Here is a 57,671-nt window from a genome sequence, read left to right as displayed (position 1 = left end):
TACATCTTCTACTGTTGTTATTCCTTTTTTACGCCATTTAGATAGTATTCCATCTATGTAATTGACACTTGGATTAGCGGTTTTTTTAGTGTTTTCGCAGGCCTTTAATATGACTTCCATAGTAAACTTCCATTCATCAAACCATTTGTCTATTACTTTTATCTCCGCTTCACTTGGGATCCTACTACTAAACCCAAGTGATTTCATTATTCTATCATAATTATAGAACCTTTCATCCTGGGTTTTTGTATGTTTTTCCAAAGCATCAAGATTTGTTATACCCATATCATACCAATTTCTTACTATACCTTCAACATAGTTAATATTTCTTTTGCCTTTTTTCTCTACTGCATAAAAGAAGGCCTTAACTATTACTTCAGGATTCATGTTGTAGTTATATAGCCATTCAAGAATTTTTCTTTTTTCATTAGGCACCAATTGACGTCTTACTATGTAGTCAATAGATAAGAACATTTCCTGAATACTAGGAATCTTATTGGATTCAACTAAATCTTCAACAGTACAAGTATATACTTTAGTATTTTTTGCTGGATTAGCTTGAGTCTTTAACATGTAATTATTTTTTATATATAATTGCTTTAAGTTTAGAAACTCAACTTTATAATCATATTCGTCTGCATCTTCTTTTTTATGCTTTATTATAATTCCTTTTTGCTCCCAAAAATCCCAAGCCTTCAGGACGTCTGACAATGGTATATTTAAATGTCTTGATATACTTTCATTGTTGACACAGAGTTTATCATCATTATCCTTAGCATATTTATATCCTAATAAATAGACCTTTACATATGTACCATTTGCCATAGGCATATAATCATTTATAAAAATATTCTCAACGGGAGTATCGCCTAAATCTAAATCAGTAATTTCTAAAAAAAATGACAAACTTCTCACCTACCAATTAACTTTTTGCTTTTACAATATTATATCATACCTTTGTTCTTATTTCTTATTGTATTAAATATATTAATAATATGGACAACAACAAATGGAGGTATATAATAATGAAATATTTACTCAAAAAAATATTATTGAGAGCTTTTCTACTCCTCCTAATATTAGTAATACCTATTGTTACATTTATTTTCATTGAAGATAATGCCCAAATTACATGGAGTATAAACAATATTAAAGAAATGAATAAGTATACAATAATCGCTGAGTTTCTCCCAGAAAAAGAAGAAATTATTGTAACAGAAAAGATAAAGTATATAAACAAAACTAGCAAAAATACTGACAAGGTATTTTTCTATATTAGTGATATATTAAACTCTAAAGGAAGTTTATGTCAGGAAATTAATGATGAGTTAGCTTTTAAAGAAGGAGGGGTACTTCATGAAAGTGGAGAAATAGAATCTATAAAGATAAAAAATAAAAAAGCCGATTTTAAAATAATAGATAATGATATATTAATGATTAACTTAGATAAAAAATTAGAAAAGTCTGATAAGATTGATATAGAAATAAAGTATAAAGCAACAGTTTCGTATCTGTCCAATGTTACAAATGAAGGGACAGTTAGATATATGCTAAAAAATTGGTATCCTGTTGTAGCAAAGTATAATAATGGATGGCAGCTAAAGCCTACTTATTGTAGTAGCAGTTTAAGTAAGAACATCAATTACTTTCTTGTTGAAATAATAGTTCCAGAAGAATTTGAAGTAGAAGCTTCAGGAAGATTAATAGAAAAAACAAAAAAGAAGAGAAAATTTTATTATAAATTTCAGGATCAAGGTACTTTAAGTTTTAACGTTAATATAATATCGACAAAATATTAAACATAAATATGAATGTTTTGGTATAAAAATATAGAATTATGAAAAAAATAACAAAAAAACAGCCGTTAATAAAGGGTTGTCAAATTAAGAAGTTGTGGTATAATTTAAACGTACCGTTAAATTACAATCCTGTTACATATGAATTACAACAAGGTTACAGGATAGAAGGGAGCTGTGTAATGGAAAGCTCAAGTAAAAACGAGAACAATAGTTTATTAAATATCAAATTAGCTAATATTAAGAAATTTATAACAAATAAAACTTCATTAATTAAACAAGGTAGTACTAATGCTGAAAAAGATAAACTTAAAACATTGAAAAAGTTAAAGTTTAATAGAAATATATTTAACATTAGAACTGGTATTATTGCAGTGGTAGCTATTCTTTTTCTCACATTTTCATTGGTTCAATACAAGAAGGGAATTGATCATGAAATTGCTACAAGAGCATTTAACGTTAAGCTTGGTGATATGGAAATTGGAGTTGTTAGAGACAAGGATAAAGTCATAGACATATATAATTCCATACAAAAGGACCTGTCAAAGGAGCATGCACTTGATATAGTTTTAAAAGAAGAATTATCTTTTGTAGAAGTTCATGCAGAAAATGAAGAGCTTGTAAACAAGAACACGGTTGAAGAGAAAATCAGATCAAATGTAACGTTTAATGTTGTTGCATATGCAATTAATATTGATGGCAAGGATTTAGCTTATTTAGGGTCAGAGATTCTTGCTAAGGAAGTATTGGATGAAATAAAAGCTCCATACATAGAGATAGCAAAAGAAAATGACAGTAAAGTTGAAGAGATTAAGATAGTAGAAAATGTGAAGATTGTAAAAAAAGAAGTACCAGTTTCAAAAGTTGAGAGCTTTGATAAGGTTCTTGCCATACTTCAAAAAGGAACCGATGAAGAAAGAATTCATGTAGTTGAAAAAGGAGAAAATTACTGGACAATAGCTCAAAAATACAATATAAGTGTAAATGATTTAGAAAAAGCAAATCCAAATAAAAATCCTAAGTTAATACATCCAGGTGATGAATTAAGTTTAGTGGTGCCTAAACCTTTTCTAACAGTAGCTACATATGAAGAAAAGACTTATACTGAGGATGTGGCATTCGAAGTTGAATATGAATATAGCGACTCTATGTATAAGGATGAGAAGTCTGTAAAGAAAAAAGGTCAAGTTGGTAAAAATGAAATAGTAGCTAAAATAGAAAAACATAATGGAATAGAAGTAGCTAAGGAAATCCTAAAAGAAACTATACTATCTCAGCCAGTGGCACAGATTGTAGTCAAAGGAACTAAAAACCCTCCTCCAAAGCAAGGAACAGGCAGCTTCCAAATGCCAACCAGAGGAACTCTTTCATCTAGATTTGGAAAGAGATGGGGAAGAATGCATGAAGGAATAGACCTTGCTGCTAGAATAGGAACTCCTATAAATGCAGCTGATGGTGGAACTGTAACATTTGCAGGTAAAAATGGTAGCTATGGATATATGGTTGAAATAAATCACGGTGGTGGATTTACTACTAGGTATGCTCATTGTAGTAAGCTGTATGTAAAAAAAGGTGACAAGGTTTATAAAGGACAGAAAATAGCTGCTGTAGGAAACACCGGTAGAAGCACAGGTCCACATCTTCACTTTGAAGTTAGAAAAAATGGAGTGCCTCAAAATCCGTACAACTATATAGGAAAAAATTATTAATTGAGAATAGTAAGGGAGTGTAGCAAAACTACTTTTTTAAGTAGCTTGCAATACTCCCTTTTATAATTCAATCGTGTAGAGACAAAATTAATATAACTAGGACCATAATTATTATGAACTCGCTAAAGGCGTTGGCTGACGCTACCTCTTCCTCCCTCTTCTCCCTCCTAGGCGGTAGCGGAGAAATGGGAAATCGTGGAGACCTAGATGGTGGTTCATTCCTAGGAGTTTCTCTATCAGGAGTTGCAAATAATTTCTTTAAATCTATAACTCCTGCTCCTTGATTTTCTTGCTTATCCTTAAGGTCAGAGCATGAATTTATAAACATATTTTTTACTTGGCTTGGTGTTAAATTTTTATATTTACTATATAAAAGCGCTGCAGAACCTGATACCAATGGAGTAGCCATAGAAGTACCACTTGACGTTATATACCCATCACTTGATTTATTAGATAGAGACATAATACTAACTCCTGGTGCTACTACATCAGGCTTTCTAAGACCTTCCTTTGTAGGACCACGACTTGAAAAGTTTGCTATTGAATCGTCACTTGTGTCAGGAGTCCTTTTGTCATCAACTGCTCCTACTGTAATTACATTAGGGCTATTTCCTGGAGACAAAATTGTTTTAGCTGATGGACCACTGTTTCCAGCTGCCACTATTACAGTAAGACCTGATTTTATAGCTGCTTCAACTGCTCTTACTAAAGGGTCGGAATTTATAGAATTATTAGCGGGACTTCCCAGAGAAAGATTTAAAATTTTAGTATTATATTGTTCCTTAGTTTTGACAACCCAATCTATTGCAGACACTATGTCAGAAGTATTCCCACTTCCCGATTCGTCTAATGCTTTTATAGCTAAAATATTAGCACTAGGTGCTACTCCTGAATATTTTCCATTTGAAGAAAACCCATTAGAAGCGATAATACCAGCCACATGTGTTCCGTGACCATTATCATCATAAGGCTTAGCCTTATCATTAACAAAATCCTTAAATCCAACTATTCTATTTCTTGGTCTTGTCAGGTCGTTGTGAGGAGATACACCTGTGTCTACTACAGCTACAGTTACGCCTTCTCCTTTTAGTCCCATTTCTCGGGGAAAACTACTTCCGATAGATGCATTAGCAATATCTAGCAAGGCAAATACCTTTGAATCATAGCTTATATATTCAACATTTGGATCTCTAGATAGTCTGTCTATTTCTTCTAAATTCATGTTTAAGGCAATTGCATCAACTAAAGGAAGGCTTCTTCTAACTTTGCCCTCCATACTACGAGTCAGGCTATTTAGTTTATCAGTATTGTTTTCTTTAACTCTAACAATTACAGGAAGTTCCTCATTTGATTGAGTCTGTAGTTTTGCACTTAAGACAGGGCATATTTTCATGTTGTTTGATCTTCTCATTTTATTCACCTTCCTATGCTTTAATGTATGCACTAGTGTCTAAAAATGTTAATAAAATATTTATAAAATATTTATAAAATATTTAAGCAGTAGTTCTTTTCATAGTATAAACTTAGAAGAGTTAACAAGCTATGTTAAGTTTTTGTTGCATATAGATAGAGAGTCAATAATATCTTATATAATAGGCATATTTGTAAATGGAGGGGCTTCAATGATTAAAAATAGAACAAAGCTTAATATAATATTGGATGTTATTTTTTTTGCCTTAATTGTAATTATTATACTGCAAAATAAGACTAACACTGTTTTTTTAAATACAGCAGATGACTTAGCTAAAGCATCAAATATAGTGCAAAATGGGCCTAGGGACAAAAAGGCTTTAGCATTAACCTTTGATGATGGACCTCATCCAATATACACAAAAAAAATATTAGATATTCTAAAAGAATACGATGTGAAGGCAACTTTTTTTATATTAGGGAAACATGGAGAGCTTTATCCAGACTTACTATATAGACAAAAACAAGAAGGCCATGAAATAGGGATTCACAGCTATAATCATATAAATATGAGAAAGGAGAAAGAAGAAATAGTAAAAGATGAATTTAATAGCACTCAGCAAATAATCTATAAAACTACAGGAGAAAAAGCTAGGTCATTTAGACCACCTTATGGTACATACAACCAAACAGTATATGATATAGCAGTTGCGAATCAATGTAAGATAGTATTGTGGACATATTATCAAGACCCTAAGGACTGGAGTAATCCAGGTGTAGATAAAATAGTAGAAACAGTATTATCCCAAGCTACAAATGGAGATATTGTTTTGTTTCATGACCATAACGAAGCAAAAGAAAACCAAACAATTGAAGCCTTAGAAGAAATACTCCCAGAGCTGATTAAAAGGGGATTTAAGTTCGTAACCGTATCTGAACTATTGAGTTATGAGTAGATAATATTTTCAAAATATATCAATTATGTTTCAAATTTTAACAATGAAGTTTACATAATGTTGTGTTATAATAATGATATTCCCTCATACATATGAATTGAAAGGGGGAATATTTTTATGAAGAATATAATACACAAAGGTCATATATTTATAGTTATAACTATAATATTAATATCTATATTAGCAGTCATATTTATAAATCATTTTGAAGTTTTACAGGTATCCTTTTATCCATTGGTGAAAAACATTGAAAAAACAAGGCTATTAAAATATGTAGACAACTATGAAATACTTGAAACAGAACATTTCATAATTAGATACGAAACAGAACATAAAGAATATGCTGAACTTACAGGAGATATAGCAGATAGATATTACGAAAACATATGCAATATGTATGAATATCATCCATCTACTAAGAGTAATATAATAATTTATGGGAATGAAAAGGATTTCTTGGAAAACTTAAGATTTGATAAGAGTAATACGCCTATAGGCGTTTATTATTGTGGAATAATAAATATTTTATCCCCTGAAATATGGATAAATGACTATGAAAACCTTAGTCAAATATACGAATTCAATGGACCTGTAGTTCATGAATTTGCACATTTATTAATTGATGATATTACTAGGGGAAATTATCCAATGTGGCTTACAGAGGGGTTAGCACTATATACTGAATATAAAATAACAGGATTTGAATGGAATGACTATAATTCTGTTGACTACAAAATTACTCTTAAGGATTTAGATAAAAGATTTGATAACATAGATCAAATGGTTGCTTATAGAAAATCCTTTGAAGTAGTAAAAGGAATATCTGAAACTTGGGGCTTTGAAAAATTAAGAAATATGCTCAATGTATTAGGTGAAGGAAGCAATATAAATCAATCTGCAAGAGCAGTTCTTAAGATTAATCTTTATGATTTAAAAAATTTTGATTAAAATTATTCAATTCATATGATAAATTATGAAACAAAATTATAAAGTCAACCGTCTAATATTAGGTTGACTTTATGTTATAAAAAATTAAGGAGGATGGGGCATAAAAGAAAATTATAATTCTACATTATAATATATTATTTATGAATATTCTATCTTTTTTAGCAAAATGTGTCAACAGGTCTAAAGTCTAATGTTTTTATCTTTTTTTACCAGACTTTTTTAGCGTTTTTTATTAGTGATATTCTGTTACAAGATTTGTAAGCAGGAAAAAAAATTAATATATAGAATATAATATTTAAATAATGTATTTGATTTAAATGGTAGATGATTATAAAATTCTATATAGAGGTGTATATTATGAATAAAAAAATATTGATAGTAGAAGATGAGAAGCCTATAGCAGATATATTAAGCTTCAATCTTAAAAGAGAGGGATACGACGTAATTATAGCATATGATGGACAAGATGCTATAATCAAGACTTTTAATGAAAATCCAGACTTGATATTACTAGATGTAATGTTACCTATAAAAGATGGTTTTCAAGTATTAAAGGAAATAAGACAAAAACTTCAGACTCCTGTGCTGATGGTTACTGCTAAGGAAGAAGAAGTGGATAAGGTACTAGGTCTAGAACTAGGGGCAGATGATTACATAACTAAGCCATTTAGTATGAGAGAACTGGTAGCTAGAGTAAAAGCAAATTTAAGGAGAACAGAATTGTCTAGCCAGTTAACTGGAAGTGAAATAATTGACTTAGGAGATTTAGTTATTGATGTGAATAAATACGAAGTAAGAAGAAACGATAAAGTAATCGACCTTACACAAAGGGAGTATGAACTTTTGAAGTTCCTAGCAACTAAAGCAGAGCAAGTATTTACTAGAGAGCAGCTATTAGAAGAAGTATGGGGCTATGAATATTATGGTGATATTAGAACAGTGGATGTTACTGTAAGAAGATTAAGAGAAAAAGTAGAGGATGAATCAGGAGATTATAAGTATATCCTCACTAAGCGAGGAGTTGGATACTACTTTAGGAGGGGCTAACAATATGTTTAAAAGCATAAGGTGGAAGTTTATATTAGTATATTTCCTCCTAGTTTTTATTGCAATGGTGATTGTTATGGCTTTTATTATAAGAAAATTTGAGGATCATCATTTAAATCAGACAACTAGAACGATGGAATCAAGAGTTAGAAATTTAGTAAATATGTCTAATAATATCTCAAAGAGCAACGACTGGAACTTGGTGAAGGAAGAAATACAAACTGACGTAAAACGACTTCCCGTTTATGCAACTGAGATAATTTATGTCATAGACAATTCAAGCATAGCATCTATTATTGCAAGTAATTCCAGCAATGCTAAAATAATAGGGCAAAGTGCCTTTAATCTTAGCCAGATTCAAGCTGAGCTTATTATTGACGCTAAAAAATATGGAGAAAAAAAAGAAGGCTATAGTTCTATAGATAATGGTTCAAGTAAAGCTAAGCATTTGGCATATCCCGTTTTAAAAGAAAATGGAAGTGTTAAAGGAATTATATATATAACATCTGATATGACAGATATGTATGAAACATTAGAGGAGTCAAAGGTAATTTTAATAAAAGCTACTGCTCTTGCATTAGTGATTACGGTTCTAATAGGCTTCTTAATCGCTAGAAGCATAACAGAGCCTATTAATGACGTGACAAAAAAAGCAGAAAGAATGGCCAAGGGAGATTTTGATCAGGTAGTTGAGGTGAAATCTGATGACGAAATTGGCCAGCTAGCAAGCATGTTTAATTATTTGACTTTGAAGCTGAAAAATACATTAGCTGAAGTAAATAAAGAGAAAAGCAAACTAGATACCATAATTACTCATATGGCTGATGGGGTTGTTGCAGTTTCTTTAGATGGTAAAATAATACATGCCAATCCTATAGCTTTAAACATGCTTAAAGTAGAACGTGAAGAACTGAGTACAATAAAATATGATGAGATATTTGATGATAAAAATAACAGAGTTACTCTTAGCAGAATCGCCAAGGAAGAAAAGTGGAGAGGAAATGAAATAATTGAAATTGATTCAAATGTATATAATGCAGAATATGCTCCACTTATAGATGAAAATAACAATATTGGTGGTATGATAATAGTATTTCAGGACATAACAGAACAGCAAAAGCTTGAGAATATGAGAAAAGAATTTGTTGCTAATGTTTCACATGAACTTAAAACTCCAATCACAACAATAAAAAGTTATACAGAAACATTAATGGATGGCGCTATCGAGGATATAGACATTTCAATGAAATTTTTATCAGTAGTAGACAGTGAATGTGATAGGATGGCTAGGATTGTAAGAGATTTATTACAACTTTCAGATCTAGATTACAAACAAACAAAATGGAATAAGAAATCTGTTGATATAAATGAATTATTAGAAAGTATTTATTTAAAGATTAAAATATCTGCAGATGAAAAGAACCAAGAAATAATCTTGTATATAGAGGAAAATATTGGACAAATAATGGCTGATAAGGATGGTATAGAACAGGTTATACTAAACATAATTACAAATGCAATTAAGTATACTCCTAATAACGGAACTATTGAAATTGTAGCTAAATCAGATAATGAAAAAGTAATTTTAACAGTTAAGGATAATGGAATTGGGATTCCCAAGGAAGATATAAATAGAATATTTGAAAGATTTTATAGAGTAGATAAAGCAAGGTCTCGAGAAATGGGAGGTACTGGATTAGGTCTTTCAATAGCTAAGCAAATTATTGAAGCACATAATGGTAAAATAATGATAGATAGCGAATTTAATAAAGGAACAACAGTTGACATAATATTGCCTTTGAAGTAAGTGTTTTGTGTAATTTAAATTTAATTCCACTGTAATATGTTTGTAATAAAATTGGTATATAATGAAAATGTAGTATTATGTGGTATGAGGAGGAATTATTATGTCTAGAAAACTCCTTACGGTGGCACTAGTATTGGTGGCTGTTAGTGTTACAAGCGTCATAGGATATGCAGGCGGAGATAACACAGATTCCAAACAGGCCCTTAAGGTAGAATTACAAAAACCAGAAAAAGAAGTGCAAATATATGTAAACAGTGAAAATGGTATACAAACAGAGGGAGACGTTATTCTAATTACTGTTAAAGGAAAGAAAGGCTCAAGTGTAACTCTAGAGGTATACCTAAATGCCAATGTTGTAATAAAAGAAGAGGTTAAAACTATTGAGAGCCTTATTGAAGCTGCAAAGGATGAGGATTACAGCTTAATTTTGTCTGAAGACGTGGAATTGAATGATAACGGCGTATATCCAAAGGAAATAAAACTTAAAAAAGGTCTTTATAAAATTGTTGCTACAAAAAATGATGGTTCTATTTCTCATAGAGACGTCAGATATATTCTTTGTAAAGGGATTGATGATGTGGCTAAAACTTTAGACGACGCTAAAAATGCTATTATATCTCCTGTAATAGAAACTATTAAAAAACTAATCAAAAGCAATTAATTGTATCTCCTTGGGGATGGTATTATGAAGAAAAAAGAAAGAGTTAAATCTTTTTTACTAGCTTTTTTAGTCCTTACAACGATTTATCTTGTACAACAATTATGGATTGAATTTCCGGAGGAATTATTATCTTCTCTTGCTTTTGGACAAGAATCAACTGATTTTAAAGAAAGTGCAATATCAGATTTTATATTACCTGAGAAATATACTATAAATTTTGGTGGAAATAATCGCGCTATTATGTATTCTGATGAAACACATGGTCTTTGGAGTAAGGGAAGAGAAATACTTGAGGAAGTATTCCAATCAAAGAATATTAAAATTGAAGAAATGAATAACGAGGAATTTGAAGAGAGTAGGAAAAAAAGATCGATTGGTTTCTATTTCTCTAATGATATATATACATTTTTCTTTGGCAAAATATTTGATGCTGATATTTCATCATCAATTGATGAATCTATTAAAAAGATTAACAGTATATATATTTACTTAGATTCTTCTAGAGATAATTTTATTGTGCTTTGTGATGGAAATAACTACATTAAAATTAGCGGAGTAGACTTTAGCTTTGAAAATATTAAGAATGAAATCGACAGTATTAGTAAAAGTGATTATACAAGAGCATATACAGTTTCCGAACTTTTAGCACCCAATATTACAAACAACACATATATCCCCTATAGAGTAAATTTTAACCTGTCACAGGTATATGTAAGAAAGGAAATTGATATTAGTAACGAACTAGAAGAAAACAGCATAGCATCACTGTTTTTTAATAGGGATTTAGCATATATACGAAGAATTGAAGAAAATGATGGGACAGTAATATATATTGATAGCCAAAGAACTTTGAAGATACATGAGAATGGTCTTCTTGAATTTTTTAGGGCTATTGAAGCAAATGTTGAAACAAGAAATCTCTATATGAGTCTTAAAAATGCTATAGATTTTATTAATACTCATATGGGTTGGCCTGAAAACACCTATCTTTATAAGATAGATGAAATTGAATTTGAAAACAATAAGGGATATAGGTTTACCTTTAAATATAAAATGGATGGATTAACCGTAATTTCTGATGAGAGTGAGACATTAAATTCCATAGAAATAGAAGTAATTAATAATCAGATAAAATCTTACAGAAGGCGTATATGGGAGGAAATAGGGAAGGTAAAGCCAAAAAGTAGCTATAAAAACATGTTGTCAGCCTATGACATAATTGATAAGAACTACGGTTTTATCAAAACAAGATTCATAGAAAACAATAATATCAATGTAGATACTGTATCAGCTGATGAATTAGATAAGAATGTTAATTTAGCTATTAAAGATGCATGCTTGGCATACTATGACAACTCCACAGAGGAAAACCAAGTTTTAAAACCAGTATGGATAATAGATGTAGCAGGCTCTAGCTATGTATTTGATGCCTACGATGGTTATGTAGAAAACGGGGGGAATCCAAGGTAATTAATTTAGTGGATGGTGAAATTAATATGGACTGGTCAAAGGCGAAAAATATTCTAATAATTGCCTTTATCATCACAAATATTTTTCTAGCTTATGTGCTGATAAATAGCAGGACTTCAAATGTCCCTATGGCTGGGGATGATTTTATAAAAGACGTAAAAGGTTTCTTGCTAGAAAAGAATATTAAGGTAGCAGTAGATATACCTAAAGATATACCATCTTTACCACCATTTAGAATCAAATATGAAATCTATAACTCCCAGAATATAGCTAATAGATTCTTAGGGAAGAATTACTCCACAGAAACAATAAAAGGTAATATATATTATATTAATAAAAATGAAAAAGTTACTGTGGTAAATAGCAATGAAATAATATATGAAAATCATAATACAGATTCAATATACAATAATTTAACTTCTAAAAAAGCTGAAAATTTATCTAGAGAATTTATTAAAGACAAAGGGTTTTTAGAGGAAGATTATAAATTAAGCATTATAAATTATGAAGACAATATTTATTATATTGAATACACTAAGGTTATAGATGAATTTTATTTTGAAAAAAGCTATATGAGATTTACTATTAGTTCCACTGGTATAAATAAGTTTGAAAGGTATTGGATAGATTCGGCTGAACAAGATGAATCTGCTACTATGACAGTTATGTCTGCCCCTAGGGCTTTACTTAAGCTATTAACTATGGAAGAAGCCTATGGAAAGACAATAGAGGAAATATCTATATGCTATTACCTTGACCCTGAAAAACATATTGGAGCCAGTGACCCAAGTAATACAAAAGGTGGGAAGACTACACCTGCTTGGAGAGTCATATTTGATGATGGTACAAAAATATTTTTAGAGGATAATTAAATAAAATAGAGGATTTTACGAATATAAATAGAAGAAATACTATATTTCTTCTATATTTTTTTGTGCAAAAATTAAGTAGGAAAGTGAGGTGGCATATACTGACTTGATCAGTAGGCATTTGATATGGATAAAATAATTATCGAGGGCGGAAAAAAACTTAATGGTTTAGTTGACATAAGTGGGTTTAAGAATGCTGCACTACCTATAATATCAGCATGCCTTCTAGCCGGTGAAAGGTGTGTAATTGAAAACCTTCCTAGAATAAAAGATATATTTCATATTTCCAAAATTATGTCGGCTATAGGTTCAGAGATTGAATTTAGTGAGAAAGGTATTATGGTAATAGATACAAGTAAAGTTGAGAAACTTGTAGCTCCATATGATCTTTCAAGAAAAATCAGAGCATCTTACTATTTATTAGGGGCAGGTCTTAGCCGTTTCAAAGAAGTGGAAGTTGCATATCCTGGAGGATGTGATATAGGTACTAGGCCCATTGACCAACATATTAAAGGCTTTGAGGCACTTGGAGCAAAAGTAGAAATAAATCATGGAGTTATTAAGTGCAAGGCAGATAGATTGATTGGCACTAAAATATATCTAGACGTAGTAAGTGTTGGGGCTACAATAAATATTATGATGGCAGCAGTCTGTGCAGAAGGCAGAACTACAATTGAAAATGCTGCAAAAGAACCTCATATTGTTGATGTGGCTAACTTTTTGAATTCTATGGGAGCAAATGTAAAGGGAGCAGGTACAGATGTAATCAGAATAGATGGAGTAGAAAAGCTACATGGCTGCACATATAGTGTTATACCTGATCAAATAGAGGCTGGTACCTACATGGTAGCAGCAGCTGCTGCAGGAGGAGATGTCATTGTCAACAATGTAATACCAAAGCATTTAGAATCAATAATAGCAAAGTTGAGAGAGACCTCTGCTGAGGTAATTGAATATGATGATTTTGTTAGAGTAATCTCAGATGGGAAACTTAAAGGAGTAAATATTAAAACTTTACCTTACCCTGGATTTGCCACAGACCTTCAACAACCTATGGTAGCAGCATTATCTATGGCAGAAGGTATGAGTATAATTACTGAGAGTGTTTATGAAGCTAGATTTAAATATATTGATGAGTTAAAGAGAATGGGTGCCAATGTTAAGGTAGATGGAAGGGTAGCTATAGTTGAGGGAATAGAGAGATTAAGTGGAGCAAAGGTTAGGGCGACTGATTTAAGAGCAGGTGCGGCACTTGTAGTTGCAGGTCTTATTGCAAAAGGAAAGACTGAAATCGACAATGCATTTCACATAGATAGAGGGTATGAAAATATAGAACAGAAGCTTTCTAATCTTGGAGCTAAAATATATAGGACTGATAGATAGCCGGGTAATCTCGGCTTTTTATGACATATGGGAAATTATGAACGAAGTCTAGTTGTTAGTTTTTAGAAGAGGGGCTTTGTTACATTAAAAGTTTTTATGATATAATTGTTTTATGTTTAATAATTTGATTTAAATTTAAAAAAGCAATACCTGGAGGAGAATATATGACCATAAGATTTTGTTCACTAGCTAGTGGTAGCAGTGGAAATTGCCAATATATAGAAACAGATAAAGTAAAATTGCTAGTAGATGCTGGCCTTAGTGGAAAAAAGATTCAAGAATCGCTTATTTCCATAGAGGTTGACCCTAGTACAATAAATGGAATATTGGTTACACATGAGCACAAGGATCATATTCATGGCATAGGGATTTTATCAAGAAGATTTAATATACCTATTTATGCTAATGAGAAGACATGGATAAGCATGGAATCGCAAATAGGAGAAGTAAAGGAAGAGAATAAAATAACCTTTAATACAGACAAAACCTTTGAAATAAATGATCTAAATATACATCCCTTTATGATATCTCATGATGCTATTGAACCCGTGGGATACAGTTTCTATTATAAAGATATTAAAATTAGCCTAGTTACGGACACAGGATGTGTAAGTGAAGAAGTAAAAGAAAATATTAAAAACTCTCATTTACTACTGATAGAGTCAAATCATGATGTAGAAATGCTCAAAGTTGGAAAATATCCTTGGTATCTTAAAAGAAGAATTTTGGGAGAACATGGACACCTTTCAAATGATGATGCTGGAAAGCTTCTGGCAGAAGTACTATGTGGGAAAAATGAATGCATACTTTTAGGACATTTAAGCAAAGAGAATAATTTCCCTGAATTAGCATATCAAACGGTTGCTAATATTCTTACGGAGAAGGGTATAAATGTAACTAAGGATATAAGTTTAGATCTTACTTATAGAGATAGGCCATCTAAAGTATATAATTTTTAAAACTATAGGAACAAGAAACAAGTTTAGAAAGTCTTTATTAAGTATGTTGTAAAACAATAATTTTTGTAAATACTATATATAATCTTATTTTTTAAATAAATACTAATTTGGAGTGATTAGATGTATGTAGTTTGTAATGATCATTTAGAAATTGCATTAGAAGAATTTGTAGAAACATATGAACAATCACCTGATATTTATGAACTTGATAAAGTAAGCTTTACTGACTGGACAAGTCCACATACATGCGAGTTTTGTGATAAACATCCTAAGTATTTGGTGGTTTAGAAAATATTAATAAATTTTGACACTATGAGGAGGCAATTATGAGATTACTTTTAGTAAACGATGATGGAATTGATGCTGTAGGGATTCAAGCATTAGCTAAGGAATTTGAAAAAGATTATGAGTTAGTAATAGTAGCACCAGAAGGCCAAAGAAGCGCTACTAGTCACGCAATCACTCTAACAAAGTCTATATTAGTGAAAAAATTAGAGATCCCAGGAATTAAATCTAGAGCTTATAGCATATCTGGCTCACCAGCAGATTGTGTAAGAGTTGCATTAGACAAGTTAGTGGACGGACATATAGATGTGGTACTATCAGGAATAAATCAAGGTTTAAATATAGGAGCAGATATATTATACTCAGGCACAGTATCGGCAGCTATTGAAGGAAACCTTTATAGAATACCTTCAATGGCATTTTCTTGTGAGTTAGGAGAAGAGCCTAATTGTTTTGAAACAGCTGCAAAATATGCTAAAAATATATTTGAGAATGTGAAAGAAGATTTAGTTGAAAATAACATAGTTCTTAATGTGAATTTCCCATGCCTAAGAGAAGAAGAAATAAAAGGAATTAAAGTATGTAAAATAGGCGGAGTTGTTTACGATTACTATTTTGTTGAAAACAAAAACGGTGAGGATGAAATAACTTTAGCAATTAAAGGAAGACATAATGAAGGAATAGAAGAAGAAACGGATAGATCCTTCTTAAAAGAAGGATACATAACTGTAACTCCCTTGCACTATGACTTAACAAACTATAAACTAATGGAAAAAGTAAGTGATTGGCTATAATTATAATTTATATTGGAGGAATCAATGAAAATCCGAATAGTTTCCGTTGGAAGAATAAAAGAAAAATTTATACAAGAAGGCATAAAAGAATACTCAAAAAGACTATCAAGATATTGTAACCTTGAAATCATAGAAGTAGACGATGAAAAGGCTCCAGAAAATTTAAGCCATAAAGAAATGGAGCAAATAAAAGACAAAGAGGGAGAAAAGATTCTCTCAAAAATTCCCATTAATTCTTATATCATATCCTTAGCCATAGAAGGCAAGAACTTATCCTCAGAAGAACTCTCAGAAAAAATAGAATCCCTAATGATAGAAGGAACAAATGAAATAACTTTTATCATAGGGGGTTCCCTAGGCTTGTCAAAAGAAGTACTACAAAAAAGCAACTTCAAACTATCCTTTTCAAAAATGACATTTCCCCACCAACTTATGCGAGTAATTTTATTAGAACAGATATATAGAGAGTTTAAGATAATGAAGGGTGAACCCTATCATAAGTAGGAAAAGCCATTATTTGTAGGATAATGATTAAGGGGTTATCATAAAATAGAAATAAGTGGTATAATACGTATAAGTAGTTCAATGTTCATCAAGTACAAATCAAGTTAGGAAGTGATGATAATAGAATACTGGTTTGGAGATTGTTCTAATGCAGACATATTAGTTATCACAGATAAAAAAACAATATAAAGAAATCAAAATTGTATTATCTTATTTAATAAGTAAGTCCATTAGATATATAATAGTTGATAATAAGGAATCTTCGATTTTTGAATATGGGAAGCTACATGTGTGGGACTAAAAGAAGCAAAGGATTATGTTGATAGTTTATAGTACAGATTCTGTTGGGGCAAACTTGACAGTACTTTCTGTTTAAGAAAGTAAAAACTGAGTATTGAAGTGATATTATGGGAGATAAAGCATTTGATACTAACGCTATTCTCACAAAAGCTATTCCAGATGCTACTGCACGAGTGGCTTCATTAGTACAAGAAAGATACAAGCCAATCAATAGGAAACTTATGATATATGATGACTATTATGTAAACCTTGAGAATAAATATGAATAAGATTAGAGCTATAAATAGTGGCAATTAGCATAGATTTATTATACAATCTTACCATAGGATAAAATAAAAGGGTGAGTTTAATGAAAGAGATTTACAGTAGAAACAACTGTTATTTTACACATTCCATTGTTGTAGACTTGATCTCTATTTTACTAAACATATTTTATGATCATAATGGCTCCAGTAAATATTCAGACATTTATACAGAAGACTATATTAATAGTATAGAAAAGAATTATAGGTTTTTAGGAGAAATAATAAATTCCCTGCCTGTTCATGGATATGGAATGTTAGAGTTTCTTTTGCTTAATAAAAACTTTAATAATATAGAGAATTTTAAAAGCTACATATTTAGCTTAAAAGATGAAGATTTTTTTTATATTTTCTACGGACAATATATAGATAAAGACTTACTGAAACTAGCATTACAGGATGATGAAAACTTAAATAAGTTATATTCAGAATATGACTATATAAGTACCAACTATTTAGCCTTAAAAGGTTTGTTTTCTAATAAAGATTTGTTTTTGCAGGAGTTTTTTTCTTGCTTAGATAGTTTATATACAGAAGAATTTATCAGTAATTATGAAAAAACAATCGCTAAAATTTATGACGAATTACCAGGGCTAGAAAATTCTCTTTTGACTATAGAGCCCTTAGAATTATCCCAAAAGATTATGGGCAAAACTTTCAGGAACAGGGGCCCTTATGAAGACTTTATTTTTATACCAAGTTACTTTATAAATATAAAGGCTATAAGATTTTTTGGAAAAGATCAGATATTAATATATTCACTTAATCATAAGGACTTTACTAAGAAAGATATAATTAATATTTTGAAAGCAATATCTGATGAAACTAGATTTGAAATCATAGAATTATTATCCGAAGAAGATTCTATGACGGGAAAAGATTTGGCTAGTAAGTTAAGTCTTTCAACACCGACAATTTCTCATCATATTGAAAAATTAAAAGAAGCTGGATTTATTAATGAAGAACGAGTAAAAAATTCTAAATACTATAGCATAAATTATAATTCTATTGATAAGCTTATAAACAGCTTATCATCTAGATTTAAGAAGGATAAACATTAAATCATATATAGCACTTTAAAGACTGTTAAAAGTTAGAGAAATATCTACTTTTAGCAGTCTTTATTTTTATGAATAATTCTATTGACAGAAATGTAGAGGGAACTTATAATATAATCATCTAATTAGATAAATATAAAATTGCTGTATCTTTTTATTCAAAGGAGGTCATGAAATGAGTGTAGCTATAGAAGTTGATAATCTAAAGAGAACCTATGAGGGAACTTTAGGAATGACAAAGAAAAAAACTATTGAAGCTTTAAGGGGAATATCTTTCAAGGTAAATGAGGGAGAAATATTTGGACTGTTGGGACCAAATGGAGCGGGAAAAACTACAACTATTAAGGTACTAACTACTCTTTTAGCTCCATCCTCAGGAGAGGCGAAAATCTTTGGCTATGATTGTTTCGGAGGAGAAAAATTGATAAGAGACAAAATAAACTTTATATTTGGAGGAGAGAGAGGACTATACTGGAGGCTTTCTGCTTATGAAAATCTTCAATATTTTGGTGATATTTATAAAGTGCCAGGGAGAATTTTAAAAGAACGGATACCTAAATTGATTAAATTAGTGAATTTAGAGGGAAGAGAACATGAGAAGGTAGAGAGTTTTTCTAAGGGTATGAAGCAAAGACTTCAAATAGCAAGAGGATTAATAAATGATCCCAAAATTTTATTTTTAGATGAACCTACTATTGGATTAGATCCTATTGGTGCTAAGGATTTAAGAAATATTATATTAAAGCTTAAAGAGGAAGGAAAAACTATCCTTTTAACCACTCATTACATGCATGAGGCAGATGAACTATGCGATAGAATTGCCCTAATCAATAATGGAGAATTAATTGATATAGATACTCCCAAACAATTAAAGTTTAAGCATCTTAAGAATGAAAGTGGTTCCCTTGAAGATGTTTACATAAAGCTTATAGGAGGGAATGAAATTGCTTAATTTTAAAGTGGTGTTTTCTACCTTTAAGCTTCACTTATCCCAATCTCTTTCTAGAGCTACTTTTAGATTTTGCATAATAGTACAGCCTTTAATATATACCTTCATTCTTTATATGGTGTACCGGGAATCATCTTATACTAATTATGCAAACTATGTTATCTTAGGAAGCGGACTTACCAGTCTTTGGAGTTCTATTTGCTTTTCCTCAGCAGGGGATATAGAAAGAGAACGTTATATGGGAACTTTAGAGAATTTAGTTTCTAGTCCTTCAAACTTTACCACAATAATTTTAGGTAAAGTTTTAGCAAATACTTTTTTAGGCTTGACTGGGATGATATTAAGTCTAATGTTTACTAAAATATTTTTTAAGGGTTCTTTATATATAGAGCATGGATTTCTATTTTTAATTAGTTTTATTTTAATGATATTTTCTTTTATATCTATAGCTTTATTTATTGCACCCATATTTACTCTTTCAAAAAATGCTAGAGCTTTAATGAATTGCCTAGAATACCCTATATTTATTCTATGTGGTTTTGTATTTCCTATAGATATGCTGCCTCCCTTTATAAAGCCTTTGAGCTATGTATTATCACCTACTTGGGCAGTAAAAATATTGAGGGAAAGTTCCTTAGGTATTGATGATTTTTCTACATTTTATAAGAAAATGGTTGTCCTGTTTTTTATATCGGCTATCTATCTTATAGCTAGCAAAATTTTATTTTCAAAGGTAGATAAACGTACAAGAATAGAAGCAACTTTGGGGGTGAGCTAGTATGGACAGTTTGAAAAGACTATATAGAAATGGGCTATACTCATTTAAAGGGTTATATGGTTTTTTAAAACCAGAGATTTACGTATTAGTTAAGGTTGTAAATCCAATATTTCAAGTATTATTTTTCTCTTTGGTAGCCAAACATGCCTATGGTAACATAGATATAACTCCCTTTGTCATTGGGAATGCCTTTGTACTTTGTATGTACAATGCCTTTTTTGGTGTGGGAGTCAATTTGATTTCCGAAAGAAGCATGGGGACTTTAAAGATTTTAATAGCTTCTCCAGCAAATAAGTTCAAGCTATTTGTATCAAAATCCACCTTCCACATATTAGATGGCATGATAACCGTACTTATAGGCTTGCTAACAGGCGTTGTTTTTTTGAATATAAGGATACCTCTACATACTATGCCATATTTTTTATTGTCATTGGTTGCTGCTATATTTACGGCATGTTCCATGGGACTATTTATTGGAAGTATAGGGCTTGTAACAAGAGATATAAATTTATTATTAAATTTATCCTCTATGCTACTAATGAGCCTAAGTGGTGTTAATTTTCCTACAGAAAAGCTTCCGTTTTTCCTTGAGAAGTTAAGTCACATACTGCCCCTAACTAATGCATTGAAGGCGTCAAAACTACTTATTAATCCTGTTATAATATCCTATGAAACTGTAAGCATGTATATATTTAAAGAACTAGTAATTGGGGTGTCATACTGTATTATTGCCTATATAGCATTAAAAGCTATGGAAGGATTAGCTAAAAATAAGGCAACTCTTGATATTTATTAAGAAGACACTTTTATACGAGTTATATTGAACTACATAAATATGATTGTTGCATTATATGATGAAAACATGGAATGAAGAGTTGTCCCTATGCTTATTCCGTAGGATTTCTAATCATTATAGTAGACTAAACACTAAAAAATTTACTTTTATACAGACATTAAGTTAAAATGAGTATATAATCAACGTATAAGTATATGTTAAAGGGTGTTGAGTAAATAATAAAGAACTATTTTGGGATTTGGCTATTGGGGGGATTAAATTGAAATACAGTTGTTTAATTTTAGACCATGATGATACTGTAGTTAAAAGTACACCAGATATTCATTACCCTTCCTTTGTAGAAGCGTTAAAAACATTAAGACCTGAAATGGAGCCTTTAAGTCTTGAAGAGTTTGTTTCGTATTGCTTTAACCCGGGGTTTTCAGAGTTATGTAAAGATGTATTGAAATTTAGCAAAGTTGAGCAGGAATATCAATATAAAATATGGAAGAGCTATACAAATTCGAAACCGCCTGACTTTTATTCTGGTTTTTCTGAATTAATAAAAGAGTATAAAAAATTAGGTGGTATAGTATGCGTAGTTTCTCATTCTGAAAGTGAACAAATATCAAGAGACTACATGTTAAATTGTAATTTTACTCCTGATTTAATATTTGGTTGGGATTTAGAAGAACATCATAGAAAACCAAATCCTTATCCAATACTAGAAATTATGAAAAAATTCAACTTAGATAAACATGAGGTACTAGTAGTAGATGATTTAAAACCAGGGTTAGATATGGCAAGAAGTTGTAATGTGGAATTCGCAGGAGCCGGTTGGTCTCATATAATACCAGATATAAAGAAATATATGAAGAATAATTCAGATTACTATTTCCCAACTGTTGAATCATTTAAGGAATTTATATTATCTAAATAGAGATTTATAAGACAACTATTCATAAAAATTGTATTATGGCATGCATTTACTTATACTAGGTGAAATGATATGGAATAGATTATATGGCAATTTGCTAAAATTATACAAAATAACTTTTCTTAAGCTGATAGTTTCGATCTGTCGTTCTGCTGTGTTTTTTTACATAAGATATATTTGAAAACGATGCAAAAAGCAGAAAAAATTAGGAAATGAAAGTTGAATAAAAAAACTCTACTAGACCATTAGATAAATATAATTGAGGAGGTACAGCATGGATTCTTTTAATAATAACCGTAATTTCATGAAAATCGGATTTGATCTACCTGAACGTGAATTTGTTTCTGATCAAGAACGAAGACTGCCTCAACCACCTGTTGAGAAAGCAATTGATAGCAATTTAAGAATAATTGAACTTCCAGCTGTAGATAAAAATATTATTAGGCACAACATCGTGGAGAATGGAGATACTATTGTGAAGCGCACCGATTAATGCTGCTGGACATTGGACATGTATGTCAAAATTTATATTTAGCCAGTGAAGGTATTGGGTGTGGCACTTGTGCAATTGCAGGGTACGTCCAAAAAGCTTTTGATGAGTTAATTGGAGTAGATGGGCAAGATGAATATGTTGTTTATGTTTCTGCTGTCGGCAAAGTAGAATGAAAGGATATACTCTAATGAGGAAGTGATTGTAGTTATAATAGGGAGAGTTATCCACTTTATAGGTGGTGTGTATATTATGATGGGTTATTCTTTGGTAAGCTACATAACTAAGAAACTTGATTCTGGGCATAGATTTAGTATATATAGCTTATAGGTACAAAAACATGGGGGTGGTATTTATGAATTTAAAAGAATCAGAAAGAATTTGTCCTCTTTGCGGCAAGGACAATAATTGTCAACATGGCCAAGGAGGGTGTTGGTGCGAGACAGTGAAGTTTCCTAAATATATATTGGATTTAATTCCCGATGATAAAAAGGGAAAAGCATGTATATGTAAATCTTGTTTAGAAAAATATCAAAAATAACCAAAAAGATATATCTAATATTACTAGTATTAGTTATACAAGCTATATATAATGCTAAAAAATAGATTATCTTAATTTTGTGAACTGAATCATAGAAAAACATGAAAAATGTTTATGGAATTTATAGCAAAGTAATATTGTTTATATGATAAATATAGGAGGTCAATATGAATGTAAAAAAGGTTAAAAACAGAGGTATTCTTTTTACTTTTCATGACTTGGGTATTCCCACAAATGTATATATCATTCAGGGAGAGCGTTATATCTATATAATAGATACTTACCTAGGACCAGACATAATGAAATCAGTTAATCAATATAGAGTAGACTTATTTGGAGACAAGCAAATTATTGTTGTAAATACTCACAGTCATTGGGATCATGTGTGGGGAAATAGCCTATATTCTTCTTCTTTTATTATAGCTCATGAAAAATGCAAGAAATATATGCAGCAGTATGGAATAGAGGCTCTTGAGGAGTATGGAAAATATCGAAAGGGAGAGGTTATTATTACATACCCTAATCTAACCTTCACTAATAAAATCTTCTTCGAAGAAGATAGTGTTCTTATTTATCATACTCCTGGTCATACAGATGATGGAATATCAGTACTAGATATGAAGGATAAAGTTTTATTTGCTGGTGATAACTTAGAGCGACCCATACCCTATCTTATGTCAAAAGACCTTAATCAATATATGAGTACATTAGAAAATTATCTAAAAATAGATGCGGATATTATCATAGGGGGACATACAGACTGTGAAGATAAAGATTTGGTTAGAGATAATCTTGATTATGTGAAAAAGGTTATAGCTGGTGAGACTATAGAGATGAAGGCTAAGGAATTCGAGGAGTATCATAAAACTAATATAGCTTGGTTGAATCAGTAAGAGGAGGAAACGTGAGAGATAGTAGGTAAGGACTTATTTTCAGAAAAAAATAGAATCACTAACTGTGTATAACATAAACCATACAACTTTTATTATAGGGACTTTCCTATGATTTCCAAAAGAAGTACTGCAAGGAAGTAATTTAAAGCTATCCTTTCTCAAAAAGACCTATTCACATCAACTCATGGGATTATTTTTTAGAACAAATATATAGAGGATTTAGGATAATGAAGGGTGAACCGTGATTTACTGAATATATGACTCTGAATTAACCACGTTTTTCTTGTGTTATGCTAAAAACATAAGAAAATCATAGGAAAGAGGAGACATGTGAAATGGGTAAGATAGCGATTTATACAAGGGTTTCTTTGGCACGACAAGTAGCAGAAGATGCATATTAGCTAGATGTGCAAAAAGAGAGATGTGTTTTTCTTTTAAAAAGTAAAGGGTACAGTGAGTCAGATATTGACTTGTTTTGTGATGCTGGTATTTGCTGTTATGACTTAAGTCGTATCAGTAGAAGCATTAGCCATACACTTCAGATTCACAAGTTGTTAAAAGAAAATAACTTGAGGCTTTATACCTGTGATGGAGCATTTACGGGGGATATAAACGGACAAAATGCAAAAATAATGGTAAGTACTACAGTATGCTTAATGAGTTGTTTATTGACCAACTAATGGAAAGGATCATTGATGGGATGAACAAATCTGTAGAAGCGGGAAATTATTTCGGAGGATGTCCTCCTTTTGGATACAAATATGAGTATTACTCACTAAAATAGGAAAACAAAGTTCAAGAAAATCAAGATAGCAAAGCAAAGAAAAGGGATATCAAGAAACGGCTTATTATAGATGAAGAAGAAAATGCAGTTGTAGAATTGATATTTAATTTATTTAATAAAGACAAACTTAGCATAAAAAATGTAGCCCAGCACCTAAACTTGCATGGTTATAAAACAAGGCAGGGGAAACAATTTGCAACTGCTACAGTTCAAAAAATTTTAGAAAACCCAGTATTCTGTTTAAGACTCTTTCGGGGGAAACTTAGACAGAAGAAAAAAGCAGAAGAAGGTGTGCGGGTTTGGGAAAAGAAAAGTATATCTGATATCAACTTTTATGATTTGCCAGTCGGAAATCATGAAGCGATAATCTCGGAAGATATTTTCCTTGAAACACTGGAAAGATTGCATAGCAGAAGAAAAACTCGGATGAATCAAAATACAGCAGAATCCATGCGGGGAAGAATTACTGCGATGGATATTATTTAGTCCAAGAAGAGCGGGCGTTTAACCTAATAAAAGAAGATTTCTTTAAAAGGCTTAAAGAAGCATTTATGTTAGTAAAAGAATATCAACAATATATTAACGAAAAATACGGAACAGAAGAACAGATGTTATTTGATGTAGAAATCTCAAATTTTAAGGAAGAAATTAAAACTCTCGAGAAAAACCAAACAAGGCTAATATCAAAGTTGGATACCTTGATTGAACGACAACTCCTAGAAGACTCCAAGACTATTAAATACGAACAACTTGAGAAAATCATAAAAGACACAGAAACTGAGATTGTAAAAGTTCAACAACTAATAACAGAACAGCAATATAATATTAGGCAAACGGAAAAGCGAAGGGAAGCATTATTAAAAGAAACTCAGGAACAAGAACAGTTTGATAATATAGAGGAATATTTTAATTCCTTATCATTGTTGCAAAAAAGAGAACTACTTGAAAAGGTGTATATAAAGATTGTAATAGACACCATAAGTAATGCAAGGTATGGACCTAAAAAACTAAACATTAAACAACTAGAATATAATCAATACTCTAGTATTGTAGGATTTTGTAAAACTCTTGGAGTCCAAGAGTTCAAAGAATTTAATAACTACCTTAAAACAAAGGGAAAAGAACTAAATCTCTTGGAACAATACTGCGGTGATGCAGAATAGTAAAGGTACCTAAAGAAGTGTTTGCTCCGGAAAATGAGCACTTACAGAAAGTACCTAGCCTGTTTGAAAATATTCAACTTAATGATAGTTTAACCTATTCTGTCAGAAAAAACAATACCATATCATACAAGGGATTTATTTTGGAAAATCGGGAAAGGGGAAATGTATCATGAAATATGAGCTTGAGAATAAAAAGCCAGAAACATTTGCTACTACTTGGGAAGGACAGTATGAAGTTTTTAACTGGGCAGAGTATCTTATAGGTGTACCAATGCCTATATTCTTAATTACTACTTACAAAGAAAACGGTTTGCCTAATGCATGCTTGCATTCATGGTCTTCTTTTTCGGGAGAAGGAGGAGAAAGAGGAGGCTATTTTTGCATAATGGGTGGTATTCAAATGGAATATGGACATACGATTAAAAATATAACTAGAGATAAGGAGTTTTGCATTAATTTTCCTAATAAAGAGATTTGGGATAAATGTTACAAGACAATTGAAAATAATAAATTTGAGCTTGATGAAATAGTGGAAAGCGGATTAACAGTTGAAAAGGCTTTTTCAATCAATGCGCCTAGAATTAAGGAATGTTTTTTAAATCTAGAATGTACTTTAGAATGGATCAAGCCCCTCTATGAAGGTAGCAAGTGCTGTATCATATGCGGTCGCGTTAAACATATAGCTATGGACGATGAATATTTCGACGAAAATAAAAAAGGTCGCTTTGGTGAAAGTGGATTTATTATGAACATTCATTCGCCTAAAAATCCTTTAACTGGAGAATCCTTAGATGATAAACTAGGTTTTGTGAAATATAAGTGATGAAAAAATCTTCAGCGCCCACATAATAATTGTATCCTTGTGGAATGAACGATTAGATTTGGTAAGAAATTAGGGCTTATAGAAGGAAGGAAAATAAGGAAAAGTTGTGGAATAAAGGGGATTTTTTATGATAGAATTAAAAAGGGTATCTTGAAAGGTGAGTGGATAGAAAAATGATGATGAGTTAAATGAAATAAGGGAAAAGTGCACTTGACATATAAAGACAATGGATGCTTCCCTTATAAATTTCTTTATAGCAGTTAAATATGACATACATTTGTCTTATTTAACTGCTATAATTATTATGGGTGATATTATGAGGATAAGTCGATTGATTGAGATTACTTTAGTACTGCTTAATAAGGAAATAGTAACAGCAAAAGAGCTTGCAGAAAGATTGGAGGTCTCTACAAGGACTATATATAGAGACATAGAAGCGCTGTCCATGGCAGGGGTTCCGGTATATATGAGCAAGGGAAATGGTGGAGGTATTTCCTTATTACAGGATTATTCTATAAACAAGGCTATCTTATCAACAGAAGATAAGGAAAGCCTGATTTTGGCCTTAAAGACTTTGCAAGTGACTAAATATCCAGAGATTGATTCTGTTTTCGAAAAGATTAGTGCTATTTTTAATGATGATAATTCTGAAGACTGGGTACAGGTGGATTTTAATCAATGGGGAAGCAATCCCAATGAAAATCATAAGTTTATTAAAATAAAAAAATCAATACTTAAAAGGCATGTTATAACCTTCAATTATACCAATGCTTTAGGTGATACAACTAATAGAGTAGTAGAGCCAATGAAATTATTGTATAAGGGTAATGCATGGTATCTATATGGTTTTTGTAGATTGAAATCAGATTTTAGAATTTTTCGTATTTCAAGAATAAAAGTTCTTGTAATAAATAGTGAAGTGTTTTCAAGAAGAAAAAAAGAAAATATACAAAGCTTAGAATATAAAGATGAGCCAACAAAGAATGTCACTCTTAAACTCAGATTTAAGCCTAATGCATTATATAGAATTTACGATGACTTTGATGAAAAGGATATAGTAAGAAATAAAGACAACACCTATGATGTAACCGTGACTTTTCCAGAGGATGAATGGGTATACGGTTATATACTTTCCTTTGGCAATTATGTAGAAGTGTTAGAGCCAAAGCACATAAAAGATATTATTATAACTAGAATGAAAGAGGCTTTAAAAATTTACGAAAAATAAATTCTAATATGACAAACTGATGTCATATATCTTAGATATAATTAAAGAGAATAGCTATTCTAATAAAATAAAAGGGGGGATAATCAGGTCTAGATCATCGAACTTACTGAAGCTAAAAAACACTATCTCCTTGGTCAAGTGGAGAAAGTTGGTTTGGATATAACTACAAAAGGAAATATCTAAAGCAGGTATATTTACAGGCATACTTATGTGGCCAATATTGCCTTTTATTAATGATACTGAAGAAAATGTAAAGCTTATAGTAGAAGCTGCAGAAGAAAATGGTGCTAGGTTTGTTAGTCCATCTTTAGGAGTAATATTACGCCAAAATCAACGATTGTACTTTTATCAGCAGTTAGATAGATTGTTCACTGGGTTAAAACAAAAGTACATTAGTACATATGGTGAAAAGTACGAATAGAATTTTCCGCCTAAAAACCAGTTATGGAAGACATTTAAAATTGAATATGATAAATACAGCTTGCCGTACAAAATGTCAGATATAAGAGAAGCATACAAAAGAAAATGTGAAAATAAACAAATGTCGTTGTTTTAACTATTTATTAAAAAATAAGGAGGGTTTTTAATGGATAAGAATCTAGAAGCTATACTTTTTGAATGGAATTTCATAAGAAGTTGTTCTATAAGCTTTATAAATGACTTAAATGATGCAGACCTTGACAGAATACTGCCAAGAAAAGGGTTAAATACATTTAGAAAGCATTTTCAAGAGATGATTGAGGTTCAAGATGATTATATGGTGGCTATCAGTAATTCTAAAATGGCTTTTAATGGTACGCCAGATAGCCAAATTGATGGTAAATTTACTAAAGAACAACTTCTAGATAATATGAAATCACTAGATTCTAAATTAGTAGAAGTTCTAGAAAGTATTGATGAAAATGCTTATGTAGAATGGTTTGGGAAAAAATTACCCCTATCATTTCATCTATCTTCAATGATATCTCATGAGTCAATGCATATAGGTCAGATAATTGCTTTCTGTTATGCTTTAGATATTCAAATACCTAATTATATAATAGAAAACTGGGCGTTGTCAGGGAAATAACTATTATTGTTTTCATCCAATGAAGATTTTTTCAGAAGAATTATATAAAAAATGACGAAGATGGAAGATAATTAACTTGGATGGTTTCCATTATGTGAATGATATTGAGTATGAAAAAATAGCAAATGAAATTGGAATATTTACGACAATTATACTTGCAAATAACTGAGGTGTGTAGTATAATTAAAAGGTTAGATTAATAGTTGGAAAGCAGTTAAATTATCACAAAATGTTTTTTATAATAATCCTATCGTTACTTTAAAAATATGATGATGATTTTTATATCTATCGCTTCTTTATACATATAAGCCCTAAAGGGATCAGATTTATTCAATCTTGAATTTTCAATATGAATTGATTTAAATATGTATACGACTAATTAAATACTAACTAACATACAAATTGTATGTTAGTTTTTTTGATGACTAAAATTTTAAAAGGAGGTGTTGTAATGACAACAAATCTTATGTTTGCACTTATAGGTCTATTTTTGGTAACTGCTTTTACAAATGTTTTAGCGACCTTAAAAACAATATTAATGTCTAAAAAAATTATGAACCCAGTTTATTTATTAGTTTTTGCAGATGCCATGATTTTTGCAACTATTGTTAGTAAGGTTACTAGTTCGGAAGGACTTCAATTCACTATAGCATATGCTTTGGGCAAAACTGTTGGGGTTTTCATTGGTAATAAAATTGAAGATAGGTTAGCCTTAGGTATTTTGGAAGTAGATTTATTTTTGAATGATAAAGGCAAAGTTATAGAAATATCGAAAAGACTTAGGGAGACGGGATATACAGTTAATAATTCTCTTGTTAGGGGAAATAATGAGGAGAAAAGATATCAAATTGAAGTTGTTATCAAGAGAAAAGAATTCAAAATACTTGAGAGTATTATAAAAGAGTTTGGAGTAGTAAATCCAACTTTAAAAGTTAAAACTTTAAGTAAAGTAGATGGCAAGATTACGACTACAAGACTTAAAGAAGCTTAAAAAATGTGTTAACTGTAGTAGTTAACAAGGTGGATAATGAAAAATGTCTACCTTGTTTTTTTTATCAATAAAATTGAAATTCTATAAGTTAGTTATATTTAAAATATTATCTTGACCTGTAGTTAACTCAAGGATATATACTATTTATAGAGGTGATTATTATGCTAATTGGAGAAGTATCAAAAGAATATGGAATTAGAGTTGAAACGCTTAGATATTATGATAGGATTGGGCTTCTTACTGTTGAAAGAAGAAAAAGCAATAGACATTACACTGAAAGAGACATTAAAAAACTACAAAACATCATGGCTATGAAAGAGATGATGTTTACATTGGAGGATATAAAGAAGCTTTTAGAAATTGATGAAAGGATTGATAGAGGATTAGAAAATAGGACTATAAACAAAGATGATATTAACACTTTGCTTGAGGGAGTAAAATTAAAGCATTTAGAAATCTTAGAGAAAGAAAAGCAATTAAAGAAAGTGAAAAATCATCTAGAAAAAATTATTGGGAAAATAGAAAGCCTTCAAAGGGGGAAATAACAGTGACTAAAAAACAACCTTTTTTAGATTTACCTATTTCATCTCTTGGATATGGATGTTATGCATTAAGTGGAGCTTATGGGGCTAAACTTGAAGAATCTGAAATGATTAGAATTTTACAACATTCTTATGAACTAGGTATAAGATTTTATGATACTTCAAGTAGTTATTCAGATACAGAAGACATACTTGGTAAAGCTACTAAACCTTTTAGAAATGACATTACCATAGCATCTAAAGTAGGGCTTTCTGCAGGAAATAAGGTTAATCTAACTAAAGAATTTGTCAAGTCCTCCTGTGAATCTAGTCTAAAAAACCTTAAAACTGATTATCTAGACATTTATCAAGTTCATTTCCATGATCCTAATACACCTGTAGATGAAACCATTGAAGCCTTAGAATCCTTGAAGCAAGAGGGGAAAATAAAATACTATGGGGTTGGACACTTACCCTTAGATAAAACTATAGAATATCTAGATTTAGGAGATATATCTTTTGTCTTAGCTGAAATGAGTCCAGTTAGCACTTATAGGTATAGGGAGCTTCATCCATTGCAAGCAAGATATGATTTTAATATTATAGCATTTAGTATAACAGGTAGGGGTTTACTATCGGGAACAATTAACAATAGTACACAATTTGCAAATAATGATATTAGAAGCATAGATCCATTATTTAAGAAATCTAGGCTAATTTCAGGTATGAGAATAGCAGAGAAGTTAGGAGAGCTAGGTAATAGATATGGAAAGACACCAGCACAAGTAGCTATTTCATGGACAATTCAAAATCCTGGAGTTATTGTAGGTCTTACGGGACCAACTAATATAGAACATTTAAAAGAAAACAGTATATCTCTAAACTGGTCTTTAGATAAAGAAAGCATAGAAGACATAAATCAGTTTATAGAAAAAGAAGAAAAAAAATTAAGAAAAGTACTGTATGAAGAATTAGAAGACATTTTAAACTCTAAACTTTCATTCAATTATGAGAAGACCTATAAAGATTTGATTTATGTAATTGAGTATTGTATTGAAAACAAACTCATGGAATACGAATCAGGAGTTAATATGTATATGGAGATTCTAAAAACAAAGAAGCTAGATAATAAATCCTTAGATAGACTTAATGAGATTAAAATGGAGATTAAATCCTTAGTTAATTTAAATAGGGGGAAGCTATAAGGATACACTTATTGGGTATTTAGCTATCAGCCTATAAAAAAGTATTATACCCTAAATTTATGTATTTTATGAAGAAAGAAAAAACAGGCCAGAATTAAACAACTTTGGCCTATTTTCATTATTTTTAATTCTATTATTCTATTGCTCTACCTTCAAGACCAAAAGCCCTACTATAGCTAATTAATATACTCATTGCTAACCAATATGTTAGAAATCGCATCTGTAGGTATTTCAAACTCTACTACTCCCATATATCCTGGAGCTACATCATATTTATTAAAGGAAATAACTAATTTGTTATTTTCGGTTATATAGAAGTTTTGATCTGATGATATCTTTTCAAATGCTGAAGTAGGATCTTCTTCTACATAGCCTTCGATCCAGTAAACTTTTCCTTCGTCAGCTTTCATTTGTTCTTTCATTTGTTCTATAATATTTTCACTGATTACATCAATATAGCTATCATCCTTAAATAAGCTTGGTAGAGTTATTAATACTTGGTTTTCTTTATCTATAGTATCAAATTTAAACACTGTTGATGAAGAAGCTGCAGTATTCACTACATATCTGCCTATAGAAAGGATTTTATCATTATCAGCTTTTACTTCATACCCGCTATCTATACCTAAATGTCCTCCGCCATTAGCCTTTAAGTCTTCTACATCAGCCATAAAATCTTCATATAGTTTTTTATTTTCTTCGATGTATTTTTTATTTAAGCTATTTTCCAAATCTTTGTTTTCTAAACCTTCTACAGCTGGTACTTTAATGTCAGCATTATAATTGTCTTCATCTACTTTATATTCTCTGAAGGTAAGCACTTTAACTAGACCTTTTATAACTGGAACTTCTGATAGTGTTTCTGCAAAGCTTGGACTAATATTAATGCTTGCAGTAAATATTATTGCTACAGCAGCAGCAGCACTAATCCATTTATATTTATTATTTTTTTTCATATCTTTTATTCCTCCATCTTTCAAAGTTTTTCTCACAATAAAATCTAATTTCTCAGGAATGGGTATATCCATATATTGTCTTTTTAATTCTTCAACTTTTTTATTACTCATACTTTGCCTCCCAAATATTATTCTTCTAAACTTATTCGTAGTTTTTTTAGCGCAGAATATAGCCTAGTCTTTACTGTATTTATATTTAACTCTAAAACATATGCTATTTCTTCTATTTTTAAGTCTTCAAAAAATCTAAGTACTACGATGCTACGATAATTAGGGGGCAAATCATCTAAGGCCCTTTGCAAATCTATGTCTTCATAATTATCATCTGCCCCAGGACTAAAAAATTCTAAGGTTTCATCATCTGTTATTAATATTTTCTTTTGCTTCCGTAAAAAATCTAAAGAAGTGTTAATTACAATTCTGTAAAACCAGGTTTTTATGTACTCAGGATTTTCGATTGTATTTAGAGATGAAATAGCTTTATATATAGATTCTTGTACTATATCTAAAGCATCTTCTTCATTTTTTACGTAACTATATGCTAGCCTGTAGTATTTTTCTTTATCTTTTATAATATAATCTGAAAGTACTTTTTCCATGTCTTTGTTTTTCATATAATCGAGGTCCCCTTTTTTGATACGTATCTTAAATTGTCTTACACTACATAGACGGCTAAACATTATAAAAAGTTTTATTATATTTTTATTATTTTCATAAGTGTGGATTATAACTCTAATTAATATTGTATTTAGGGTGTCTAAATAATATAATATTATTATATATCATAATAGGGAGAACTTAAGGATGAATAAAAGCTATCTAAGTAAATATATAAATAGATACAAAAAACAGTTTTTTATAGCTCTTACGTTTTTAATTCTTGAAACCATGGGAGATTTAATACAGCCCACTATTATGTCAAAGATAATAGATAATGGCGTAAAAAGGGGAGATATGAATTATGTACTTAAACTAGGAGGAATTATGCTTTTGATGACTGCATTAGGGGCTATCTGTGCAGTTGTCAGAAATATTGTATCCTCTAGAGTATCACAAAGCTTTGGGGCAGATTTAAGAGAAGACTTATATATTAAAATACAAGATTTTTCCTTCGACAATATTGATGAATTTCAAGATGCTTCATTGATTACTAGACTGACTAACGATGTAAATCAAATACAAAACTTTTCTCATGGAATGATGAGAGTTTTTGTAAAAGCTCCTGTCCTAGGATTAGGAGCTATAGTCATGGCATTTATATTAAATCCCAAAATGGCATTGATACTTCTAGGAGTAGTTCCAGTAGTAGGCATAGTTATAGCCTTAAATCTTAAAATCTCCTATCCTATCTTTACGGAAATTCAAAAAGCTTTAGATAAGGTTAACGGAGTAATGAGAGAATATTTAGCTGGTATTAGGGTAGTAAAGGCATTCAATAGATTTGACTATGAACAGGAACGCTTTAGAAAAGTAAACCAGAACTTAAAAGGCATCACACTTAAAGGTATGAGAATAACAGCGGTTTTTAACCCTGTTGTGGCATTAGTTGTAAATATAGGCATAGTGCTAGTTTTGTGGTTTGGTGGATTAGGAGCCAATGTAGGGAATATGGAAGTTGGTAAAATAATGGCCTTTATCAACTACATGACACAGGTTCTTTTTGCTCTTATGATAATGACTAGAGTATTAAATATGTATATCAGAGCAAAGGCTTCAGCTGAGAGAATAGGAGAAGTATTTAAAGCAGAAAACACTATATTGACTAAGGACGCTCCTATTCCAATTATAGGGGTAAAAGGACAACTAGAATTTGAAAAAGTATATTTTAGATATCATTCTGGTAGCAGGTATGTATTAGAGGATATTGATTTTTCTGCAAAACCTGGTGAAACTCTAGCTATTATAGGTACTACAGGTGCAGGCAAATCTACTTTAATTAATTTAATACCAAGATTTTATGATGTAACTGAGGGGAAAATTAAGATTGATGATATAGATATAAAAGATATTAGCTTTAATGAATTAAGAGAAAAAATAGGCATAGTTCCGCAAAAGGTTTTATTATTTACGGGAAGCATAAAAGACAACATAAAATGGGGAGATAAAGATGCTACAGACGAAGAAGTAGAAAAGGTTGCAAAAATAGCTCAAGCTCATGGTTTCATTATGTCTTTTAATGAAGGCTATGATACTTATTTAGGACAAGGGGGAGTAAATCTATCAGGAGGTCAAAAACAAAGGATATCCATAGCCAGAGCTCTTATAAAAAAGCCTACTATACTTATTTTAGATGATAGTACATCTGCAGTAGATTTAATAACTGAGAGAAATATAAGGAAAGGACTAAAGGAATATTTAAAAGATACTACAACAATATTAATTGCTCAAAGAATTACATCTGTAATGGATGCAGAGAAAATCCTTGTAATGGATAGAGGTAAAATAGTAGGCATAGGAATTCATGAGGAACTTATGAAAGATTGCGAAATATATCAAGATATCTACCATTCCCAGATAGGAAAGGAGGTGCATAGCCTTGATGTCTAGACAAGCTCAGAGAGGTCCTGTAGGCATTTCAGGAGGAAGAGGCGTAATTATGCCTGTAAAAAAAGCTAAGGACGTTAGACATACTTTAAAGAGATTATGGGACTTTTTTAAAAATGAAAAAAAACAGTTGTTTATAACCTTTTTATTGATAATTATATCAGGGCTATTAGGGCTATTAGTTCCATTTTTTATTGGAAAAGCAATAGATGCTATATTTCCTGGGAAGTCCCTTGTTGAGTTTGAAAAATTAAAAGTTATTGTACTCTTACTATTATCCATATATATACTAGACAACATGCTTACATTTTTGCAAGAGTATATGGTAGCTGGAATTGCCCAGAGAGTAGTATTTACTTTACGGGAAAAGTTGTTTGGGAAGCTTCAATCATTGCCTATTATATTTTTTGACATACATACTCATGGCGAGATTATGAGCAGATTATCTAATGACATTGATAATGTAAGTACTACTATATCTCAATCGACAGTCCAGTTTATGGCGTCTATAGTTAACATATTAGGCTCCTTAGTTATGATGATATACCTAAGTCCATTAATGACTGTGGCAAGTATGATTACTGTGCCAATGGTATACTTTTTAACTAGATTTATAGCAAAGAAGACCAAACTTTTATTTAGGGAACAGCAAAAGACTCTGGGCAAATTAAATGGTCATATTGAAGAATCCATAGCAGGAATACATGTAGTGAAAGCATTCAATAATGAAGAGAAGGTAATAAATGAGTTTAAAGTTCAAAATGACATATTAAGAAATGTAGGAGTTAAAGCTCAGATTTGGTCTGGATTTATTATGCCTCTTATGAATGTAATAAATAACTTTGGATTTGGTGTTATCGCCATATTTGGAGGAAGTTTAGCTGTAAAAGGTATTATCTCTGTAGGAGTAATCGCCAGTTTTATTTCCTATTCAAAGCAATTTACAAGACCATTAAATGAACTTGCAAATACATTTAACACATTGCAATCAGGGATAGCGGGGGCAGAGAGGGTTTTTGAGATATTAGATGAGGCGGAGGAAAGAAAAGATAGTGATAATGCCATAGTTATAGATAATATTAAAGGTGAAGTAGAGTTTAAGGATGTGACTTTCGAATACACAAAAGGTGAGACAGTTCTTAAAGATATCTCTTTTAAGGTGGCATCAGGGACTAATATTGCTTTAGTTGGGCCTACTGGAGCAGGGAAAACTACCATAGTAAACCTTTTAACTGGATTTTATGAAATAGATAAGGGTGAGATATTAATAGATGGGATTAATATTAAGGATTATCAAAAAAATAGCCTAAGAAAAATATTTGGTATGGTGTTGCAAGATACTTATTTATTCTCAGGTACAATAAAAGAAAATATTAAGTATGGAAACTTAGAGGCTACAGATGAAGATATAATTAGGGCAGCTACTCTTGCAATGGCGGACGATTTTATAAATAAACTACCTCAAGGATATGATACATTTTTAAACGAAGGTGGAACTAATTTAAGTCAAGGACAAAAACAACTGCTAACCATATCAAGGGCTATTTTAGCTAATCCGTCTATACTTATACTAGATGAAGCTACATCCTCGGTAGATACTAGAACAGAATTAAAAATTCAAGAAGCCATGGTAAAGCTTATGAAAAATAGAACTACTTTTATAATCGCTCATAGGCTATCTACAATAAAGGATGCAGATATTATCATGGTAATAGATCATGGTAAGATAGTAGAAAAGGGCAGCCATGAAGAATTGCTTGAAAAACAAGGACATTATTATAATCTACATCGAAGTCAATTTGCCAATATTGACGTATGATAACTAGAAATTTTATCAAGGTTGTGATTTTCCTAATTGAATAAAAAATGGCTTTGAAGCAATGTGAATTAGTTACCTGAAAATAAGCTAGCATTTTCTATGCTAGCTTTTATATTTTTTGAAAAATAAACTAAAAAGTGAACTGTAGTTAGAGAATAAGGGATAGTAAACTTTCTAAAAGCATTGACAAAAATGGCGAAACGATATACACTTATCTACATAAGTAACTAACCAATGAACTATCACATGGAGGTGATGATTTGCTTGATTTAAATTCAGATAAATCAATTTATGTACAGATTTCAGAATTAATAGAAAATGAAATATTATCAGGTAACCTTAAAGAAGAAGATCAAGCACCTTCTACTAATCAATTTGCAAAAGTTTATCAAATAAATCCTGCCACTGCTAGAAAAGGTCTCAATATTTTAGTAGATGAAGAAATATTGTATAAGAAAAGAGGTCTTGGAATGTTTGTGGCTGAGGGTGCAAGAAAAAAGATTTTGAAGAAAAGACAGAATACATTCTTTCAGGAAATACTACCTGGGATAATTAGAGAAGCTAATAGGCTTGAAATACCTACAGAAGAGGTTTTAGACTATATATTAAAGTTTAAAGGGAGGGAATAGAGTGTTAGAAATTAAAAAATTAAACAAATCTTATGGAGGTACAAGAGTACTGACAGATGTAAACTTAAAATTAGAGGAAAATAAAATATATGGGTTACTCGGTAGAAATGGTGTAGGCAAGACTACATTACTGAATATAATTGCAAACCAAATATCAAAAAACAGTGGTGAAGTAAAATTATATGGTGAAGAGGTATTTGAGAATTCTATGGCTTTAGAAAATATTTGTTTAATTAAAGAAAAAGGAATTGGTGTAGATGAGATTAAAGTCAAAAAAATTTTTGATATAGCTAAGGTACTTTACAAGGACTGGGATGAAAATTATAAAGACTTTTTAGTCAAAGAGTTTAATCTTAATGTGAAAAAGAAATATCATAAGCTATCAAGAGGCAATCAAACTATTGTTGGACTCATTATAGGCTTGGCTTCAAGATCAAAGTTAACAATCTTTGATGAACCATCATTAGGCTTAGATGCTGCTTTTAGATATAAATTTTATAACTTCCTTTTAGAGGATATAGAGAATAACCCAAGAACTGTGATAATCTCCACTCATTTAATTGATGAAGTAACAAATTTGTTTGAAGAGGTAATTATATTAAAGGATGAGAGGGTTTATATAAAAGATGAAGTAGCTAACTTAATGGATAAAGCTTATTTTCTAAATGGTAAAACTGAAAATATTGCTCCTATAATAAAAGGAAAAAGGATAATTCATAATGAGGAGTTTGGTTCATCTTTAATAGTTGGTATATTTGATAATTTGAGTAATGAAGAAAAGATAAAGCTAAAAGAGAACAATGTAGAAATAAGTTCAATTCCATTACAAAAACTATTTGTATATCTTACCGAGAATTCATTAGTAGAGGGGGCCATATAAATGGAAAGTGTAAAAAGAGCTACTAAATTTCAAAATCTAGACTCTAAAAAACCTATAATAGTTTTTTGGCTAGTAGTACTAATAGTTAATGTTTCATTTTATATTATGAACCTTTATGGAGGAATAAATTTTCATGTGGGAATGAGTTCGGAGTTAAATGGGATAACAACATTATCTATAGTAGGCTCAAACATTGTTCCAATAACAGTGTATTTTATAGTATATTGTTATGAAATGTATTATGAAACCTTTCCTATTGCTATAAGTTTTAGTGTAACACGTAAGGATTTTTTTAAATCACTATTAATAAATAATATTTTGACAACATTTATTTTTGCCTTGATACAAGGCATACTTCTGAAAATTGATCCCATATTTGTTAATGCAATTGGAAGAGAAACATTGACAGATTTTGCACTATTTAATACTAATACAGACAATATAACTTTCATTATATTTTCATTATTTATTGGATTTCTAACTTTTATTTCCTTAACAAACATAATAGCTGCATTAAACTATAAATTTGGGTTTAAAATATGGATAGTATTTGGTATTGTTTTTTACTTTTTCACTACGAATAGAATAGGAATGATTATAGTTAAATCTATAGAAAGTATTTTAATGACTAGAATGGATTTACACCAGCTATTAAAGCTTGGCATAATTATTACCATTTGCTACGCATTTGGATACTTACTAACAATAAACACTATTATAAAAAATAAAGTAGCTTAGCTATAATAATAGAGAAAAGAAGTAGCCTTGACAAGTTGACAAAGCTAAAAAGAAAAATAGTAATATATCTTAGAAATTATAAGATTATAATAGATATACATTTAATAGAGCTAAAGCAACAAACGATTTAATAAATCAAATACAAAATGCAAAGATATTTGAAGGATAGGTTAGATATTCTAATCTATTCTTTTATTTATTAACTAGATTAATGAATAAAGAAATTATTTACAATTAAAATGAACTTATTATTGTGATATAATATTTAGAGGCTCTAAATTATTCTAGAAAGAAGAATGTTAATGATTAGTTCAGAATGTGAAGAAAATAAGAAAAAGACTAAATTACTTGCATTGTTCAAAAACCCTACAAAAGTTGATGTTATTAATATTGCATGGCCTGTTCTTGTAGAGCTTCTTCTAAGCTCACTTTTCGGTATGATAGACATGATGATGCTTGGTAGGATAAGTGATAATTCATTGGCAGCCGCTTCAGTAGCAGCTGTAGGTATAACAAATCAACCTCTGTTCATAGGATTATCTCTTATCCAGGCATTAAATGTAGGTGGAACGGCTATGGTTGCAAGATATCTGGGCTCTAATCAGAGTGACAGAATAGAAACTACTCTAAAGCATATAATGCTACTAAGCTTGCTTATGCTAGCAATTCCTTTATCTATATTAGGAATAATCTTTACAGATTCTATTATGAACTTTATGGGTGCACAAGCAGATACTTTGCAGGCAGGGAGATATTACTTTAAAATTATAATGGTAGGATTTGTATTCCAGTCTCTAAACATGTCTATATCTGCAGCACTAAGAGGTATTGGAGAAACCAAAATACCTATGAAGATAAATCTAAAGGTTAATTTTCTAAATGTTATTGGTAATGCTCTTCTTATTTATGGTTATTTAGGATTTCCTAAACTTGGAGTTACTGGAGCAGGTATATCTACTGCTTTAGCCAATGTAATAGCAAGTATATTTTTATTTAGCTATGTTATAAAAGGAAAAAGTATTGTTAAATTAAATATTAAAAAACCTTTTAAATTTGATAAAGATATTATATATAATCTGGTAAAAATAGGATTACCTGCATCAATAGAGCAAATGGTTTTAAGGACTGGAGTTCTTCTATTTGTGAAAATAGTTGCAGGACTAGGGACTGTTATTTATGCAGCTCACCAAATATCACTAAATATATTAGGCCTTTCATTCCAACCAGGTCAGGCTTTTGGAATAGCGGCTTCATCATTAGTAGGTAGAAGCTTAGGAGCTAACGAACTTTCAAAGGCAGAGGACTATGCAAAGGAAACGAGAAGAATTGGTTCCATGATATCTACCTTTATGGCTATAATATTCTTCTTCTTTGGGCCACAGCTTGTAAGGCTATATTCAAATGATCCAGAGATAATAAAAAATGCTTCTTTGGCTTTGAAGATAATTGCATTAGTTCAACCTTTTCAATCTTCTCAGTTTATATTAGCAGGAGGATTAAGAGGTGCAGGAGACACTTTCTGGCCTTTAGTAGGTACATTTTGTGGAGTACTGTTAGTAAGAGTTGTATTAGCCCATATTTTTGTCAATATTATGGGACTTGGATTAGCAGGAGCATGGATGGCAGTATTCGTTGATCAATTTGTAAGATGGTTATTTGTTTATGCAAGATTTAGAACAGGAAAGTGGAAATATGTAAAAATAAGATAATTAAGTTATAGTTGCATGTTATCATAGTTGATAAAGTATAAGTTTTACTGAAAAGAGGCTAACAATATAAGAAGTAGACTGAAAGTATTATTTCTTGTCTTAAGCCTGTTAGGATATGATTTTTTATTGAGAGAAATACCTACATTTCTTATAGTATTGTTCTATTATATAGGTATAAGGTATAATATAATATTGTCAAATAAGAATATAAAAAATGAGAGGTAATGAAATCATGAGAATACCAGATTCTATGCAGTTTGCAAACCTTCCTACGAAAATTGAAAAGCTAAATAGACTTTCAGCAGAACTTGGGAATGTTGAAATATACATTAAGCGAGATGATCAAACAGGAACAGAGTATTCAGGAAACAAGGTTAGAAAGCTTGAGTTTGCTATAAAAGAGGCAATTGATCAAGGCTGCGATTACTTAATTACATGTGGTGGAATTCAATCAAATCATGCTAGAGCTACAGCAGCAATAGCTGCAAGACTTGGTCTAAACTCATACTTAGTATTAGCAGGTTCTAATGACGATGACATAGACTCAAATTATTTTCTTGATAAAGTTTTAGGGGCCAGTATCAAGCTTATAACTCCTGAAGCTTATAAAGAAAGAAGAATGGAGATAATGAAAGCTGTAGCAGATGAATTGTCATCATTAGGCCATAAAGCTTACATTATTCCAATGGGTGCATCTAATGGCATCGGAACATTTGGGTACTATAGGGCAATGGAAGAAATATTAGCACAAGAAAAAGAACTGGGATTTAAATTTGATGCAATAGTAACAGCTGTAGGTTCAGGAGGAACATATGCAGGTTTGTTTTATGCTAATAGAGTAAATAATAATACTGCAAAAATATTTGGGGTCAATGTATGTGATGATGCTGAGTATTTTAAAAATCAAATAAGCCATATTTTAGAAGATAGCTTTAAATATACTGGAGAAATGATAGAATTCACTGAGGAAGATATTAATATTATTGATGGATATGTAGGTATTGGATATGCAATGAGTCGTCCTGAAGAAATTGAATTTATTCAGAAAGTAGCTAGACTTGAAGGGGTAATTTTAGACCCAGTATATACTGGGAAAGCAATGTATGGATTAGTAGAAGAAATAAAAAAAGGTAAATTAGGAAATTACAAAAATATATTATTTGTTCACACAGGTGGGCTCTTTGGTCTATTTCCTAAGAAAGACATGTTTACATTTTAAAAAATTTACAAAATATTTTGCAAAAAACACTTGTATTATTTTAAATATAGGATATACTAATAAAGAACCTTAATTCAGAAGTAAAATAATTATGTATGAATATTTTTCGAATTATCTAAGTATAAAATGAGCAAAGATATAGATTTTCGAAATTTTTATTAGTATTTAATTTTACCGAGAATTAAAGGAATAAAAATTTCGGAGGTATTAGAACATGAATGGTACAGTAAAATGGTTTAATTCAGAAAAAGGATTTGGATTCATCACTACAGAAGAAGGAAATGACGTATTTGCTCATTTCTCACAAATTAACAAAGAAGGATTCAAAACTTTAGAAGAAGGCCAAAAAGTAAGCTTTAATGTTGTTAATGGTGCAAAAGGTCCACAAGCTGAAGACATTACAATATTATAATTAGCTAGCAAACAAAAACCTGGAGATAGTGTTCCAGGTTTTTTTATATACACATTTTTATTCCTGAACTATAATATGTAGTAAAAAACTAAAAAGGTGGAATAGAAATGGAAACTTTGACTTTAGGCTCAAGAGGACCAAATGTAAAACTAATTCAAAGTCTTTTAAATAGAATTGGATATAGCGTAGGAGCTGTAGATGGAGTGTTTGGAGTGCAAACCCAGCAGGCAGTCATAGCGTTTCAAAGAAACAATGAACTATCTCCAGATGGCATTGTAGGTCCTGCTACTTGGAGAGTATTTAATAGACTTCTTTTAGGATACGATACTTATACTATTAGATCTGGAGATACTTTATACAATATAGCTGCTAGATATTATACTACGGTAAACGCTATACAAACTGCAAATCCAGGAATTAATCCAAATGCTTTAGCTGTAGGACAGCGTATAGTAGTACCCTATGGAATTGATATTGTATTTACAGACATTGATTACACATATGAAATTATGGAAAGGCAAATAAGTGGACTAAAAGCAAGGTACCCGTTTATTGAAGTTAGCTCTATTGGAAATAGCGTTATGGGTAAAAATCTTTATTGTATAAGGCTAGGAAAAGGTTCTAATGAGGTTACTTATAATGGGGCACATCATGCGAATGAATCTATTACAGTACCTTTATTGATGAAATTTATAGAAAACTTTTCTAAGGCCTATGCAAATAGACAAAGCATTAGAGGATACAATGTTGCTAGTATTTGGGATAGTAGCAGCATATATATTGTCCCTATGGTAAATCCAGATGGTGTAAATTTAGTAAACTATTGGCCTAATTATACTAGTCCTGCTTATCAAGAGGCTGCACGGCTAAATACAACTGGATTACCATTGCCTAGAGTATGGAAGGCTAATATAAGAGGAGTTGATTTAAACTCCAATTACCCAGCTGATTGGGAAAAAGATCGTGAATTAAAACGTCAACTAGGTATAACTGGACCTGCTCCTAGGGATTGGGGAGGACCTTCACCATTATCAGAACCTGAATCAGCAGCAATGGTGAATTTCACCAACCAACATAACTTTAGGCTAGTAATTGCATATCATACACAAGGAGAGATAATTTATTATCAATATGAAAACCTAGCTCCTCCTGTATCACGAAGAATTGCTGAGATGTTTTCTAGAGCTAGTGGCTATAGCATATCAGAAGGCCCTGCAGAAGCATCTTATGCAGGTTATAAGGATTGGTTTATTCAGGACTATAGAAGGCCAGGTTTTACAATTGAAGTAGGAATAGGAGTAAATCCTTTGCCACTATCTCAATTCCCTACAATATATAATCAAAACGAAGAAATTATGTTGCTAGCGGCTATAGTATAAAAATGAGAATTATAAAGGTGAAACAGTTAAGCTTAAATGTTTCATCTTTTGTTATTTATAACCTGTAGGGAAGTCATAATTTTCCTCAATGGCACAACTTTATTCTTTACTCACCGTAGTTGTAGAAATATTTAAACAACTATGCTACAATATTTAGGGGGTCTAAATATTGCTTGATGGAAGGTGTGGGAGAAGAAACAGAATGAAAAGGCAAATGAAAGGTAAAGTGATTAATGATTTTTTTAAAAAATATTGGCTGCACTATGTAGCTGGAGTAGTTTTCTTAGTGCTAACTACTTATGTGCAGACTATTGCACCAAAGCTGCTAGGTATAATTATTGATATACTAAGCATGGAAGATATCAATAAAGAAAAAATACTCTTTTCTTTAGGAATGATGATTATTGCTTCTATAGGTGCATTTATCACAAGGTACATATGGAGATATCTAATTATAGGAAATTCCAGAAATCTTGAGTGTTATTTGAGAGAACGATTATTTCAGCACTTTCAAACCCTTCCAGTACAATTCTATCATCGGAGAAAAACAGGAGACTTGATGGCTTATGCTATTAACGACATCTCTGCAGTTAGAATGTCCTTTGGTCCAGGCTTGGCTCATATTGTAAATGGCATTGGAATGTGTACCGTATCCATATTAGCTATGGCACGATCTGTGAATTTTAAATTGACTCTATTATCCCTCTTACCTATTCCTATAATTATTTTGCTTATGATTAAGATTGGGGACTTGGTACGTCAAAGATTTAAGATTGTTCAAGAAAATTTTGCTGCTATATCAGATAGGGTACAAGAGAATATTTCAGGAATTAGGGTAATTAAATCCTATGTTCAAGAGAAGGAAGAAGTTCATAGATTCGATGATTTGAATGAGACGATGAGGGAATCAAATATTAAGATGGTGAGGGTTTCTTCTTTACTTTCTCCTATGATTGAGCTGTGCTTTGGAATAAGCTTTATGATTAGTCTTATTTATGGCAGCAGTATGGTAAAGAATAGTGTAATCACATTAGGAGATTTTGTAGCTTTTAACGGTTATCTTACTATGATTATAAAACCTGTAGCTTCAATTGGTAGAGTTATTAATATCATTCAAAAAGGAATTGCTTCCTTCAGAAGACTAAACGAGATTTTCCAGGTCCAATCAGATATAACAGATGATTCAGGAGATGTAGCTTTAACAGAGATAAAAGGAGATATAGAGATAAATGATTTAACATTCAGTTATCCAGATACAGAAGAGGCTGCTATAAAGAATATTAGTATAAAGATTAATAAAGGAAAAACATTAGGTATCATAGGAAGGACTGGCAGTGGAAAAACTACTTTGGTGAATCTCCTACTAAGGCTTTACAATGTAGAGAAAGGAAAGATAATCATTGATGGAAGGGATATTAACGACTATCCATTAAAGGTTTTGAGAGAAAATATAGGATATGTTCCACAGGATAATTTTTTGTTTTCAGCTACAGTAAAAGAAAATATTCATTTTTTTAAAGATATATATTCAGATGAAGAAATTGAAGAGTCAGCTAAGCTTAGCTGTATTTATGATAATATTATAGATTTTACTCATGGCTTTGATACTATGGTTGGAGAGAGAGGAACAAATTTATCAGGTGGACAAAAACAAAGAATCTCAATATCTAGAGCTGTTATCAAAAATCCTGCTATTCTTATTTTAGATGATGCGCTATCTGCTGTTGATACAAAGACAGAAGAAAAGATTATGGGCCATTTTAAACACATTTTAACTGGAAAGACGGGTATAATCATTGCCCATCGTATTTCTGCCATAAAGCATGTTGACGAAATTATTGTGATGGATCATGGAGAAATTCTGGAAAGGGGTAGCCATGAAGAACTTCTACAGAGGAAAGGAGTATATTTTGATATATACGAAGAGCAGTTTAAAGAAGAAATGAGAAGGAAGGTAAGCCATGAAGCGTCATAGTGTTTTGAGACTGCTAAAATTAATGATACCACACAGGAAAGCTGTAATACTGGCTGCGTTAAGTGTTCTGCTAGTAAACTGTGCTGAGCTTATGAAGCCCATTATTTTAAAGATAGTCATTGATGATTTTCTTATTCTTAATAAAACTGAAACAGGACTATATTCCATTACATATATGGGAATTTTGTATATGGTGATTATAGTTTTAGGTTCTCTTTTTACATTTGTTCAAATTAATCTTATGAATCATGTTGGCCAGCAGATTATTAGCGGATTAAGAAGAAAAGTTTTTAATCATATACAGCATTTGCCTTTATCATATCTAGATAAATACTCAACAGGAAGACTCATAACTAGAGCTACCAATGATGTTGAGGCATTAAATGAAATGTTTACAGATGTATTGATTAATCTTTTTAGAGATGTTTTTTTATTAATAGGAATCGTATTTGCAATGTTTAGTATGCATGTCAGTTTGGCTCTAATCAGTCTTGTTGCTTTACCATTGATTTTTTTAATAACATGTTATTTTAAAAATAGAATAAAAGAAAACTTTCAGTTGATGAAGAGTCTGATTGGTCGGATTAATGGATTTTTTGCAGAAAACCTATCAGGAATGAAGCTGGTACAGATTTTTAATCGTGAATTGGAAAAACAAAAGGAATTTAAGGAGTTAAATGCTCAATATCATGAATCAACCTTATTTCAAATCAAGATGAATAGCTTATTAAGACCTATAATAGAGATTCTGCAAACCATGACCATAGCTGTATTGGTGTGGTATGGTATGGGAAAAGTAATGAATCAGACTTTGGAGCTAGGGGTTTTATATGCCTTCACTAACTACATTAAACAGTTTTTTGCTCCAATCAATGACCTAGCAGAGAATTATAATACTGTTCAATCTGCTGTTGTATCAGCTGACCGTATATTTGAGCTGCTAGATCAAGAGAATATTTTAGAGGAACTAGATACAGGTTTGTCTGTAGATCAGCTTAAGGGAGAAATTGAATTCAGAAATGTATGGTTTGCTTATAGAGAAGAGGAATGGATATTAAAAAATGTCAGCTTTAAAATAGCACCAGGAGAAACGGCAGCTTTTGTAGGAGCGACTGGAGCTGGGAAAACTACAATTATCAACCTAATATCTAGGCTTTACGAAATACAAAAAGGCCAGATATTAATCGATGGGGTAAATATCAAGGATTATAAGCTTAGGGACCTGAGAAGCAATGTGGCAGTAGTTTTACAGGATGTTTTTCTTTTTTCAGGAGACATTAAAAGCAATATTCGTCTTAACTCTAACATTTCTGATAAGGAAATTGAGCAGGCATTACAATTATCCTGTTCAGAGGATTTTATAGAAGAGCTGCCTATGGGAATCAATGAGCCTGTAAGAGAGAGAGGCAGCACTTTTTCAGCAGGACAGCGACAGCTGTTATCCTTTGCACGTGCCATAGCTCACAATCCTTCAATACTCGTATTAGATGAAGCTACTGCAAATATTGACACAAAGACAGAGCTTTTAATTCAACAATCTATTGAGAATGCTTCTAATGATCGTACAACATTGATAATAGCCCACAGACTATCTACAATACGTAATGCAGATAAAATAATAATGTTAAGTAAAGGGAAAATACTTGAAATAGGGAATCATGATGAACTCATGAAGAGAGGAAGATACTACAAAGAGCTTTACGAGGCACAGTATGCTTAGTGATACAGTAGGGGTAATCCCATTGTATCTTACAAAAAGCATAGTATAAGAAAATATGTTTAATTGTAGCTTTTTACGCTATCTCATTTAGATAAATGAGATAGCGTTTTTATGTTATTCAAACAAAGAAGAATTTACGTAGAATTTACTTACTTATCATGTTGATTTAACAATTGAATAGTAAATTATAAATGTAAAGAAATACATAGTACACAAAAAATAATATTAGGAGTTTGCATATTATGAAGAAAGCAAAGCTGCTTAGTTAGATATTAGCAGTAATGATGGGGAACAACAACCAGAAAAGCTTACAGGTACAGTAAATGTAATTGGTTTCACTTCTGTACAACCATTATCGCAAAGTTTAGCGGATGCATTTGCAAGTGTAGAAACAGGAATTAAAGTCAGAGAAATTGTTGTAGCAAGCCGTGAAGAAGGTTCTGATAAAAGATAAATAGCTATAAAAAGAAGTTTTAATAATGGCATAAATGATTATAAAAATAAAAAAGATGAGGTGGTATTAATTGAAGTTGAATTTGTGTATTGACATTGATGGAACAATAACGGAGCCTTTTTATTGGCTTGAAAAGGCCAATGAATATTTTGGTACAGATATAAAGCCCTTCGAGGTCACATCATATGAAATTGATCAAGTATTGAAAATACCTAGAGAAGATTACTTGAATTTTTACAAAATACATGGAGAAGAAATGCATTCTAATGCAGAGATAAGAGAAGGAGCAGGGCAAATTCTTCAAAAATTAGGAAAGCAGCATGAGATTTTTTATGTTTCTGCTAGAGAACATTCTCTGGAAAAGACAACTAAAGAGTGGTTCTATAGACATAACCTTCCTAAGGGTAAATTATATTTATTAGGAACTCATTATAAAGTTGATAAGGCTAGAGAGCTGAATTGTGATATCTTTATTGAAGACAGATATGAAAATGCTATTCAACTAGCAGATAAAGGGTTTGAAGTATTACTGATAGATTGTTTTTATAATCAAGGACTACTGACTGAAGGGGTCACAAGGATTTTTAACTGGAGAGACATTTATGATTTCATAGAAGAATACAGTCATGGTATAGACAATGCGATTAAAACTATAGAAAGATTAACCATAGAAGGATTTACTAAGACAGCCTAGTAAATCTTTATCTTTATTCAAAATAGTGAGATAACAACGAGCAAATAAACTAGTAATGAAAAACGGCACAAAATATTTGGAGATAATTCTAAAGGGGAAGAAAACCATATGAAACTTTTAAAGCCAGCATTTTTAAATAAATTTTCATTCAATAAAGGTTTTTTAAACAAAGTGGTGCTAATATTTAAGCGTAAAATACTAGCTAAAATACTACTTATATTTTTGTCCATTCACCTAATTTCATTCATTACTATAGCTGTATATCAGTCCATGCAAAGTAAAAAGCTTATAGAGCAGTTTTCACAGCAGATGGAATTCTTGTTAGTTACTCAAATCGAAAAATCAGGGGAATTATTGTTTGAAATTACTGAAAAGAGTCTATTAAGTCTTTCAAGAGAAAAAAGTGTAACAGATATTTTAGTAGATGAGAAATATGAGGAGCAGCTCATTAAAGATTTTAGAAGCTATGTGGAAATCAATGGCTCTATTAAGGCTTTGCTTATGAGAACTTATAATGATGAATTCTATCGCTATCCAGTCAATTCAGTTAAAGCAAAAGCTTATAAGCCTACTGAAGAAATATGGTATAGGGAAGCAATGGAAAATAGGGGGAGGGTCATATATACATCTCCATTTTATGACGAAGTTACAGGAGAAACAGTAATTGCTATTGCAAAGACAGTAAATAAAGACGGCAATGTCATAGGTGTAGTTGGTGCAATGCTGTCTATTGATTTGTTTCAGCATATTTTACAGGATATACAAGTTGGTGAATCTGGATATGCCCTTGCAGTTGATAAAAATGGTATTATAATCGCACATAGGAATAGTGAAATGGTAGGACAAAGTGTTATTGACAGCACATTTTATAAAGCTATGCATCAGAATAAGCATGGATTTTTTTACTATGATAACGAAGGCAGTCAACAATTTATGAAATTTGCAACTAATGAACGGACTGGCTGGAAGTTCGCAGTTACTATGGGATATTATGAAATACAGCGGCAAATTTGGACAAGTATAGGAAAGAATATAATCATTTTGATAATTGCACTTGTAATTGGTGGAGTACTGAGTATTTGGGTTGTAAGAAGTATTATAAGCCCTATTTCTCAGCTAGCAAAGAGCATGAAGGATGTAGAAAAAGGCAATTTATCTGTTAGCTTAGATGTTAGCCTGCAAGATGAAACAGGACAATTGATTAGAGGCTTTAATCAAATGATAATTAAAATCAAGACCTTAGTTGAGGAAATATCAAAGGCTTGCAGAATGATTCTTAATAGTTCTACTGAGTTTGGTCATATCTGTGAAAAAAATTTATCTAAAGCGCAGCAAATAAATATGTCTATCCAAAGCATTTCTGAGGGTGCTGAGAATCAAGCACAGCAAGCAGAAAGCATCTTCAATATGATGGAAGAGTTCAGCACGTGTATTAAAAGCGTTATAGACAATATATGTAGAATCAATGACGAGACTTCTAATAGTGCCCAAATAAGTGAAGAGGGAATAAGAATTGTTGAAGAATTACATGAAGCATCTAAAATGAATGCTGAGCATGTTGAAGAAGTAATGGAAGAAATACATGGACTTCATGAAAAATCGCATGCAGTTATGACAATTATTGATTATATTGAAAAAATAGCTAAGCAGACCAACTTAATATCACTAAATGCATCAATTGAAGCTGCAAGATCAGGAGAGCATGGCAGAGGCTTTACTGTTGTAGCAAATGAAGTACATAATTTAGCAGAAGAGACTCAAAAATTAGCAAAAAATATACATAATGTTCTAAATGAAATGCTTATTCAAGTAGATAAAACTACGAAATTGATTAAGGTAACTAAAGAAACTTCTTATAGTGAATATGATTCTATGCTTAAAACTAAGAATATATTTACACGAATAGATACTGCCACAAGTAAGATTTATCATGAGATGGAAACCTTAAACCAATCTGTTATTCTGATGAGAGAACAGAATGAAGGTATTTTATCTGCAGTAAAGGATATAGCAGTTGTCACCGAAGAATCTGCAATTTCTAGTAAGCAGATATATCAAAGCGTAGATGAGCAAACTAATAATACTGAGAGATTATTTCAAGAAAGCAGTCAGCTCATTGAGACAGCAAAATTACTGCAAGAAAAAATACATAAATCACCTCCTTTAGCTTGGACAATAGGCAAAAACTAATTTATGTTAATAGAATAATAGCAGTAACCTAAACCATAGTAGCAATGACAATAAGGTATATGAAGAATATAATATTTTAACTCTAGCAATTTTGCTAGAGCTACTATCAACAATCTCTCTGCATAGAATAAAATGATAGGTTACAAGCAGACAGAGAACTTGTTCACAAATGAAATTCTCCAATACCTTCTCCTATATTACGAATAATTTAAGTATATTAAGGCTGTGGCTCTTAAGAGCTTTTCATTATTGAAATTAATTTTAAAAAATTATATTTGTCCTATGACCATTTGAACTAAAAAAGAAACTATAACTACTAATGCAGAGATAATAAATCCATGCACCATTGGTGCAAAGCCTGACTTTGCAAGTTTGCTAAAATTAGTTCTTAAACCTATGGCTCCAAGTGACATAACCATTAAGAATTTACTTATTTTAGAAATAGATTGGCTTAACATTTCTGGAATTAATCCTGTACTCTTAATAGCCACCATACCGAGGAACATTAGAATAAACCAAGGAAATATTTTTTTTATATCTACTTTTTTCCTTAAGTGAATAACGGCTTCTCCTTTTTCTTTTAAAGAATTTTCCTCGTTTTTTCTTATAAGTCTTTCGTTAATATAAGAGAATATAAGTACAACAGGTACAATAGATAGAGTACGTGTAAGCTTAACAATAACAGAAAATTTTCCTGCTATATCAGAAAAGGCATATCCAGCTGCAACAACTGAAGAAGTATCATTTACTGCTGTTCCAGTCCAGAGACCGTAGCCTAAGTCTGTCATATTAAAATAACGGCCCATTATAGGGAAAAGCACTACCATAATAACATCAAATATAAATGTAGCAGAAATTGCATAGGCTATATCACTTTCCTCTGCATCAATAACTGGAGCAATAGCAGCAACTGCAGAGCCACCACATATACCTGTTCCTGCAGAAATAAGACTTGATAGTTTCCAGTTCATTCCGAAAAGCTTTCCAACTAAATACCCACCACCAAAAGCTGTTATAAGAGTAAACACCATAACAATCAAAGAAAACTTTCCTACTTCTACGACTTGTCCAAAACTAAGACTTATACCCATAAGGATAATAGCAAGACGCAATATTTTTTTTGAAGTAAATCCGAAACCTTTTTCAAATATCTGGTACTTAGAAACAAAAGGATTTAATGACATACCAATTAATAGTGCAAAAACTCCTGCGCCTATAAGATTATAGGGAATAAGTTTACTTATAAAAACTGAAACATATGCCAGTAAGGCAGAAAATAATATTCCCAATGCGTATTTATTGAAAAAAACCACAAGACCAACTCCTTATTTTAAAGTCAATATTGATTTTAACATCCATTAACTATAAAATCTAATTATAAATACTTATGAATTCATAAATTATGATTATAGAGGTGTGAACGAAGTGCTAGATATTAGAATGGAATCTTTTTTAGCTGTGTGCAGAAATAAAAGTTACACAAAGGCGTCTGAGGAGCTTTGCTTAACTCAGCCTGCCATAACCCAGCATATTCAATCATTGGAAAGACATTATGGAAGCAGATTTTTTGAATACTCTAACAGGCAATTGAGATTTACAAAAGCAGGGGAACTTTTCTATAAATATGTATTAAATGCAAAGGCTAATGAACAGATAATACTGCAGAAGCTTTCAGAAATAAATAATGCAAAAAAGACACTAAAATTTGCTGCAACTTTGACTATTGGAGAATTTACTTTACCACCCATATTAAGCGATTTTATGAATACTTTTGAAGAGTACAACATTACTATGTATGTAGATAACACAAGGACAGTGCTTCGAATGTTACAAGATGGTGAAATTTATTTTGCATTAGTTGAGGGGCTATTTAAAAAATCTGACTATGATACTAAACTATATAAAATTGCTCCCTTTATATTAACAGCACCTGTTGGTCATCCATTGACCAGTAAAGAAGTTGTTTTATTAGATGACCTTAAAGATGAAACTATTATCATTCGTGAATCTGGCTCTGGTTCTCGTGAAGTGCTGGAAAGGGGACTTTATGATAAAAATCATTCTCTAGGAGATTTCAAGAACATTATTGAAATAGGAAATGTTAATGTAATAAAAGAAATGGTTAAAAGTGGAATTGGTTTGAGCTTTATGTATGAAGATGCAGTTCGTGAAGAAATCAGAAGAAAAGAATTAACAGAGATTAAAATAGCTGATTTTATTATTGAAAGAGAATTTAACTTTATTTATTTGAAGAATGATATAATGCAGTCAGATTATGATATGTTTTTTTCTTTTTTCAAAGACAGAGTAAAGCATAGAAGATAATAGAAGGCAATAGATAGAAAAAGTATATTTACGTTGACATAAATATTTAATAATGATATATTAGTCCCATAATAATTGAATAAATCTTCAGGGCAGGGTGCGATTCCCTACCGGCGGTAAAGCCCGCGAGCCGTAAGGCAGATTCGGTGAGACTCCGAGGCCGACAGTAAAGTCTGGATGAAAGAAGATTAGAAAAGCAGTCTATGGTTATCAGTCATATTTTGAAATTGATACAAGACTGTACATATAGTTGCTTTATAAGCCCTGAATAGTATTCAGGGCTTTTTTATATCCCATAGGTGCGTTCTAATTTTACTTAAAATAAGCTTTCTATAAAATGGGTTTTAAAATAGCAAGAGTTTTTGTTTATTGGTAACAATATACTCAGAGGTGTTGATAATATGGATACAAAGTATATGGAAAGAGCTTTGGAACTAGCTAAAAAAGGTACTGGATATACAAACCCTAATCCTCTTGTTGGAGCTGTTATAGTGAAAGGCGGAAAAATTATAGGAGAGGGATATCATGAAGTTTATGGAAGCTGTCATGCAGAGATAAATGCATTCAAAAATGCTACTGAGGATGTAAAAGGTGCAACTATGTATGTTACTCTTGAGCCATGTTCACACTATGGTAAGACTCCACCTTGTGCTAATGCTATTGTGGAAAAAGGCCTGAAAAAGGTTGTTATAGCTCTTGGAGATCCAAATCCTGAAGTAGCAGGAAAAGGTATAAAAATTTTAAGAGATAGTGGAATAGAGGTTGTTACTGGAGTTTTGGAAGAAAAAAGCAGAAAGCTTAATGAAATATTTTTTAAGTATATAACTACAAAGCTTCCATTTTGCATACTAAAGACAGCCATGACTTTAGACGGGAAAATAGCCACAAGTACGGGAGATTCAAAATGGATAACAAATGAAGAATCAAGAAAGTATGTTCACTGGTTAAGGCATCGAGTTTCAGCAATAATGGTTGGAATAGGTACTGTGCTTCAGGATAATCCATACCTGAACACTCGATTAGATGATGGCAAGGGCAATGATCCCATAAGAATCATTGTGGATAGTAATGCTAAAATACCACTTGAGTCAAATGTATTAAATATAAAATCGAATGCAAAAACAATTATTGCTACAACTGAACTAGCACCAAAGGAAAAAATTAAAGAGATTGAAAGAAAAGGCGCTGAGGTGATTATAGCCCCCTTAAGTAATAATCAGGTGGATTTAAATTTCCTTATGAAAGCCTTAGGAGAAAGAAAAATAGACAGCGTTTTACTAGAAGGCGGAAGTGAATTGAACTGCTCAGCTATAGAATCAGGTATTGTTGATAAAGTAAATGCTTTTATAGCCCCTAAACTTATCGGAGGAAGAAAAGCTAAGACTCCAATTGGAGGAGAGGGAAGGAATTTAATGAAGGATGCTTTAAGGCTAAGTGATATTGAGATTCATAAATTTGGCGATGACATAATGATTGAAGGTTATTTACGGGGAGAGTGATAAGCAATATGTTTACTGGAATAGTAGAAGAAATAGGTAAGGTTCAGTCCATAGTCAAATCAACGAAGTCTGCAAAAATTATTATTAAGGCAAATAGAGTTCTAGAAGAAACCAAGCTAGGAGACAGCATAAGCACAAATGGTGTCTGCCTCACAGTTACGGAAATTACACATAATAGCTTTACAGTAGATGTTATGGCAGAAACTATGAGAAGAAGTAACCTGCATATCTTATCTCCAGAAGATGAAATTAATCTTGAAAGAGCTCTAAGAGTTGGCAATAGATTAGGAGGTCATCTAGTTAGCGGGCACATAGATGGTATGGGAACCATATCAAATTATGAAAATGAAGATAATGCAGTATGGGTAACAATATCTACTTCCCCAGAGATATTAAGATATATAGTTCAAAAGGGTTCAATCACAATAGATGGAATAAGTCTAACCGTCGCCTATGTAGATGAAAGTGTATTTAAGGTTTCCATAATCCCACATACTAAGGAAGTTACAACACTGCTCAGAAAAAAGGTAGGAGCCATTGTTAATTTAGAGTGTGATATGGTAGGCAAATATATTGAAAAGCTACTTTTATCTAAAGAACAAGCATCTGTTAAACAAGGAATAGATATGAATTTTCTAAGTGAGCATGGGTTTGCATAAAAGCAAAAGGAGGATGAAAAATGTATAAATTTAATACCATAGAAGAAGCTTTGGAAGATATTAAAAACGGAAAAATAATAGTAGTTGTAGATGATGAAGATAGAGAAAACGAAGGTGATTTGTTAATGGCAGCTGAAAAAGTTAGTCCTGAATCAATCAACTTCATGGCTAAGTATGGAAGAGGACTAATCTGTATGCCAATTATAGAAGAAAGGCTTAGAGAGCTTAATATTGGTCAAATGGTAGAAAAAAATACAGATTCTTATGAAACAGCCTTTACCGTATCTATTGACGCTGCAGAAACTACAACAGGAATATCTGCACACGAAAGAGCTTTAACCATTAAGAAATTTCTTGATTCTAAAGCAACAGAAAAAGACTTTAAAAAACCAGGACATATTTTCCCATTACAGGCTAAGAAAGGCGGGGTTTTAAAGAGGGCAGGGCATACAGAGGCTGCAGTTGATTTAGCATCCTTATCAGGCTTGTATCCAGCAGGAGTTATATGCGAGATTATGAATGAAGATGGGACAATGGCAAGAGTACCTCAGCTAATGGAATATTGTAAGGAACATGATTTAAAAATAATTAAAATTGCTGATTTAATAGCCTTTCGACGAAAAAGGGAAGTATATATAAAAAGAGCAGCAGAAGCAAATATGCCAACAAGGTATGGTGAATTTAAAATCATTGGCTATGAAAATACATTAAATGGTGAACATCATGTTGCTTTAGTCAAAGGTGATGTTGCAGATGGTGAGTCAGTTTTAGTCAGAGTCCACTCAGAATGTCTTACTGGTGATGCTTTTGGATCTTTAAGATGTGATTGTGGCGAACAGTTTGCGTCAGCTATGAGGAAAATCGAAAAAGAAGGAAGAGGAATTTTACTTTATATGCGTCAAGAAGGGAGAGGAATTGGCCTTATTAACAAAATAAGAGCTTATTCACTTCAGGATAAAGGAATGGATACAGTAGAGGCAAACCTTGCTCTTGGCTTTCCAGAGGATATGAGAGATTATGGAATTGGAGCTCAGATATTAGCTGATTTAGGAGCAAAGAAAATAAAGCTTATGACTAATAATCCTAGAAAAATTAAGGGACTATCAGGTTATGGCATAGAAATTGTAGATAGAGTACCTATACAGATGAAGTGCAATGAAAGAAATGAGTATTATTTAAAAACAAAGAAAACAAAGCTTGGACATATGTTAAATTTTAGGGAGGAAAAATAATATGAGAACATTCGAAGGAAATTTTATTGCACAAGGATTAAAGTTTGGCATTGTTGTTGGGAGATTTAATGAGTTTATAGGCGGAAAGCTTTTATCTGGAGCTATTGATGCTTTAAAGAGACATGGTGCAGAAGAGGATAATATTGAAATTACCTGGGTGCCTGGAGCATTTGAAATACCCCTTGTTGCTAAGAAAATGGCTAAAACTCAAAAATATGATGGGGTAATATGCCTTGGCGCCGTTATAAGAGGTTCTACACCACACTTTGACTATGTATCAAGTGAGGTATCAAAAGGTATTGCTAATGTATCATTAGAAACTGAAGTCCCTGTAATATTCGGGGTTCTGACAACAGATACTATTGAGCAAGCAATAGAGAGAGCAGGCACAAAAGCTGGAAATAAGGGATATGATGCAGCAGTTACTGCTATAGAGATGGCAAATCTTATTAAGCAGTTTTAGTTTGGGCAGGTTTTGATGCTTTAAATTACTTTGTATTTATTGTAAAAAGAAAACTACTCCTCTTATATTGAATAATTATAATATATATGATAATATTGTTTTGAAATTAAATATAAGATTAAGTACTAGGGGGGCTGGAGAGACCAGCTGAGATTAAGACTCGATAAAGTCTTTGACCCTTAACCTGATCTGGATAATGCCAGCGTAGGGAAGTTGTATTTACTTGTGTTATGTATTAAGCATAAGTCCTTATTTTGGGATTTATGCTTTTTTGTTTTGTCCCAAATATCTTCTAGTACGTAGATTTTTGAAAGGAGGGATGTTCATGTCAACGAAAAAGCTTACCCTATGTGCTTTCCTTATAGCAATTGGAACGTTAACAGGTCATGTATTTTATATTCCTATAGGCGTTGCAAAGTGTTTTCCCATACAGCACACCATTAATATACTATCGGCTGTAATTCTAGGACCTTGGTATGCAGTTGCTAATGCATTTGTAACTTCTCTACTTAGAAACATACTTGGAACAGGCTCTTTATTAGCTTTTCCAGGTAGCATGATAGGTGCATTTTTAGCAGGAGTTCTGTATAAGAAGACTGAGAAACAGATAATGGCTTCGTTAGGCGAAGTATTAGGAACTGGACTTTTAGGCGGACTAGTTGCATATCCAGTTGCAAAGCTGATTATGGGAAAGGATGTGGCTGTTTTCTTCTTTGTATTGCCTTTCATGGTCAGTACTATTGGTGGCACAATAATAGGCAATGGATTAT

At 31.5% G+C, this 57,671-nt stretch carries 58 protein-coding genes and 2 riboswitches (2 of these 60 running past the window's edge); of the genes, 53 read left to right on the top strand and 5 right to left on the bottom strand.

Translation table 11 applies throughout. The features are described 5' to 3' along the window. Nucleotides 1-906: the 5' portion of a DnaD domain protein gene (locus ABV008_RS14095; RefSeq protein WP_352420471.1), read on the bottom strand. The gene continues 162 nt to the left of window position 1, outside the view; 906 of the gene's 1,068 nt are visible here — the first part of the coding sequence; the start codon lies at nt 904-906; its stop codon lies off the left edge, out of view. Between the two features lie 119 nt (nt 907-1,025). On the opposite strand from ABV008_RS14095, the gene ABV008_RS14090 reads away from it, so the two are divergent. Continuing rightward, nucleotides 1,026-1,799, top strand: a complete 774-nt coding sequence (locus ABV008_RS14090; protein WP_352420470.1) for a gluzincin family metallopeptidase — start codon at nt 1,026-1,028, stop codon at nt 1,797-1,799. Between the two features lie 38 nt (nt 1,800-1,837). Then, nucleotides 1,838-3,505, top strand: a complete 1,668-nt coding sequence (locus ABV008_RS14085; protein WP_352420469.1) for a peptidoglycan DD-metalloendopeptidase family protein — start codon at nt 1,838-1,840, stop codon at nt 3,503-3,505. 67 nt (nt 3,506-3,572) lie between these two features. On the opposite strand, the gene ABV008_RS14080 is transcribed toward ABV008_RS14085, so the two are convergent. Then, the gene (locus tag ABV008_RS14080) at nt 3,573-4,916 is read right to left on the bottom strand and encodes a S8 family peptidase (protein WP_352420468.1); all 1,344 of its coding nucleotides are present in this window, start codon (nt 4,914-4,916) and stop codon (nt 3,573-3,575) included. Between the two features lie 211 nt (nt 4,917-5,127). On the opposite strand from ABV008_RS14080, the gene ABV008_RS14075 reads away from it, so the two are divergent. From ABV008_RS14075 to ABV008_RS13915, 32 genes are all read left to right on the top strand, one after another. Further along, nucleotides 5,128-5,871: a polysaccharide deacetylase family protein gene (locus tag ABV008_RS14075; RefSeq protein ID WP_352420467.1), complete on the top strand. Its 744-nt coding sequence runs from the start codon at nt 5,128-5,130 to the stop codon at nt 5,869-5,871. A 117-nt stretch (nt 5,872-5,988) separates the two neighbouring features. Beyond that, on the top strand, nt 5,989-6,819 hold the full coding sequence (locus ABV008_RS14070) for a peptidase MA family metallohydrolase (protein WP_352420466.1): 831 nt from the start codon (nt 5,989-5,991) through the stop codon (nt 6,817-6,819). A gap of 357 nt (nt 6,820-7,176) precedes the next feature. Continuing rightward, on the top strand, nt 7,177-7,866 hold the full coding sequence (locus ABV008_RS14065) for a response regulator (protein ID WP_502929788.1): 690 nt from the start codon (nt 7,177-7,179) through the stop codon (nt 7,864-7,866). 4 nt (nt 7,867-7,870) lie between these two features. Further along, nucleotides 7,871-9,673 carry a sensor histidine kinase gene (locus ABV008_RS14060; RefSeq protein WP_352420465.1) on the top strand — a complete coding sequence of 601 codons (1,803 nt, stop codon included), beginning with the start codon at nt 7,871-7,873 and terminating at the stop codon, nt 9,671-9,673. Nucleotides 9,674-9,773: 100 nt separating this feature from the next. Further along, a complete protein-coding gene (locus ABV008_RS14055) occupies nt 9,774-10,334 on the top strand; it encodes a hypothetical protein (protein WP_352420464.1) in 561 nt (186 codons plus the stop codon). A gap of 24 nt (nt 10,335-10,358) precedes the next feature. Beyond that, on the top strand, nt 10,359-11,804 hold the full coding sequence (locus tag ABV008_RS14050) for a hypothetical protein (RefSeq protein WP_352420463.1): 1,446 nt from the start codon (nt 10,359-10,361) through the stop codon (nt 11,802-11,804). A gap of 8 nt (nt 11,805-11,812) precedes the next feature. After that, a complete protein-coding gene (locus ABV008_RS14045) occupies nt 11,813-12,676 on the top strand; it encodes a two-component system regulatory protein YycI (RefSeq protein WP_352420462.1) in 864 nt (287 codons plus the stop codon). Between the two features lie 123 nt (nt 12,677-12,799). Next, nucleotides 12,800-14,056: a UDP-N-acetylglucosamine 1-carboxyvinyltransferase gene (gene murA, locus ABV008_RS14040; protein WP_352420461.1), complete on the top strand. Its 1,257-nt coding sequence runs from the start codon at nt 12,800-12,802 to the stop codon at nt 14,054-14,056. A gap of 170 nt (nt 14,057-14,226) precedes the next feature. Beyond that, nucleotides 14,227-15,015 carry an MBL fold metallo-hydrolase gene (locus ABV008_RS14035; RefSeq protein WP_352420479.1) on the top strand — a complete coding sequence of 263 codons (789 nt, stop codon included), beginning with the start codon at nt 14,227-14,229 and terminating at the stop codon, nt 15,013-15,015. A gap of 120 nt (nt 15,016-15,135) precedes the next feature. After that, entirely contained in the window at nt 15,136-15,303 is a 168-nt protein-coding gene (locus ABV008_RS14030) for a CxxH/CxxC protein (protein ID WP_352420460.1), read from the top strand. Between the two features lie 38 nt (nt 15,304-15,341). Then, nucleotides 15,342-16,094: a 5'/3'-nucleotidase SurE gene (surE, locus tag ABV008_RS14025; protein WP_352420459.1), complete on the top strand. Its 753-nt coding sequence runs from the start codon at nt 15,342-15,344 to the stop codon at nt 16,092-16,094. A gap of 24 nt (nt 16,095-16,118) precedes the next feature. After that, the gene (gene rlmH / locus ABV008_RS14020) at nt 16,119-16,598 is read left to right on the top strand and encodes a 23S rRNA (pseudouridine(1915)-N(3))-methyltransferase RlmH (RefSeq protein ID WP_352420458.1); all 480 of its coding nucleotides are present in this window, start codon (nt 16,119-16,121) and stop codon (nt 16,596-16,598) included. Nucleotides 16,599-17,005: 407 nt separating this feature from the next. After that, nucleotides 17,006-17,167 (top strand): hypothetical protein, encoded by a 162-nt coding sequence (locus ABV008_RS14015; RefSeq protein ID WP_352420457.1) that lies wholly within the window; start codon nt 17,006-17,008, stop codon nt 17,165-17,167. A gap of 80 nt (nt 17,168-17,247) precedes the next feature. Continuing rightward, complete coding sequence (locus tag ABV008_RS14010) at nt 17,248-18,261, top strand: ArsR/SmtB family transcription factor (protein WP_352420456.1); 1,014 nt, start codon at nt 17,248-17,250, stop codon at nt 18,259-18,261. 172 nt (nt 18,262-18,433) lie between these two features. Beyond that, nucleotides 18,434-19,210, top strand: coding sequence for an ABC transporter ATP-binding protein (locus ABV008_RS14005; protein ID WP_352420455.1), 777 nt, complete (start codon nt 18,434-18,436; stop codon nt 19,208-19,210). Continuing rightward, a complete protein-coding gene (locus ABV008_RS14000) occupies nt 19,203-19,985 on the top strand; it encodes an ABC transporter permease (RefSeq protein WP_352420454.1) in 783 nt (260 codons plus the stop codon). Before ABV008_RS14005 ends, ABV008_RS14000 begins: the two co-directional genes overlap by 8 nt. A gap of 1 nt (nt 19,986) precedes the next feature. Further along, nucleotides 19,987-20,781 (top strand): ABC transporter permease, encoded by a 795-nt coding sequence (locus ABV008_RS13995; protein WP_352420453.1) that lies wholly within the window; start codon nt 19,987-19,989, stop codon nt 20,779-20,781. Nucleotides 20,782-21,040: 259 nt separating this feature from the next. Continuing rightward, nucleotides 21,041-21,700: an HAD family hydrolase gene (locus tag ABV008_RS13990; RefSeq protein WP_352420452.1), complete on the top strand. Its 660-nt coding sequence runs from the start codon at nt 21,041-21,043 to the stop codon at nt 21,698-21,700. 271 nt (nt 21,701-21,971) lie between these two features. After that, entirely contained in the window at nt 21,972-22,190 is a 219-nt protein-coding gene (locus ABV008_RS13985; RefSeq protein WP_352420451.1) for a hypothetical protein, read from the top strand. Beyond that, nucleotides 22,190-22,363, top strand: coding sequence for a nitroreductase family protein (locus ABV008_RS13980; RefSeq protein ID WP_352420450.1), 174 nt, complete (start codon nt 22,190-22,192; stop codon nt 22,361-22,363). Before ABV008_RS13985 ends, ABV008_RS13980 begins: the two co-directional genes overlap by 1 nt. 179 nt (nt 22,364-22,542) lie before the next feature. Then, on the top strand, nt 22,543-22,728 hold the full coding sequence (locus ABV008_RS13975) for a cysteine-rich CWC family protein (protein WP_352420449.1): 186 nt from the start codon (nt 22,543-22,545) through the stop codon (nt 22,726-22,728). A 167-nt stretch (nt 22,729-22,895) separates the two neighbouring features. Continuing rightward, nucleotides 22,896-23,621, top strand: a complete 726-nt coding sequence (locus ABV008_RS13970; RefSeq protein ID WP_352420448.1) for an MBL fold metallo-hydrolase — start codon at nt 22,896-22,898, stop codon at nt 23,619-23,621. Nucleotides 23,622-24,028: 407 nt separating this feature from the next. Further along, the gene (locus ABV008_RS13960) at nt 24,029-24,301 is read left to right on the top strand and encodes a recombinase family protein (protein ID WP_352420447.1); all 273 of its coding nucleotides are present in this window, start codon (nt 24,029-24,031) and stop codon (nt 24,299-24,301) included. A gap of 152 nt (nt 24,302-24,453) precedes the next feature. Further along, nucleotides 24,454-24,891: a recombinase family protein gene (locus ABV008_RS13955; RefSeq protein ID WP_352420478.1), complete on the top strand. Its 438-nt coding sequence runs from the start codon at nt 24,454-24,456 to the stop codon at nt 24,889-24,891. Nucleotides 24,892-24,956: 65 nt separating this feature from the next. Further along, complete coding sequence (locus tag ABV008_RS13950) at nt 24,957-25,568, top strand: coiled-coil domain-containing protein (RefSeq protein ID WP_352420446.1); 612 nt, start codon at nt 24,957-24,959, stop codon at nt 25,566-25,568. Nucleotides 25,569-25,737: 169 nt separating this feature from the next. Next, complete coding sequence (locus ABV008_RS13945; protein WP_352420445.1) at nt 25,738-26,391, top strand: flavin reductase family protein; 654 nt, start codon at nt 25,738-25,740, stop codon at nt 26,389-26,391. A 316-nt stretch (nt 26,392-26,707) separates the two neighbouring features. After that, complete coding sequence (locus ABV008_RS13940; protein WP_352420444.1) at nt 26,708-27,619, top strand: helix-turn-helix transcriptional regulator; 912 nt, start codon at nt 26,708-26,710, stop codon at nt 27,617-27,619. 208 nt (nt 27,620-27,827) lie between these two features. Then, the gene (locus ABV008_RS13935; RefSeq protein ID WP_352420443.1) at nt 27,828-28,040 is read left to right on the top strand and encodes a hypothetical protein; all 213 of its coding nucleotides are present in this window, start codon (nt 27,828-27,830) and stop codon (nt 28,038-28,040) included. A gap of 165 nt (nt 28,041-28,205) precedes the next feature. Next, nucleotides 28,206-28,688 (top strand): DinB family protein, encoded by a 483-nt coding sequence (locus ABV008_RS13930; protein ID WP_352420442.1) that lies wholly within the window; start codon nt 28,206-28,208, stop codon nt 28,686-28,688. Nucleotides 28,689-29,139: 451 nt separating this feature from the next. Then, nucleotides 29,140-29,679: a DUF5698 domain-containing protein gene (locus ABV008_RS13925; protein WP_352420441.1), complete on the top strand. Its 540-nt coding sequence runs from the start codon at nt 29,140-29,142 to the stop codon at nt 29,677-29,679. Between the two features lie 161 nt (nt 29,680-29,840). Next, on the top strand, nt 29,841-30,224 hold the full coding sequence (locus ABV008_RS13920) for a MerR family transcriptional regulator (protein ID WP_352420440.1): 384 nt from the start codon (nt 29,841-29,843) through the stop codon (nt 30,222-30,224). A 2-nt stretch (nt 30,225-30,226) separates the two neighbouring features. Then, nucleotides 30,227-31,405 (top strand): aldo/keto reductase, encoded by a 1,179-nt coding sequence (locus tag ABV008_RS13915; RefSeq protein ID WP_352420439.1) that lies wholly within the window; start codon nt 30,227-30,229, stop codon nt 31,403-31,405. Nucleotides 31,406-31,581: 176 nt separating this feature from the next. Here the strand turns inward: ABV008_RS13915 and rsiV are convergent, their stop codons facing one another. Next, the gene (gene rsiV / locus ABV008_RS13910; protein WP_352420438.1) at nt 31,582-32,472 is read right to left on the bottom strand and encodes an anti-sigma-V factor RsiV; all 891 of its coding nucleotides are present in this window, start codon (nt 32,470-32,472) and stop codon (nt 31,582-31,584) included. A 17-nt stretch (nt 32,473-32,489) separates the two neighbouring features. After that, on the bottom strand, nt 32,490-32,975 hold the full coding sequence (gene sigV, locus ABV008_RS13905) for an RNA polymerase sigma factor SigV (RefSeq protein WP_352420437.1): 486 nt from the start codon (nt 32,973-32,975) through the stop codon (nt 32,490-32,492). Between the two features lie 190 nt (nt 32,976-33,165). On the opposite strand from sigV, the gene ABV008_RS13900 reads away from it, so the two are divergent. The 13 genes from ABV008_RS13900 to ABV008_RS13840 all read left to right on the top strand — a co-directional run bounded on the left by ABV008_RS13900 (nt 33,166) and on the right by ABV008_RS13840 (nt 50,723). Beyond that, nucleotides 33,166-34,908, top strand: coding sequence for an ABC transporter ATP-binding protein (locus tag ABV008_RS13900; RefSeq protein WP_352420436.1), 1,743 nt, complete (start codon nt 33,166-33,168; stop codon nt 34,906-34,908). Continuing rightward, a complete protein-coding gene (locus tag ABV008_RS13895; protein WP_352420477.1) occupies nt 34,901-36,724 on the top strand; it encodes an ABC transporter ATP-binding protein in 1,824 nt (607 codons plus the stop codon). Before ABV008_RS13900 ends, ABV008_RS13895 begins: the two co-directional genes overlap by 8 nt. 260 nt (nt 36,725-36,984) lie before the next feature. Next, nucleotides 36,985-37,353 (top strand): GntR family transcriptional regulator, encoded by a 369-nt coding sequence (locus ABV008_RS13890; protein WP_352420435.1) that lies wholly within the window; start codon nt 36,985-36,987, stop codon nt 37,351-37,353. Between the two features lies 1 nt (nt 37,354). After that, the gene (locus ABV008_RS13885; protein WP_352420434.1) at nt 37,355-38,233 is read left to right on the top strand and encodes an ATP-binding cassette domain-containing protein; all 879 of its coding nucleotides are present in this window, start codon (nt 37,355-37,357) and stop codon (nt 38,231-38,233) included. Then, complete coding sequence (locus ABV008_RS13880) at nt 38,234-38,971, top strand: hypothetical protein (protein WP_352420433.1); 738 nt, start codon at nt 38,234-38,236, stop codon at nt 38,969-38,971. Nucleotides 38,972-39,267: 296 nt separating this feature from the next. Further along, nucleotides 39,268-40,680, top strand: a complete 1,413-nt coding sequence (locus ABV008_RS13875) for an MATE family efflux transporter (RefSeq protein ID WP_352420432.1) — start codon at nt 39,268-39,270, stop codon at nt 40,678-40,680. Between the two features lie 214 nt (nt 40,681-40,894). Continuing rightward, on the top strand, nt 40,895-41,899 hold the full coding sequence (locus tag ABV008_RS13870; RefSeq protein ID WP_352420431.1) for a D-cysteine desulfhydrase family protein: 1,005 nt from the start codon (nt 40,895-40,897) through the stop codon (nt 41,897-41,899). A 214-nt stretch (nt 41,900-42,113) separates the two neighbouring features. Then, complete coding sequence (locus tag ABV008_RS13865; protein WP_352420430.1) at nt 42,114-42,311, top strand: cold-shock protein; 198 nt, start codon at nt 42,114-42,116, stop codon at nt 42,309-42,311. A gap of 107 nt (nt 42,312-42,418) precedes the next feature. Then, nucleotides 42,419-43,690, top strand: coding sequence for a M14 family metallopeptidase (locus ABV008_RS13860; RefSeq protein ID WP_352420429.1), 1,272 nt, complete (start codon nt 42,419-42,421; stop codon nt 43,688-43,690). Nucleotides 43,691-43,859: 169 nt separating this feature from the next. Further along, nucleotides 43,860-45,665 (top strand): ABC transporter ATP-binding protein, encoded by a 1,806-nt coding sequence (locus ABV008_RS13855; RefSeq protein WP_352420428.1) that lies wholly within the window; start codon nt 43,860-43,862, stop codon nt 45,663-45,665. Further along, nucleotides 45,652-47,385: an ABC transporter ATP-binding protein gene (locus tag ABV008_RS13850; RefSeq protein WP_352420427.1), complete on the top strand. Its 1,734-nt coding sequence runs from the start codon at nt 45,652-45,654 to the stop codon at nt 47,383-47,385. Before ABV008_RS13855 ends, ABV008_RS13850 begins: the two co-directional genes overlap by 14 nt. A gap of 524 nt (nt 47,386-47,909) precedes the next feature. Next, nucleotides 47,910-48,533 (top strand): 5' nucleotidase, NT5C type, encoded by a 624-nt coding sequence (locus ABV008_RS13845; RefSeq protein ID WP_352420426.1) that lies wholly within the window; start codon nt 47,910-47,912, stop codon nt 48,531-48,533. A gap of 108 nt (nt 48,534-48,641) precedes the next feature. After that, nucleotides 48,642-50,723 (top strand): methyl-accepting chemotaxis protein, encoded by a 2,082-nt coding sequence (locus tag ABV008_RS13840; protein WP_352420425.1) that lies wholly within the window; start codon nt 48,642-48,644, stop codon nt 50,721-50,723. A 269-nt stretch (nt 50,724-50,992) separates the two neighbouring features. Here ABV008_RS13840 and ABV008_RS13835 read toward each other — a convergent pair whose 3' ends face one another. Continuing rightward, the gene (locus ABV008_RS13835; RefSeq protein ID WP_352420424.1) at nt 50,993-52,036 is read right to left on the bottom strand and encodes a YeiH family protein; all 1,044 of its coding nucleotides are present in this window, start codon (nt 52,034-52,036) and stop codon (nt 50,993-50,995) included. A gap of 112 nt (nt 52,037-52,148) precedes the next feature. Here ABV008_RS13835 and ABV008_RS13830 point away from each other — a divergent pair, with 112 nt between their 5' ends. From ABV008_RS13830 to thiW, 6 genes are all read left to right on the top strand, one after another. Continuing rightward, nucleotides 52,149-53,048 carry a LysR family transcriptional regulator gene (locus ABV008_RS13830; RefSeq protein WP_352420423.1) on the top strand — a complete coding sequence of 300 codons (900 nt, stop codon included), beginning with the start codon at nt 52,149-52,151 and terminating at the stop codon, nt 53,046-53,048. A gap of 79 nt (nt 53,049-53,127) precedes the next feature. Continuing rightward, nucleotides 53,128-53,241, top strand: a riboswitch (FMN riboswitch). Between the two features lie 208 nt (nt 53,242-53,449). Next, a complete protein-coding gene (gene ribD, locus ABV008_RS13825) occupies nt 53,450-54,547 on the top strand; it encodes a bifunctional diaminohydroxyphosphoribosylaminopyrimidine deaminase/5-amino-6-(5-phosphoribosylamino)uracil reductase RibD (RefSeq protein WP_352420422.1) in 1,098 nt (365 codons plus the stop codon). Nucleotides 54,548-54,555: 8 nt separating this feature from the next. Beyond that, nucleotides 54,556-55,206, top strand: a complete 651-nt coding sequence (locus tag ABV008_RS13820; protein ID WP_352420421.1) for a riboflavin synthase — start codon at nt 54,556-54,558, stop codon at nt 55,204-55,206. A gap of 20 nt (nt 55,207-55,226) precedes the next feature. Next, the gene (locus tag ABV008_RS13815) at nt 55,227-56,438 is read left to right on the top strand and encodes a bifunctional 3,4-dihydroxy-2-butanone-4-phosphate synthase/GTP cyclohydrolase II (RefSeq protein WP_352420420.1); all 1,212 of its coding nucleotides are present in this window, start codon (nt 55,227-55,229) and stop codon (nt 56,436-56,438) included. A 1-nt stretch (nt 56,439) separates the two neighbouring features. Then, nucleotides 56,440-56,901 (top strand): 6,7-dimethyl-8-ribityllumazine synthase, encoded by a 462-nt coding sequence (gene ribH / locus ABV008_RS13810; RefSeq protein ID WP_352420419.1) that lies wholly within the window; start codon nt 56,440-56,442, stop codon nt 56,899-56,901. A 117-nt stretch (nt 56,902-57,018) separates the two neighbouring features. Further along, nucleotides 57,019-57,129, top strand: a riboswitch (TPP riboswitch). Between the two features lie 97 nt (nt 57,130-57,226). Continuing rightward, a protein-coding gene (gene thiW, locus ABV008_RS13805; RefSeq protein ID WP_352420418.1) for an energy coupling factor transporter S component ThiW crosses the window boundary here: on the top strand, nt 57,227-57,671 show its 5' portion. It continues 44 nt past the right edge of the window; the window shows 445 of its 489 coding nt (coding positions 1-445); it begins with the start codon at nt 57,227-57,229; its stop codon lies beyond the right edge, outside the window.

The organism is Proteiniborus sp. (assembly GCF_040308045.1).
Lineage (GTDB): Bacteria > Bacillota > Clostridia > Tissierellales > Proteiniboraceae > Proteiniborus.
Note: the sequence above shows the minus strand (reverse complement) of the source record. Positions and strands in the feature narration are given on the sequence as shown.

What these genes read in the sequence shown, in the direction of transcription:
- ABV008_RS13930 (WP_352420442.1), top strand. Translation starts at nt 28,206, where the DNA reads ATGGATAAGAATCTAGAAGCTATACTTTTTGAATGGAATTTCATAAGA.
- murA (WP_352420461.1), top strand. Translation starts at nt 12,800, where the DNA reads ATGGATAAAATAATTATCGAGGGCGGAAAAAAACTTAATGGTTTAGTT.
- ABV008_RS14085 (WP_352420469.1), top strand. Translation starts at nt 1,838, where the DNA reads ATGAAAAAAATAACAAAAAAACAGCCGTTAATAAAGGGTTGTCAAATT.
- ABV008_RS13820 (WP_352420421.1), top strand. Translation starts at nt 54,556, where the DNA reads ATGTTTACTGGAATAGTAGAAGAAATAGGTAAGGTTCAGTCCATAGTC.
- ribD (WP_352420422.1), top strand. Translation starts at nt 53,450, where the DNA reads ATGGATACAAAGTATATGGAAAGAGCTTTGGAACTAGCTAAAAAAGGT.
- ABV008_RS13900 (WP_352420436.1), top strand. Translation starts at nt 33,166, where the DNA reads ATGAATAAAAGCTATCTAAGTAAATATATAAATAGATACAAAAAACAG.
- ABV008_RS13870 (WP_352420431.1), top strand. Translation starts at nt 40,895, where the DNA reads ATGAGAGGTAATGAAATCATGAGAATACCAGATTCTATGCAGTTTGCA.
- ABV008_RS13925 (WP_352420441.1), top strand. Translation starts at nt 29,140, where the DNA reads ATGACAACAAATCTTATGTTTGCACTTATAGGTCTATTTTTGGTAACT.
- rlmH (WP_352420458.1), top strand. Translation starts at nt 16,119, where the DNA reads ATGAAAATCCGAATAGTTTCCGTTGGAAGAATAAAAGAAAAATTTATA.
- ABV008_RS14090 (WP_352420470.1), top strand. Translation starts at nt 1,026, where the DNA reads ATGAAATATTTACTCAAAAAAATATTATTGAGAGCTTTTCTACTCCTC.
- ABV008_RS13950 (WP_352420446.1), top strand. Translation starts at nt 24,957, where the DNA reads ATGTTAGTAAAAGAATATCAACAATATATTAACGAAAAATACGGAACA.
- ribH (WP_352420419.1), top strand. Translation starts at nt 56,440, where the DNA reads ATGAGAACATTCGAAGGAAATTTTATTGCACAAGGATTAAAGTTTGGC.
- ABV008_RS13880 (WP_352420433.1), top strand. Translation starts at nt 38,234, where the DNA reads ATGGAAAGTGTAAAAAGAGCTACTAAATTTCAAAATCTAGACTCTAAA.
- ABV008_RS13975 (WP_352420449.1), top strand. Translation starts at nt 22,543, where the DNA reads ATGAATTTAAAAGAATCAGAAAGAATTTGTCCTCTTTGCGGCAAGGAC.
- ABV008_RS13850 (WP_352420427.1), top strand. Translation starts at nt 45,652, where the DNA reads ATGAAGCGTCATAGTGTTTTGAGACTGCTAAAATTAATGATACCACAC.
- ABV008_RS13815 (WP_352420420.1), top strand. Translation starts at nt 55,227, where the DNA reads ATGTATAAATTTAATACCATAGAAGAAGCTTTGGAAGATATTAAAAAC.
- ABV008_RS13940 (WP_352420444.1), top strand. Translation starts at nt 26,708, where the DNA reads ATGAGGATAAGTCGATTGATTGAGATTACTTTAGTACTGCTTAATAAG.
- ABV008_RS14050 (WP_352420463.1), top strand. Translation starts at nt 10,359, where the DNA reads ATGAAGAAAAAAGAAAGAGTTAAATCTTTTTTACTAGCTTTTTTAGTC.
- ABV008_RS13995 (WP_352420453.1), top strand. Translation starts at nt 19,987, where the DNA reads ATGGACAGTTTGAAAAGACTATATAGAAATGGGCTATACTCATTTAAA.
- ABV008_RS13875 (WP_352420432.1), top strand. Translation starts at nt 39,268, where the DNA reads ATGTTAATGATTAGTTCAGAATGTGAAGAAAATAAGAAAAAGACTAAA.
- ABV008_RS14015 (WP_352420457.1), top strand. Translation starts at nt 17,006, where the DNA reads ATGGGAGATAAAGCATTTGATACTAACGCTATTCTCACAAAAGCTATT.
- ABV008_RS13840 (WP_352420425.1), top strand. Translation starts at nt 48,642, where the DNA reads ATGAAACTTTTAAAGCCAGCATTTTTAAATAAATTTTCATTCAATAAA.
- ABV008_RS14070 (WP_352420466.1), top strand. Translation starts at nt 5,989, where the DNA reads ATGAAGAATATAATACACAAAGGTCATATATTTATAGTTATAACTATA.
- ABV008_RS13970 (WP_352420448.1), top strand. Translation starts at nt 22,896, where the DNA reads ATGAATGTAAAAAAGGTTAAAAACAGAGGTATTCTTTTTACTTTTCAT.
- ABV008_RS14065 (WP_502929788.1), top strand. Translation starts at nt 7,177, where the DNA reads ATGAATAAAAAAATATTGATAGTAGAAGATGAGAAGCCTATAGCAGAT.
- ABV008_RS14030 (WP_352420460.1), top strand. Translation starts at nt 15,136, where the DNA reads ATGTATGTAGTTTGTAATGATCATTTAGAAATTGCATTAGAAGAATTT.
- ABV008_RS13945 (WP_352420445.1), top strand. Translation starts at nt 25,738, where the DNA reads ATGAAATATGAGCTTGAGAATAAAAAGCCAGAAACATTTGCTACTACT.
- ABV008_RS13985 (WP_352420451.1), top strand. Translation starts at nt 21,972, where the DNA reads ATGGATTCTTTTAATAATAACCGTAATTTCATGAAAATCGGATTTGAT.
- ABV008_RS13920 (WP_352420440.1), top strand. Translation starts at nt 29,841, where the DNA reads ATGCTAATTGGAGAAGTATCAAAAGAATATGGAATTAGAGTTGAAACG.
- ABV008_RS14010 (WP_352420456.1), top strand. Translation starts at nt 17,248, where the DNA reads ATGAAAGAGATTTACAGTAGAAACAACTGTTATTTTACACATTCCATT.
- ABV008_RS14055 (WP_352420464.1), top strand. Translation starts at nt 9,774, where the DNA reads ATGTCTAGAAAACTCCTTACGGTGGCACTAGTATTGGTGGCTGTTAGT.
- sigV (WP_352420437.1), bottom strand. Translation starts at nt 32,975, where the DNA reads ATGAAAAACAAAGACATGGAAAAAGTACTTTCAGATTATATTATAAAA.
- rsiV (WP_352420438.1), bottom strand. Translation starts at nt 32,472, where the DNA reads ATGAGTAATAAAAAAGTTGAAGAATTAAAAAGACAATATATGGATATA.
- ABV008_RS14005 (WP_352420455.1), top strand. Translation starts at nt 18,434, where the DNA reads ATGAGTGTAGCTATAGAAGTTGATAATCTAAAGAGAACCTATGAGGGA.
- surE (WP_352420459.1), top strand. Translation starts at nt 15,342, where the DNA reads ATGAGATTACTTTTAGTAAACGATGATGGAATTGATGCTGTAGGGATT.
- ABV008_RS14080 (WP_352420468.1), bottom strand. Translation starts at nt 4,916, where the DNA reads ATGAGAAGATCAAACAACATGAAAATATGCCCTGTCTTAAGTGCAAAA.
- ABV008_RS13865 (WP_352420430.1), top strand. Translation starts at nt 42,114, where the DNA reads ATGAATGGTACAGTAAAATGGTTTAATTCAGAAAAAGGATTTGGATTC.
- ABV008_RS14075 (WP_352420467.1), top strand. Translation starts at nt 5,128, where the DNA reads ATGATTAAAAATAGAACAAAGCTTAATATAATATTGGATGTTATTTTT.
- ABV008_RS14060 (WP_352420465.1), top strand. Translation starts at nt 7,871, where the DNA reads ATGTTTAAAAGCATAAGGTGGAAGTTTATATTAGTATATTTCCTCCTA.
- ABV008_RS13980 (WP_352420450.1), top strand. Translation starts at nt 22,190, where the DNA reads ATGCTGCTGGACATTGGACATGTATGTCAAAATTTATATTTAGCCAGT.
- ABV008_RS13860 (WP_352420429.1), top strand. Translation starts at nt 42,419, where the DNA reads ATGGAAACTTTGACTTTAGGCTCAAGAGGACCAAATGTAAAACTAATT.
- ABV008_RS13895 (WP_352420477.1), top strand. Translation starts at nt 34,901, where the DNA reads ATGTCTAGACAAGCTCAGAGAGGTCCTGTAGGCATTTCAGGAGGAAGA.
- ABV008_RS13935 (WP_352420443.1), top strand. Translation starts at nt 27,828, where the DNA reads ATGTGGCCAATATTGCCTTTTATTAATGATACTGAAGAAAATGTAAAG.